Here is a 56,392-nt window from a genome sequence, read left to right on the forward strand (position 1 = left end):
GAAGTGTCCGCTTTTCTGTCCGGCACAACCTATGCCCGTTCGGCGGGTTCCAGAAAAGCGCCGGCTTCGAGCGCGGCCCGGCCGGGATCGCCGGCCCGGATCGCCTCGACCAGTCGGGTGTGGTCGACATAGCGCTCGGGGGTGAGCGCGCCTCCCATCGCCTCGGCGACCGTGCTGCGCAGGGCGGTGCCGACCGAGGCGTACAGCTCGGCGAGCATGGCGTTGTGCGCGGCGGCGACCACCGCCGTGTGCAGCGCCGCGTCGGCCTCGACGAACGCGTCGACCCGGCCACCGTGCCAGGCGGCCTCGCGCTCGGCGAGCGCGCCGTCGAGCGTCGCCAGGTCCTCCGGTGTACGCCTCAACGCGGCGAGCCGGGCGGCCTCCACCTCGAAGGCCCGGCGCACCTCGATGACCTCGGTCATCCGGTCGTCGCCGAGGCGGCGGGCCACCACGGGTGCCAGTTCGTCGGTGGACACCACGTACGTGCCGGATCCCTGCCGGCACTCCAGCACCCCGGCGTGCACCAGGGCTCGGACCGCCTCGCGGACCGTGTTGCGCCCCACGCCCAGCGCGGCGACGAGCTGCGGCTCGGTGGGGATGCGCCCGCCGACCGGCCACTCACCGCCCAGGATCCGGGCGCGGAGCTGCTCGGTCGTCTGCCGGACGCGGTGGCCGCGAGGCGGCACGGCGGGCTGGCCGTGGGGCGGCACGGCGGGCTGGCCGTGGGGCGGCACGGCGGGCTGGCCGCGAGGCGGCACCGGCGGGGCGGAGGGGAAATCAACCGACGGTGGCACTGGTTACATCACCGGTCCCAAATTCATCCCATGATTGTAGGTTAGAGGCCATGACCCCGCCACCAACCGCCGCTCCGGCGCCGCCCGCCCCCGTCGCCGTCGACCCCCGCCCGACGCGGGACCCGGGCACGGGTCGACGGACGCACCCGGCGACCGGTGGCGCGCTCGTGCTGGTCGGGATGCTGCTGGTCGCGCTCAACCTGCGGGCCGTGGTGACGAGCCTCGGCGCGCTGCTCGACGAGGTCCGCGACGGGCTGGGCCTTTCCGGCGCCACCGCCGGTCTGGTCACCACCCTGCCGACCATCGCGTTCGCCGGCCTCGGCGCGCTCACCCCGTGGCTGGTCCGCCGGGTGGCGCCGGCCCGGGTGCTGGTGGTCGCCATGCTCGCCCTCGCCGTCGGTCAGGTGCTCCGGGTCATCACCGACTCGACCTTGGTGTTCGTGCTCACCAGCGCGCTCGCGCTGTCCGGCATCGCGGTCGCCAACATCCTGCTGCCGATGCTCGTCAAGCAGCACTTCCCGCACCGCACCGGCCTGGTCACCGGCGCGTACACGATGGCGTTGACAGTGGGCACGACGGTGGCCGCCGCCTCCGCGGTGCCGATCGCGCACGCCTTCGGGTCGTGGCGGGCCGGGCTCGGCGTCTGGGCCGCGATGGCTGCGGTGGCCGTACTCCCGTGGGTGCCGCTGGCGCTGCGGACCCGGGCGGGCGCGCGGCGGGCGACCCCGACGGCGGTCGCCGCAGCGCCGGTGCGGGTTCGGCCGGCGCGCACCCGGCTCGGCTGGGCGATGGCCGTCTACTTCGGGGCGCAGTCGCTCAGCGGGTACGCGATCATGGGCTGGCTGGCCCAGTTGTTCCGCGACGCCGGCTACCAGCCGGAGTCGGCCGGGCTCCTGCTCGCCGGGGTGACCGCGCTCGGCGTGCCGATCGCGCTGGTGATGCCCACCCTGGCCGGCCGGCTGGGGAGCCTCCGCCCGCTGGTGCTCGGGCTGACCACCGCGTCGACGCTGGCCTACCTGGGTCTGGCCCTCGCACCGAACCGCGCCGCGCTGCTCTGGGTCGCCCTGCTGGCGATCGGGCAGGGCGCGTTCCCGATGATCCTGACCGCCATCGGTCTACGTGCCCGCACCGCCGAGGGCACCGTCGCGCTCTCCGCGTTCGCGCAGAGCACCGGGTACGTGATCGCCGCTCTCGGCCCGCTGATGGTCGGCATCCTCTACGAGGTGACCGGGGGCTGGACCGCGCCGATCGGGTTCCTGCTGGGCGCCCTCGCCGTGCAGACCATGGCGGGCATGGCGATCGCTCGTCCCCGCTACGTCGAGGACGAGTGAAACCGCAACGGTCAGGAGGAAGCCGGCGTCGGTTCGCCGGCGACTGCCTCATCCACCGTGGGGTAGGTGTGCAGCACCTCGACCAGCCCGCTCACCTCGAGGATGCGCAGCACCCCGCGCTGTGGTGCGGCCAGCCGGACCACGCCGCCAGCCTCGTCGCAGCTGTTCTTGGCGCGGACGAAGACCGACAACCCGGTCGAGTCGCAGAACGAGACGTCCGCCAGGTCGAACACCAGCCGGCTACGGCCCTTGTCGAGCAGGTCGGTGATCTGGTCCTGAAGCTGCGGTGCGGTGGCCATGTCCAGCTCGCCCGCCACCGACACGACGACCACGTCGCCGCGCTGTTCCGTGTGCACCGTCAAGGACATTCGCCAGACCTCCTGTTATCGGGGGAACGGTATCCCACGACCGGGGTCGTACGCAGAACGGGAGGCAGGATCCGGTGGCCGTCGTCATTCCGTTGCTACGGGGCAAGTAGTTGATCAGGCCCCGGTGATAGAGTCCGCCCGGTCCAGGTCAAGGGGGTTCGAAATGGCGTTGAGCACCGAAGAAAGTGGTCGGCTCGCTGCGCTACTCAGCGGGCAGGGCGAACGGGTCACGACTCGGTGGACCGAGATCGTCACCAGTTCGTTGCGGGGCCGGCTGAGCCAGGCCGAGTTGCGCCGTCAGGTCGAGGACCTGCACCGTGCTGTCGTCGCCACCGGTCAGCAGGGTGGAATCGATCTGGCCAGCGAAAACGCGGCCGAGTTGCGGGCCGCGCTCTCCGAGCTGTCCCGTGGTCGGGCCCGGCAGGGCTTCTCGGCCACCGAGACCACGATCAGCATCTTCGCGCTCAAGGACGTGCTGGCCGAGCTGGTGCAGGAGGCCGGCGGACCCACCGCGCTGCACGACTTCGTCGCCTTCTCCAAGCTGGTCGACGAGATGGGCCTGTTCACCTTCGAGAGCTTCGTCCGCACCCGGGAGAGCCTGATCGCCGACCAGGCCGAGCAGCTGCTCGAGCTCTCCACGCCGGTGGTCAAGCTCTGGGAAGGCGTGGTCGCCGTCCCGCTGGTCGGCACCCTGGACTCGGCCCGGGCCCAGGTGGTGATGGAGCGGCTGCTCCAGACCCTGGTCGACACCGGCTCCCCGTACGCGATCATCGACATCACCGGCGTCCCGGCGGTGGACACCCAGGTCGCCCAGCACATCCTGAAGACCGTGGTGGCCGCCCGGCTGATGGGTGCCGACTGCATCATCTCCGGCATCCGCCCGCAGATCGCGCAGACCATCGTCGCGCTCGGCATCGAGTTCGGCGACATCGCCACCAAGGCGAGCCTCGCCGACGCGCTGCGTCACGTGCTGCGGCTCAGCGGGGTGGAAACCGCCCGTCGCCAGCCGCGTCGGGGCGTCTGATGGAGCGCGTTCCGATCCTCAAGATCGGCGACATCCTGCTCGTCTCGATCCAACTGGACATGTCCGACCAGACGGCCGTCCAGCTCCAGGAGGATCTCGCCGAGCGGATCGTGGACACCGGCTGCCACGGCGTCATCATCGACATCACCGCGCTGGACATCGTCGACTCCTTCGTCGGGCGCATGCTCTCCACCATCGCCTCGATCTCCAAGGTGCTCGACGCGGAGACGGTGGTGGTCGGGATGCGCCCAGCCGTCGCCATCACCCTTGTCGAACTGGGGCTGTCGCTGAACGGCATCCGTACCGCGCTGAACGTCGAGCGCGGCATGGAACTGATCGCGGCTGCCCACGCCGACGAGCTCGATGACCAGCTCGACGACGATCCGGACGCCGAGACGGCTACGACGTGACCGCGGACATCGACCTGGGCCACCCGCAGGCGCAGGTGATCCAGAGCGATGAGGACGTGGTGCGCGTCCGGCAGTTGGTTCGCGCCGTTGCGGTGGCCGTCAAGCTGTCCCTCGTCGACCAGACCAAGGTGGTCACCGCGGCGAGCGAGTTGGCCCGCAACACCCTGGTGTACGGCGGTGGCGGCTCGGTCGAGGTGACGACCGTGGACAACGGCCGACGCAAGGGCGTCCGGATCGTCTTCGCCGACTCCGGGCCGGGCATCGCCGACCTGAATCTGGCCATGACCGACGGCTACACCAGCGGCGGAGGGCTCGGCCTCGGGCTGAGCGGGTCCCGCCGGCTGGTCGACGAGTTCGAGATCGAGACCTCTCCGGAAACCGGCACGCGGATCACGGTCACCAAGTGGTCCCGGTGAACGCCGAGGCGGTTACCGACAGTGGCATCTGGTTCCGGGTGGAGGCCAGCAGCGCGGCGAGCGCCGTCCGGCGCGCCGCCGAACGCCTCGGTGCGCAGGTCGAAATGGGTGCGGCGCGCATCGCCGACCTGGCCATCGTCGCCGCCGAGCTGACCAGCAACCTGGTCAAGCACGCCGACGAGGGAGTGCTGCTGCTCCGGCCGGTGCGCCGCGCCGGGCAGGCCGGTGTGGAACTGATCGCCATCGACTCCGGGCCCGGCATGGCCGACCTGACCGTCTCGTCCCAGGACGGGCACTCCACCACCGGCACCCTCGGCATCGGCCTGGGTGCCATCGTGCGGCAGGCCAGCTGGTTCGACGGATATTCGCTGCCCGGCAAGGGCACCGTCCTCGCCGTGCAGGTCTGGCCGGCGGAGCCGGCCCGGCCGTCCTGGGCCGGCGCCCTCACCCGACCGCTGACCGGTGAGACGGTCAGCGGCGACGGGTACGCCGTCCGGATCGCCGACGGACGGCACCAGGTGCTGGTCAGCGACGGGCTGGGGCACGGCCCGCTGGCCGCTGCCGCCACCGAGGCGGCACTGGCCGCGTTCCGGGACGCCCCGGCCGGCCCACCGGCGGTGGTGGTCGGTCACCTGCACCGGAGCATGTCGCACACCCGTGGCGCGGCGCTCGCGGTCGCCGAGCTGGCACCGGCTGCCGGTGTGCTGCACTACGCCGGCCTCGGCAACATCGCCGGCGCCGTCGTCGAGGGCGACGGTCACCGGCGAGGGCTGGTGTCGCTGCCCGGCATCGCCGGTCACCAGCGGCCGACGATCCGGGAGTACGACTACCCACTCGCGCCGGGCGCCCGGCTGGTGATGCACAGCGACGGGGTGGTCGACCGTTGGCGGTTGGCCGACTACCCGGGGCTGGCGGAGCGATCCCCGCTGGTCATGGCGGCGACCCTCCTGCGCGACGCGGGTGTGCGACGTGACGACGCCTGCGTACTGGTCGCGAGGTCCTGGACATGACCGGCGAGCCGGCCGCGCTGCCGCTGTTGCAGATGGCGCTGCGGGTCGAGCAGGACATCTTCGTGATCCGCCAGCGGGGCCGCGAGGTGGCGGCCGTGGTCGGTCTGGAACACCAGGACCAGGTTCGGATCGCCACCGCGCTCAGCGAGGTCGCCCGGGACCTGTTGCGGACGACCGGCGGCGCGGACATCTCCTTCCACATCGATGCGGGCATCGACGGCCGGTTCCACCTGCGCGCCGACCTGGCCCCGGTGACTCCGCTCCCGGACGGCCGCTACCAGCCGCAGTCCGGCGCGGTGTCCCGACTGGTCGACACGTTGAGCGTGTCGACCGTCGGTGGGGTTACGGTCGTGAGGATGTCCCGACGAGTTCCGGCCAGCGCGCCGACGCCGACCCCGGAGCGGCTCGCCGAGTTCCGCGCCGAACTCGGTCGTACCGCGCCGGCCAGCGCGCTGGACGAGTTGACAGTGCAGAACGGGCAGCTCATCGCCGCCCTCGACGAGGTGCGCAGCCAGCGCGACGAGCTGGCCGTGCTCAACGAGGAGCTGGCCGAGACCAACCGGGGTGTGCTGGCGCTCTACAACCAGCTCACCGAGGAGTTGGAGGAGACCAACCGCGGTGTCGTCGCCCTCTACGCCGAGCTGGACGAGAAGTCGGCCCAGCTCCGGGCGGCGAGCGAGTCGAAGAGCCGGTTCCTCGCCAATGTGAGCCATGAACTGCGCGCCCCGGTCACCGCGATCATCGGGTTGGGGCGGCTGCTCACCGACTCCGCATCCGACCCGCTCACCGACGAGCAGGGCCGCCAGATCGACCTGATCCGCTCGTCGGCGGCGGATCTGCTCAATCTGGTCAACGAGTTGCTGGACCTGGCCAAGGCGGAGTCCGGCCGGATCGAACCGGACCTGACGGACGTCGACCTGCGGTCGGTTCTCGGTCAACTGCGCGGCACGATGCGCGCGCTGGCCACCCGCCCGGAGGTCGCGCTGGTGGTAGAGGAGCCGACCGCGCCGACTCTGCTGCGCACCGACGAGGTGCTGCTCGGCCAGGTGCTGCGCAACCTGCTGCACAACGGGTTGAAGTTCACCCAGCGCGGTGAGGTGCGGCTGCGGGCCCGCCAGCACGGCGACCGGTGGAACTTCGAGGTCACCGACACCGGGCCCGGCATCGCTGCCGAGCTGCACGACCGGATCTTCGAGGAGTTCTACCAGGTGCCGGGCGCCACCCGGGTCGGCGGCACCGGCCTCGGCCTGCCGTACGCCCGGCGGTTGGTGACACTGCTCGGCGGGTCGCTGGAGCTGACCAGCGAGCCGGGCCGGGGCAGCACATTCACCGTCTCCCTGCCCACCGGCGGGGCGTGACAGCATGGACGGCATGCCGGCAACCATCCTGGTCGTCGACGACAGTCGTACCAAGCGTTACCTGCTGGTCAGCTGGCTGACCCGGGCCGGGTTCACAGTGCTCGAGGCCGAGAACGGCGCCGAGGCGCTGGCTCGGGTCGAGGTGGACCGGATCGACCTGGTCGTCCTCGACGTCCGATTGCCGGACCTGAGCGGGTTCGAGGTCTGCGAACAGATCAAGATCCGGCATCCGGCGATGCCGGTGATCCACGTGTCGGCGCACGCCGTGGACGTGGCCGACCGTGCCCAGGGGCTGACCCGGGGTGCCGACGCGTACCTGACCGAGCCGATCGAGCCGGAAGAGCTGATCGCCACCACGCGGGCGGTCCTGCGCTACTACCAGGCCCGGCAGCGCGCCGAGCTGCTCGCCGAGCGGCTGCTCGGGCTGGCCGACACGACAGTTGCGGTGCACGCCGCACCAACCTTCGCGCGTCTGCTGGAGGCCGCCGCCGAGGGCGCCGCGCAGATCTTCAAGAGCCCGGCGGCGGTGATCGCCGAGACCTTCGACGGTGACTGCATCGCGGGGATCTGTGCCGGCCCCGGCGCGGCGGCCACGGTGGTGCCGTGGGTCGTCGACGACACCGGGGTGCCGACCGGCGCCACGGTGCGGGTGCAGACCCCGCAGAGTTGGGCGCTGGTCGAGTGGTCGACGGACGACACGGTGACAGTCGCCGCCGCCCGGCTGCGCGAGGACCGAGCCCCGCTGTACGTGGTGGTCCCGACCGCCACCCAGACCGCTCGGACCCCGGTGCTCAAGCAGCTCGCTCAGGCGGTGGCGGCGGCCGTGGAGGGGCAGCGCTCGTTTGACGAGGAGCACCGGATCGCGGTCACCCTCCAACGCAGCCTGCTCCCGCGCGGGCTGCCCACCGTCGCCGGACTGGACCTCGCGGTGCGCTACGAGCCGGCCAGCGCACAGACCGAGGTGGGCGGTGACTTCTACGAACTGGTGATGCTCGACGGGCACCTGCTGCTGGCGATCGGAGACGTGGCCGGCCACTCTTTGCACGCGGCGACCGTGATGGCCGAGCTGCGGCACGCCGTGCGGGCGTACGCGGTCGAGGGGCACCAGCCCGGAGAGATCCTGCACCGGGTCAACGAGCTGATGCGGACCCTGCTGCCCAACGAGATCGCCACACTCTGCGTGCTGCTGCTGCACCCACCGACCGGGCGGGTCCGGCTGGCCAGCGCCGGGCATCTTCCGCCGGTGCTCAGCATGGACGGCAAGGTCGAGTTCGTGCAGCACTCCGCGCCGCTGCTCGGCGTACGCGCACCTCGCCCGGACGATCTGGAGTTCGTGGTGCCGGCCGGGGCCACGCTGGTGTTCTACACCGACGGGCTGATCGAGCGGCGGGACGCGACCATCGACGAGGGGCTGGCAGCGCTCGCCGGTGTCTGCGCCACCGTCGACGACGACCTGGACCGCTTCTGCGCCCGGCTGCTGGTGGAGTTGGCCCCACCGGAGATCCAGGACGACGTCGCCGTGGTCGTCCTGCGCCGCCGCTGAGCCGGTGCGGCCTCAGTGCACCGAGCGGGCGTACGCGGCGGGTGACACCCCGGCCACTGCGGTGAAGTCGCGAACCAGGTGGGCCTGGTCGCTGTAACCGAGGTCGGCGGCGAGGGCCGCCCATTTCAGTGGGCCACCGGCGGCCTGCTCGACGGCCTCCTGGAGCCGGTAGCGGCGGATCACCCACTTCGGCCCGACCCCCACGTACTCCAGGAAGAGTCGCTGCAACCGGCGGACCGGAAGGTCGTGCCGTGCCGCGAAGTCGTCGACCCGCAGCACCGTCCGGTCGGTGCGGATCGCCTCGGCCAGCCGGATGGCCTCGTCGGCCATCGGGTCCGGCGTTGGGTCCCACGCGGTGAGCAGGGCGTCGAGGGCGCGGCAACGCTCGTCGTCGGCTGCCGCGCACACCGGGAAGCCGGGGCGTGCCAGCCGGCCCGTGGGAAGTGGCACCCGGCGGCCGGTCAGCTCGCTGATCGGCTGGCGCCAGAACGCGTGGAAGCCACCGGGACGGAACTGCACCCCGCCCACCCGGCCGGTGCCGGTGAGCGTGATCCGGAACAGGTCGCGGCCCACCCCGGCCACCTCGCCGGACTCGGGCCCGTCGCCGTCCCGCCGGAACACCACGTTGACCGCCGGGTGCGGCACTACCCGCTGCTCGAAGGGTGTGCTCAACTCCCAGTCGATCAACCAGTAGTGCTCGACCCACCCGCGTAGCGGCTCCGCCGGCAGGTGCCGGCGGAAGCGCACCTCGCGCAGCATCCGTCCGGGGTCGAGAATCCCCCGGCTGTCGCCACGCGGTCGCTGTCGCATTTATTCAAGACCACCCTCATACGCTGGCCCTATGACCACTCAGACTAGCGACCTGCTGGCGGCTGCCGCGCCGCGAACCGTCGACGTGGTGCGTGGCATCGCCGATGACCAGTTCGATCTGCCCACCCCGTGCCGCGACTACGTGGTCCGTGATCTGCTCAACCACCTCTTCGAGGTGGTGGTCAACTTTCAGGAGTTGGCAGTGAAGCGGCCGGTGGAGTGGGCCGAGAAGCCCGACCACCTGGGCGACGGCTGGCGGGACCGGTTCGAGGCGGAGACGGGTCGCCTGGTCGCCGCCTGGTCGGACCCGTCCACCCTGGAGGGTGTGTCACCGGGCATGGGCATGCCGCAGACCGTCATCGGCGGCATGGCCCTGCTGGACCTGACCGTGCACGGCTGGGACCTCGCCGTCGCCACCGGCCAGCCCTACCAGCCGGCCCCGGAGGCAGTCGCCGAGCTGCACGGGTTGGTCGAGCAGTTGGGCCCCACCGCCCGCAAGATGGGCGTCTTCGCCGACCCACTGCCCACCCCGACCCCCACCCCCGACCTGGCCCCGACGCCCGACCTGGCCCACCTCCTGACCCAGACCGGCCGCACCCCCACCTGGCCCCAAACCCCCTAACCAACCGCCCACCCCACCCCACCCCGCACCGCGTGCCCGCACCCTCCGCTCTCGGTGATCAAGAGGTTCGCGTCAGATTTCGAGGCTCTGGTGACGCAAACCTCTTGATCAACGAGGTGGGGTGGGGTGGGGTGGGCACGCGGTGCGGGGACGGGGTGGGTTGTTGACTTGGGTATTCGCTCGGTGAATAGTTGCGGGCGTGTCCACGTCGCATGTTCTGCTCGGGTTGTTGGCTGCTGGCAGCCGGCACGGCTATGAGCTGAAGCGTGCGCACGACGAGCGGCTGCCCAGGGCTCGACCGCTGGCCTTCGGGCAGGTCTACGCCACCCTTGGCCGCCTGGAACGGGACGGCCTGGTGGTCACCGCCGGGCAGGACCGCGCGGCCGGGCCGGATCGCACGGCGTACGCGCTGACCGACCAGGGGCGGGCCGCGCTCGACCAGTGGCTGACCACTGTGGAACCACCCATGCCGTACGTGGCCAGCACACTCTTCGCCAAGGTCGTGGTGGCGCTCCTGGTCGCCGACGTCGACCGGGCCCGGTCCTACCTGATCGCCCAGCGCGCCGCGCACACCGCACGGCTGCGTGAGCTGACCGCGGTCAAGGCCGACCCGGCCGCCACCCTCAGCGACGTGGTCGCGGCCGACTTCGCGATCGCCCACCTCGACGCGGACCTGCGGTGGCTGCACGCCACTCTGGGCCGGGTCGCCGACTGGCACCGGGAGGTGCATCCGTGACGCAACTCCAGGCTCGCGGCGTGGTTCGGGCGTACGGCCCGACACCCGCGCTGCGCGGCGTGACACTCGACGTGGCCGAGGGTGAGATCGTCGCCGTCACCGGCCCGAGCGGCTGCGGCAAGTCGACCCTGCTGCACTGTCTGGCCGGGATCCTCCGGCCGGACGCCGGCGAGGTCACCTGGCGGGGGCAGCGCATCGACACCTGGTCGGAGGCGGCCAGATCCCGGTTGCGACGCACCGAGTTCGGGGTGCTGTTCCAGTTCGGCCAACTGGTCGCCGAGTTGACCGCGGCGGAGAACGTCGCACTGCCACTGCTCCTCGCCGGCACGGGGCGGCGAGAGGCACGGACGGCGGCGCTCACCTGGCTGGACCGGTTCGGTGTGGGGGAGGTGGCCGACCTCCGGCCGGGTGAGATGTCCGGTGGTCAGCAGCAGCGGTGCGCCACCGCGCGGGCGTTGGTGACCGAGCCGCGGGTGCTCTTCGCCGACGAGCCGACCGGTTCGCTGGACACGCTCGCGGGCGAGCAGGTGCTGACCCATCTGGTCCGGCTCGCCCGTGAGCAGCGCACCGCCGTCGTGCTGATCACCCACGAGCCGCGGATCGCCGCGTACGCCGATCGGGAGATCGTGTTGCGCGACGGCCTGGTGGACCACACGGGCCTGGGGCTCGACGTGCCGCTGGCCGGTGGCGCCCGGTGAGACCGGCGACGCTGGTCCGGCTCGCGCTCGCCGGCAGCCGCACCGACACCGCCCGGGTGGTGCTCACCGCCCTCAGCGCACTGCTGGCGACCCTGGCGGGGCTCGCGGCGCTCACCGTGTTGGCCATCGAGAAACCCGCAGGCGACGCCTGGGTGGAGTCCGAGCAGTACCGGAACGCGTTGCTGCGTGAGCCCGGGTTGCGCGGTGGGACGGCGTTCGCGCTGCTCATGCTGATGATTCCGGTGCTGGCGCTGGCCGGCCAGTGCGCGCGGCTCGGCGCGCCCGCACGGGATCGCCGGCTGGCGGCGATCCGGCTCGCTGGCGCCACCCCCGGCCAGGTCACCCGGTTGGCCGTGCTGGAGACCGGCATGGCCGCTCTGCTCGGCACGTTGGTCGGGCTGGGTGCCTACCTGGTCGGCCGCGAGGTGCTGCACCGACCGGACGCGCAAGGTCGACTGGCCCTGCCGACCGATGTGCTGCCGTCGCCCGCAGCGGTGGCCGCGGTGGTGCTCGGCCTGCCGGTCGTCGCGGCACTGGCCACCGCCCTGATGCTGCGTACGGTCACCATGAGCCCGCTCGGGGTGAGCCGCAAGGCCGCCCGCGAGCGCGGTCCGGGCCCGTGGGCCGGGCTCCTGATCGGGCTGGGTCTGGCCTCGTTCCTCGCGGTCCGTCCGGCCACCGACCAGCTCAAGGGCAGGGATGAGCTGCTCGGCTGGCTGGTGCCGCTGCTGTTCGCGGTGGGTGCGCTCGCGGCGATGATCGGGGTGGTGATCGGCACCGGCTGGATCTCGTACCACTGTGGGCGGTTGTTGCGGCGGCATGCCCGCCGACCTGCAGCGCTGCTCGCGGCGGGCCGGCTGATGGCGGACCCGTGGGCGGGCAGCCGCACGTTCGCGGCGCTGCTCGCCGCCCTGATCTTCGGCGGGGGTGCGGCCGCTCAGCGCGCCTACTTCGCCACCGAGGACCAGCTCGACCGGGAGCAGAACCGGCTCGTCGGGGTGGACGCCGGCGCTGACCCCTTCTATCTGTCCACCATGGATCTGGTCGATGCCGCGGTCGCGGTGGCCGTCCTGATCGCGGCGGGTGGGCTGATCGTCGCGCTGGTCGAGGGGATCGTCGCCCGCCGACGCGCCTACGCGGCGTTGGTCGCCACCGGGGTGCCCCGAGCGACGCTGAGCCGTTCGGTGGCCTGGCAGGCGCTGGCCCCGGCGGTGCCGGCGATCCTGCTCGCGCTCACCGTGGGCACGTTGCTCGGCCGAGGGCTCTTCGGGGAGGTGTCGACGGGCGTCTCGTCGACGGAGATCTGCGACGCCACGGCGGCGCTCTGTGACGACCCGGCCACCCGCGAGCAGTACACCCGGATCGTGTACACCCCCGAGATCCAGCGAGCCGTTGCCGTACCCCTGGAGCACCTGGCCTGGCTCGGTGCCGGCGCTCTGGCGGCAGTGCTGGTGACGGTCGGTGTCGGCCTGCTCTTCCTGCGCGCCAGCACGGCCCTGGACGAGCTGCGCATGACCTGAGCCACCGCGCGTGCAGCCCGGTCAGGCGGTGAGCAGCCCGGAGGAGAGTGCCACCAGCGTGCCGACCACCGCCGAGCAGCAGCAGACCAGGAGGCCGGCGACCACCGCGAGGATCAACCAGACCCGGCGATCCCGCGCCACCGCCGCGACGCTCGGCCGGCGCACGTCCTCGGCGGCCCCGCCGTCACCATCCGTGGTCCCGGTCACCCCGGAAGTCTAGGCCCCGACATCGGCCCGGGACCGGGAACGCCGGACCGCGCGGCCCACTCATGATCGCGCCCGATCGTGGAAGTGGCGGCCTCCCCGAGCCGCCGAGGGGACCACTCCCACCATCGAGCGCGATCATGCCGACCCGACGGGTCAGGCGCGGCCGATCCGGTCCAGGATCCAGGCGTTGATGAACGCCTCCTCGCGCCACGCGTCGTAGCGACCGCTCGGACCGCCGTGCCCTGCACCCATCTCGGTCTTGAGCAGGTAGTCGCCGCCCGGGGCGACCGCCCGCAGCCGGGCGATCCACTTCGCCGGCTCCGAGTAGAGCACCCGGGTGTCGTTGAGGCTGGTCACCGCGAGGATCGCCGGGTAGTCCACAGCGGTCACGTTCTCGTACGGCGTGTAGGACTTCATGTACGCGTACACCTCGGGGTCCTCCAGTGGGTTGCCCCACTCCTCCCACTCGGTGACGGTCAGCGGCAACGACGGGTCGAGGATCGAGGTGAGCGCGTCCACGAACGGCACCTGCGCGACGATCCCGGTGAAGGCGTCCGGCGCGAGGTTGGCGACCGCGCCCATCAGCAGGCCGCCGGCCGAGGCGCCCCGCGCGACCAGCCGGTCGCTGGCGGTCCAGCCGGCCTTGACCAGATGCCGGGCGCAGGCGACGAAGTCGGTGAAGGTGTTCTTCTTGGCCAGCATCTTGCCCTGGTCGTACCAGCGCCGACCCAGCTCACCGCCGCCCCGGGTGTGCGCCACGGCGAAGACCACGCCCCGGTCCAGCAGGGACAGTCGGGCCACCGAGAACCACGGGTCCATGCTGGCCTCGTACGAGCCGTAGCCGTACAGCTCGCACGGTGCCGATCCGTCCCGGGGTGTGCCCACGCGGCAGACCAGCGAGATCGGCACCCGGGTGCCGTCGTCGGCGAGTGCCCAGTCACGGTGCTGCTCGTACTCGGCCGGGTCGTACGGCCGCCCGTCCGGCCCGGGCAGCACCGGCTTCTGCTTGCGCAGCACCATCTGCCGGGTGACCAGGTCGTAGTCGTACACCGAGTCGGGGGTGACCAGCGACGAGTACCGCAGGCGGACCTGCCCGGTGCGGTATTCCGGGTTGGCGTCCAGACCGACGCTGTACAGCGGCTCGGGGAAGTCGATGTCGTACGAGTCGTCGCTGCCCACCGGCAACACCCGCAGCCCGGTGAGCCCGTCGGTGCGCAGCGACACGACCAGGTGGTTGGCGAAGGCGTCCACGGCCTCCAGCCGGGTGCCGGGGGTGTGCTCGATGACCGGCACCCAGTCGCCCGGCGCGTCCGCGGAGGTGAACGCGAGCGCGAAGTCCTCCGCACCGTCGTTGTGCAGGATCAGGAAACGGTGGCCGTGGTGCTCCACAGCGTATTCGACGCCCTGGCGGCGGGGTGCGATCACGGCCGGGGCGCCGGTCGGGTTGCCGGCGGGGATGACCAGGACCTCGCTGGTCACCTTGCTGTGGATGTCGATCAGGATGAACTTCTCCGACCGGGTCAGCTCCACGCCGACCCAGAACCGCTCGTCGTCCTCCTGGTGGACCACCACGTCGTCGGCAGCGGCCGAGCCGACGGTGTGCCGCCAGACCCGGTTCGGCCGCCAGGCGTCATCCACTGTCACGTAGAACAACACAGAGGCGTCGGTCGACCAGGCGGTGCCGTAGAAGGTGTCGGGCACCTCGTCGGGCAGCAACTCGCCGGTGGTCAGGTCCTTCACGCGCAGGGTGAACCGCTCGTCCCCGGAGAAGTCGGTGGAGTAGGCCAGCCAGCGACCGTCCGGGCTGACGTCGAACGCGCCCAGCGAGAAGAAGTCGTGCCCCTCGGCCAGGAGGTTGCCGTCGAGCAGCACCTCCTCGCCGTCGAGCCGGGCGCCGTCGGCGCTGACCGGCGGCTCGACCTCCCCGTCGCGGACCGCGCGGCGGCAGTGCACCCCATACTGCTGGCCCTCGACAGTCCGGGTGTAGTACCAGTGCCCACCCTTGCGGGTCGGCACGGACAGGTCGGTCTCCCTGGTGCGCTGGCGGGTCTCCTCGAACAGCGTCGTGCGCAGCTCGGCCAGGTGCGCCGTACGCGTGTCGGTGTACGCGTTCTCGGCGGTCAGGTAGGCGATCGTCTCCGGGTCGTCCTTGGCGGCGAGCCAGGCGTACTCGTCGACGACGGTGTCGCCGTGGTGGGTGCGCTCGCTGGGCACCCGCTTCGCCGCGGGCGGGGCAGTCTCGGTGGTCACGGCGGCCACGTTACCGGCCGGCACCCGCTGTACGCCGGACCAGCGGCATCCCGATAGCCCCTACCACGGCTTTCGAACACATGTACGATGAGCGCCATGGCGGCAGCAGCGAGTTCCCTCGGCCGGTCCGGAGCCCTCGAAATCACCCGGCGGTTGGCGGCGATCTGTGGCCCGCCGTTCTCCCGGCCGGGTGGGCCGGCCGACGAGGTGGCGGGGCGGCCGGCGCGGTGGGTGGCGGTGCCGGGCGGCCCGCACGCCGCTGCCGAGGTGCTGCGGCTGGCTGCCGCGCACGACCTGGCGGTCGTGCCCAGAGGCGCCGGCACGAAGATCGACTGGGGTGCCACGCCGGTTCAGGTCGACATCATGCTCGACACCGGCCGGCTGGCCGGCATCGGCCACGAGCCGGTCGGCGCGATGGTGGCCGAGGTGGGCGCCGGCACCCCACTGCGGGCGGTGCAGGCCACGCTGGAGCGCACCGGGCAGCGACTGGCGATGGATGCCCCTTCACCCGGCGCGACTCTCGGTGGGGTGCTCGCCGCGGGCGAGGCCGGCCCGCTGCGCCACCGTCACGGCAGCCCGTGCGACCAACTGCTCGGTGTCCGCTACCTCGCCGCCGACGGTGAGCTGGTGAGCGCCGGGGGTGGCGCGCCCGGGCTCGACCTGGCCCGGCTGCTCTGCGGCTCCCAGGGCGCGCTCGGTGTGCTGGTCTCGGCGACCCTGCGGGTGCAGCCGTTGCCAGCCAGCCGACTCTGGGTGTCCCGCCCGGTGTGGACACCGCTGGAGGTGCACGACCTGGTCCGGACGATCCTCGCCGCCCGGCTGGAGCCGTCGGCCATCGAGCTGGACCTGCCCGGAGGCACACCACGGCCGCGCACCCCGTACCCGCCCGGTCACCCGGCGGCCACCGCCCGGGAGCGCCACCCGTCGATGTCCGGCCGGGCCGGTGCGCCGTCCCGGGCGGGCAGCCTGGTGGTGCTGTTGGAGGGCGGCCCCGCCGACGTCACCGAACGCGCCGAGCGCCTGGTCGGCCTGCTGCACGGGGAGGCAACGATCGCCCACTCCGCGCCGACGTGGTGGCGTCGCTACCCGTTCGCGCCCGGCGACACGGCGCTGCGCCTGGAGGTGCCGATCGGTGACCTGCACGCCGCCGTCTACGCGCTGCGTGACGCGGCCGGCGCACCGGTGCCGGTGCGTGGGTCCGCCGGGCTGGGCGTGGTGCACGCGGCACTGCCCGGCGCGATGGCCCCCGATCGGGTGGCGTCCATCCTGGCCGCCGTCCGAGGGGTGTTGTTGGCCCGGCAGGGTCGTTGCGTGGTGGTCTCCGCGCCGACGGCTGTCCGGAGGTCCGTCGACCTGTGGGGCGAGCTGGCCGGCCTGGCCCAACTGCGGGCCGCCAAGGAGCACCTCGATCCGGAACACCGCCTCGCCCCAGGGCGCCTCCCCGGCGGTCTGTGAGCCCCGCCCGGGTCGGTCAGTCCATCCACCAGCGGTGCATGTCCAGCAGCGGTGGGGTGAAGCGGGCCACCAGCACCAGCAGAGTGCCAACCGCCCCGGTCAACAGCAACGCTCGGGTCGCCCGGGGCAGGGCCTCGCGCTCCCTGGCGACAACTGCCACCGCGACGAGCGCCAGCGGCGGCCCGAGCACCGCTCCGACCAGATAGAGCACCGCAACCGGGGCGTGCAGCCAGAAGAACAGCATGTCCTTCGGGTCGTACGCGCCGGTCAGCATCTCGGCCGGGCCGACGCCAGCGGTCGCCATCCGAACCAGGTAGGACAGCAGCACGGCCAGGAATCCGCCGACGGTCGCCAGTTGCGCGGCGACCAGGGCCCGGACCGCCGGCCGGGAGTACGGCGTGGCCTGCACGACAGTCGACATGAGCGTCAATCTACCGAGCGGCCCCGGAATCCGGCTGCCGCAGACGGCGGTCAGGTCGCGTCGTTGCGAAGCACCAGGATGGCGATGTCGTCCCGGGGTGGCTCGACCGAGAAGTTGATCGCGGCGGAGCGCAGTCGGGCGGCCACCACATCGGCTGAATATCCGGCCAGGGGCGCGGCGGCGTCCCGCAGGCGGTCGGTGCCGAACAGCTCCCGGCCCCGCCGGCGCTCGGTGACGCCATCGGTGTAGAAGATCAGCGAGTCGCCCGGCGCGAGCGCGATCTTCGCGGTCGGCGAGGTGATCGTGTCGAGCAGGCCGAGTGCGGTGCCGCCGGTGCCGACGAACCCCGCGCCGCCCGTACCGGCCAGCAGCACCGGCCGGTCATGTCCGGCCAGGTGCAGCGACACGTCCAGCTGGTCGCCCTCGCCCGGGCCGACCGCCGCCAGCGCCAACGTGCAGTACCGGCCGCCACCCCGCTCGACCAGCGTCTCGTTGAGCCGCGCCAACGCCTCCGGCAGCGGCTTGCCGTCGCCGACGAGGACCCGGATCACGTCCCGGACCAGCCCGGTCACCGCAGCGGCCTGGACACCCTTGCCCGAGACGTCGCCGATCACCACCAGCCAACGCCCGTCGGGCAGCGGCACCACGTCGTAGAAGTCGCCGCCCACCTCGGCGTCGTCGCCGGTCGGGACGTACTCGGCCGCGAAGCCGATCCCGTCCACCAGCGGCAGCACCGGTGGCAACAGGGACTGCTGAAGCGTCTGCGCCACGCGGCGGCGCTCGGCGTGGATCCGGGCGTTCTCGATCGCCAGCGCGGCCCGGCGGGCCACGTCCTCCAACACGGCGACCTCGTCCGGGTCGTGCCGGTGTCGCTGGTGCCGCCCCACCGCCAGGGTGCCGAGCCGCTGCCCGCGGGCGATCAGCGGCACCGCAAAACCCTCCATCGGGCCGCCCAGGGGGATCTGTGCCGCGCTGCGGGACGCCTCGCGCAGGCGAGCCTGGATCGAGTCCGGCCCGGTCTCCGCCAGCACCTTGTGCAGTTGCGGAAGCATCGACTCGTCGGCGTGGCTGGCCGCTGCCAGCCGCAGTCGGCCCCACTCGTCGGTGGTGTGCACCGCGCACCACTGGCCGAGCCGCGGCACCACCAACTGCGGCACCAGCGCCATGGTCAGGTCGACATCCAGCGACTGGGCGAGCAGCTCACTGGCCTCGGCCAGGAACGTCAGCCACACCTGCCGGCGGATGTCGGTCCTGCGCAGCCGGTCGTTCTCCAGGTGCAGCGACAGCCGCTCGGCGGTCAGCACCGCCAACGGCCGGGCGTACGCCGACGGCGCCGCGTCCAGCTCCAGCTCCCCGGCGTACGGGCGGTGCACCGTCAACGGCACCCGGAGCAGGTCGCTGCCGGGGCGGGGCGGCCGACCGAAGCGGGCCAACACCTGACGGCCCTGCCCGTCGCCCCGGTCGAGGCGGATCGAGCCCCCGGCCGCGCCCACCATCTCGGCGACGCGGCTGAGCAGGTTGGTGGCGAAGTCGGGCAGCGGATCGTCCGCGTACAGGTCGGGGGCGGTCTGCATGAGTTCGCTCATCGCGCTGGCGCTCGGCGTGGACCCGTCCGCGCTGGTGGCAGGCCCGGCGCTGGCCGGGGTCGACCCGCCGGCCGCGGTGCCCTCGGCCGGCGGCTCGGTGCCGGGACGGTCCAGGCGGAACCAGACGCCCTTCCCGGTGGGCAGGTACGTCGTGCCCCAGCGGCTGGCGAAGTGGTCGACCAGCAGCAGGCCCCGGCCCCGCTCGGAGACCTCGTTGATCTCGGTGGAGTCGTTGCGGGCACCGACGGTCAGCTCGTCACCGGAGCCGGGCGCGAAGTCGGAGACGGTGACGGTCAGCCCGATCTCGTCGGCGACGACCTCGATGTCCAACTCGGTGCGCGCGTGCTCCACGGCGTTGGTGGTCAGCTCGGTGGTGAGCAGCAGGGCCTCGTTGGCCAGCTCGTCGAGGTGTGACTCGGTCAACACCGAGCGGACCACGGCGCGGGCGGCGGCCGGCGTACGACGGTCTGCGGGCAGGCGGACACGCCGGACCGCCCCGTCCCGGGCCCCGGCCGTCGCGGGCCCCGCCTTGGCTGACACCCCCGTATCCTCCACCGTCCCCCTGCCGGGTGCCAAGCTGATCACCTTGTCGCGCCTCTCTCCCTGGCGGAGGAAGCGCACGCACCGTATCAACGCTTCCAGTAGAGCAGGGGCCCCTTCCGGCCAGCGCACCCTTCGTTGGTATGCGTCGGTCGGGCGGGTTCGGCACCGCTGCGAGGTCTGCGGCGGGCTGTGCCGGATCGGCCTCCGTCGAGCCGGTCCGGATGGCGATCCGGGCCACCTGGCGGGTCGCGCACCCTGGCACTACGGCTCGCGCGGGCACAATATGGGGTGCCGGTGTGTCCGCACGGACCGGCGCCCCCCGAGTTGAGCGAGGAATGATGACCACGGCGAAGCAGTCGGTGGCGGATCCGTCCGCGCCCGACCACGAGGCGCTCCTCGGTGAGTTGACCGAGGCACTGCGACGGATCGGTCGCGGCGACCTGAAGGTCCGGCTTCCCCGCCGCGCCGGCAAGGCGGGTGAGGTGGCGGACGCCTTCAACGAGGTGGTCTCGCTCCAGGAGCGTCATCATCTGGACCTGCGGCGGATCAGCCGGATCGTCGGTCGCGACGGCCGGCTCACCGAGCGGCTGGACGACGAGGGGCTGGACGGCTCCTGGGCGGAGGGGCAGCGGGCGATCAACTCGCTGATCGACGATCTGGGCCGACCGACCACCGAGATCGCCCGGGTCATCGTGGCGGTCGCGGACGGCGACCTGTCCCAGCACATGGCGTTGGAGATCGACGGCCGGCCGCTGCGCGGTGAGTACCTGCGCATCGGGCGCACCGTGAACACGATGGTCGACCAGTTGTCCTCGTTCTCGAACGAGGTGACCCGGGTGGCCCGTGAGGTCGGCACCGAGGGCAAGTTGGGGGGCCAGGCCGACGTTCGGGGCGTCGCCGGCACCTGGAAGGACCTCACCGACTCGGTGAACACCATGGCGTCGAACCTCACCGGCCAGGTGCGGTCGATCTCGCAGGTGGCGACGGCGGTGGCCAAGGGCGACCTGTCGCAGAAGATCACGGTGGGCGCGCGCGGTGAGGTCGCCGAGTTGGCGGCCACGATGAACTACCTCACCGACACGCTGCGGCTCTTCGCCGAGCAGGTGACCCGGGTGGCCCGCGAGGTGGGCACCGAGGGCAAGCTGGGCGGCCAGGCCGAGGTGCCGAACGTGGCCGGCACGTGGAAGGACCTGACCGACAGCGTCAACTCGATGGCGTCGAACCTGACCGCCCAGGTCCGCAACATCGCCCAGGTGTCGACGGCGGTGGCGCGCGGTGACCTGTCGCAGAAGATCACGGTGGCGGCGCAGGGCGAGATCCTGGAGCTGAAGGACACCGTCAACACGATGGTGGACCAGTTGTCGTCGTTCGCCGACGAGGTGACCCGGGTGGCCCGTGAGGTGGGCATCGAGGGCAAGCTGGGCGGTCAGGCCCAGGTGCGGGGCGTCTCCGGCACCTGGCGGGACCTCACCGAGAACGTCAACCAGCTCGCCGGCAACCTGACCAGCCAGGTCCGCAACATCTCCCAGGTCTCCACCGCCGTGGCGAAGGGCGACCTGTCGCAGAAGATCACTGTCGACGCCCAGGGCGAGATCCTGGAGCTGAAGAACACCGTCAACACGATGGTCGACCAGTTGTCGTCGTTCGCTGACGAGGTGACCCGGGTGGCCCGTGAGGTGGGCACCGAGGGCAACCTGGGTGGTCAGGCGCAGGTGAAGGGCGTCAGTGGCACGTGGCGCGACCTCACGGACAACGTGAACTCGATGGCGTCGAACCTGACCAGCCAGGTCCGCAACATCGCCTCGGTGACCACCGCCGTGGCGAAGGGTGACCTGTCGCAGAAGATCACCGTGGACGCGCGGGGCGAGATCCTGGAGCTGAAGTCGACCGTCAACACGATGGTCGACCAGTTGTCGTCGTTCGCCGACGAGGTGACCCGGGTGGCCCGTGAGGTGGGCACCGAGGGCAAGCTCGGCGGCCAGGCCCAGGTGCGTGGCGTCGCCGGCACCTGGCGGGACCTGACCGACAACGTGAACTCGATGGCGTCGAACCTGACCGCCCAGGTCCGCAACATCGCCCAGGTCTCCACGGCGGTGGCGAAGGGTGACCTGTCGCAGAAGATCACGGTGGACGCGCGGGGCGAGATCCTGGAGCTGAAGTCGACTGTCAACACGATGGTCGACCAGCTGTCGTCGTTCGCCGACGAGGTGACCCGGGTCGCCCGCGAGGTGGGCACCGAGGGCAAGCTCGGCGGTCAGGCGCAGGTCAAGGGTGTCAGTGGCACCTGGCGGGACCTGACCGACAACGTGAACTCGATGGCCTCGAACCTGACCAGCCAGGTCCGCAACATCGCCTCGGTGACCACCGCCGTGGCAAAGGGCGACCTGTCGCAGAAGATCACCGTGGACGCCCAGGGCGAGATCCTGGAACTCAAGTCGACTGTCAACACGATGGTCGACCAGCTGTCGTCGTTCGCCGACGAGGTGACCCGGGTCGCCCGTGAGGTCGGCATCGAGGGCAAGCTGGGCGGTCAGGCGCAGGTGAAGGGTGTTTCCGGCACCTGGCGGGACCTCACCGAAAACGTCAACCAGCTCGCCTCGACGCTGACCACGCAGTTGCGGGCCATCGCCCAGGTGTCCACGTCGGTGACCCGGGGTGACCTGACCCAGCGGATCGCCGTCAAGGCGCAGGGCGAGGTCGCCGAGCTGAAGGACAACATCAACCAGATGATCGTCACCCTCCGGGAGACGACCAAGAAGAACGCCGAGCAGGGCTGGTTGGACTCCAACCTGGCCCGCATCGGCGGCCTCTTGCAGGGCCAGCGCGACCTCGGCGAGGTCTGCCGCATGATCATGACGGAGGTGACCCCGCTGGTCGAAGCCCAGCTCGGAGCCTTCTTCCTGGCCGACGACACCGACGGCAGCATGCGACTGCGGCTCACCTCCTCGTACGGGTACGTGGCACGGGGCAACGACGTGACCTTCGGGCCGGGCGAGGGGCTGGTCGGGCAGACCGCGCTGTCCCGCCGCACGATCCGGGTCAGCGCCTCCCCGAACAGCCGGCTCACCCTGCGTTCGGGTCTGGCCGAAACGCCCCCGTCCGACCTGGTGGTGCTCCCCGTGCTCTTCGAGGGCGAGCTGCTCGGCGTGATCGAGTTCGCCAGCGTGTCGGCCTTCTCCGACCTGCACCTCGCGTTCCTGGAGCGGCTGGTGCTCACCATCGGCATCGCGGTGAACACCATCCAGGCCAACCGGCGTACGGAGGAGCTGCTGGCCCAGTCGCAGCGGCTGGCGCACGAGATGCAGGAACAGTCGGCGGAGTTGCAGCGCACCAACGCCGAGCTGGAGGAGAAGGCCACTCTGCTCTCCGAGCAGAAGGGCAACATCGAGACGAAGAACCGGGAGATCGAGCTGGCCCGGCTGGGCCTGGAGGAGAAGGCGCAGCAGTTGACCCGCGCCTCGGCCTACAAGTCCGAGTTCCTGGCCAACATGAGCCATGAGCTGCGTACGCCGCTGAACTCGTTGCTGCTGTTGGCCCGCCTGCTGGCGGAGAACTCGGAGCAGAACCTCAGCCCGAAGCAGATCGAGTTCGCCCGGACCATCCACGGGTCCGGCTCGGACCTGCTGCGCCTGATCGACGACATCCTCGACCTGTCCAAGATCGAGGCGGGCCGGATGGACGTCGAGCCGACCGAGATCCGCTTCGCCGAGCTGCGTGGCTACGTCGAGCAGGCGTTCGCGCCGCAGGCCGAGGAGAAGAACCTGGACTTCCAGGTACGCGTCAGCAAGGATCTGCCGCCGGCGTTGGTGACCGACGCGCAGCGGTTGCAGCAGATCCTGCGCAACCTGCTCTCCAACGCGGTGAAGTTCACCGACAACGGTGCGGTGACGCTGCGGATCGCCCCGGCGGCGGAGAACGCGGTCTTCGACGTGCCGGCGCTGACCAACGCCCAGCAGGTCATCGCGTTCACCGTGATCGACACCGGGATCGGCATCTCCGACGACAAGTTGTCGATCATCTTCGAGGCGTTCCAGCAGGCGGACGGCACGACCAGCCGCCGCTACGGCGGCACCGGCCTGGGCCTGTCGATCAGTCGCGACCTGGCCCGCCTGATCGGCGGCACCATCACCGTGTCGTCCGCGCCCGGTCAGGGTTCGACGTTCACCCTGTTCGTGCCGCAGGTGCTGGCTCCGGACGCGGTGGTCGCGCCCCAGGCTCCGTCTCCGCAGCGCGCCGGTCTGCCGTCGTCGCTGCTGATGCCGCCGCTGGAGCTGTTGTCGGAGCGGCCGGAGGCACCGGTCACCCGCCAACTTGACGGCGCCACCGTGCTGATCGTGGATGACGACGTCCGCAACGTCTTCGCCTTGACCAGCGCGTTGGAACTGCACGGGATGACCGTGCTGTACTCGGACAACGGAGCGGACGGTGTCCGTCTGCTGGCCGAGCATCCGGAGGTGGACATCGTGCTGATGGACGCCATGATGCCCGACCAGGACGGTTACGAGACGACCCGCCAGATCCGCCGCAACCATCGCTTCGCCGACCTGCCGGTGGTGTTCCTGACCGCGAAGGCGATGCCGGGTGACCGGGAGTCGGCGCTCGCTGCCGGGGGCAGCGACTACATCACCAAGCCGGTCGACCTGGACGACCTGATCGAGCTGATGTCGTCCTGGATCAACGGCAGCCGGACCGAGGAGACTTCGTGACCCAGATGGCCAAGGCGCTGCTCGTGGACGACCGGCGGCAGAATCTGACGGCCCTGGAGGCGATCCTCCAGGGCCTGCCGGTCCAGTCCGTGGCGGTGGAGAGCGGTGAGGCGGCCCTCAAGCAGCTGTTGGTGGACGACTTCGCGGTGATCCTGCTGGACGCGCAGATGCCGGACATGGACGGCTTCGAGACGGCGAGCCACATCAAGCGCCGTGAGCGGACCAGGCACGTGCCGATCATCTTCCTGACGGCCGCTGACCGGGATGCCCAGCTCGCTCTCCGGGGCTACCAGGTGGGCGCGGTGGACTACCTGACGAAGCCGTTCGACCCGTGGGTGCTGCGCGCCAAGGTGTCGGTCTTCGTCGAGCTGTGGGTGAAGACCCGGCAGCTGGCCGCCCAGTCCGACCTGGTTCGGGAGCGCGACACGCAGTGGCGCAGGCTCACCGACGCGGTCGACGAGGCGACCACCCTGCTGCGGTCCGACGACGGGGAGGCCCGTGACCGGGCGGTGAGCATGTTGGAGCAGGCCCGCTGGGGCAACACCGCCTGACGCGGCGGGGCGGGTCGGGTCAGCCGGTGGGCTGGTCGTTGCGGATCATCAGGGCGCTGCGGAGGCCCGTGATGTCCAGGACGCGGATGAGGAAGTCACCCACGTGGGTCAGCATCAGCAGGCTCTGCGCGTGGCTGGCCTTGCGGCTGAGCACGACCAGGGTGCCCAGGCCCTGCGAGTCGCAGAAGGTGACGCCGCCGAGGTCGAGGACGATCTTCGGCGGCGGGTCGGCCAGCACCTCGTTGACGACTGTCGAGAGCTGCGCGGCCGTGAGCATGTCGATCTCACCGGCCAGGCGAAGCACAGCTTCGTCACCCGTCCGGTGTAGCGTGATGGACAGCTCGGCACGATCCACCCGGTCAGCCTAGCGCGATCCGACCGGTCCGGCCTGTTGAGGCCGCGAGCCGTCGCCGTCCAGGCCGAGCCCCCCGCATGTCGACGCTGCTGGCGGGTGCCGGCCACAGGTGAGCCTGGTAACCCCACCGCGGGGTGGCTGCTGGTGGGCCGTTCGTCGCTGACACAATGGCGGCATCGTGACCGACATATTTCCAGCCGGATCCGGCCGCTACCCGGCCGACGCGCCGGCCTCCGAGGCCCTGTTCGACCGCGCCCGCGCCATCGTGCCGGGCGGGGTGAACTCCCCCGTGCGCGCCTTCCAGGCGGTCGGCGGCACGCCGCGTTTCATGGTCCGTGGCGAGGGCCCGTGGCTGTACGACGCCGACGGCCGCCGCTACGTCGACCTGGTCTGCTCCTGGGGTCCGCTGATCCTCGGGCACGCACACCCGGAGGTGGTGGAGGCCGTGCAGGCTGCCGCTGCCCGGGGCACCAGCTTCGGCACTCCCACCCCGGGTGAGGTGGAGCTGGCCGCCGAGCTGGTCGACCGCACCCCGATGGAGCAGGTTCGCCTGGTCAACTCGGGCACCGAGGCCACCATGTCGGCGATCCGGCTGGCTCGTGGCTTCACCGGTCGCTCCAAGATCATCAAGTTCGCTGGTTGCTACCACGGGCATGTCGACGCCCTGCTCGCCGCCGCCGGATCCGGCGTGGCCACCCTGGGCCTGCCCGACTCGCCCGGCGTGACCGGTGCGGCGGCCAGCGAGACCATCGTGCTGCCCTACAACGACATCCGGGCTGTCGAGGAGGCGTTCGCCGCCGAAGGCCCGCACATCGCAGCGGTGATCACCGAGGCGGCAGCCGGCAACATGGGTGTGGTCGCCCCCCGCGACGGCTTCAACCAGCAGCTCGCCCGGATCGCGCACGCGCACGGCGCCCTGCTCGTGGTGGACGAGGTGATGACCGGGTTCCGGGTGTCCCGCGCCGGGTGGCACGGCCTCGACGCCTCCGACGCCGACCTGTGGACGTACGGCAAGGTCATGGGTGGCGGCCTGCCCGCCGCCGCCTTCGGCGGGCGTGCGGACATCATGGCGCGACTCGCCCCGGCCGGCCCGGTCTACCAGGCCGGCACGCTCTCCGGTAACCCCCTCGCGTGCGCCGCCGGCCTGGCCACGCTGCGACTCGCCGACGAGTCGCTCTACCGCAAGCTCGACGACACGGCCGCCGTCGTGGGCAAGCTGGCGTCCGACGCGCTGGGCGCCGCCGGGGTTCCACACCGACTGTCGTACGCGGGCAGCATGTTCTCGATCTTCTTCACGGACGCCGACGTGATCGACTACGACAGCGCCCGCACTCAGCAGGTGCCGGCGTTCAAGGCGTTCTTCCACGCGATGCTCGCCGCCGGCGTCTACCTGCCGCCGAGCGCGTTCGAGTCATGGTTCGTGTCGGCGGCGATCGACGACGTCGCTCTGGAGCACATCGCCGACGCGCTGCCGACGGCGGCGAACGCGGCGGCAGCGGCTGGCCACGGGGGGTAGTGAGCGGTGAGCAAGACGGTGGTCCACGTGCTCCGGCACGGCGAGGTGTACAACCCCGACCAGATTCTCTACGGTCGGCTGCCCGGTTTCCGCCTCTCTGAGCTGGGCGTGCAGATGGCCAAGGCCGCCGCTGAGGGCCTGGCCGAGCGAGAGATCGTGCACGTGGTGGCCAGTCCGCTGGAACGCGCGCAGCAGACCGCCGAGCCGATCGCGGCCCAGTTCGGGCTCCCGGTCGGGGTGGACGAGCGGCTGATCGAGAGCGCCAACTGGTTCGAGGGCAAGAAGGTGTCGCCGGGCGACGGGTCGTTCCGTGACCCGCGCAACTGGTGGGTGCTGCGCGACCCGATGACCCCGTCCTGGGGCGAGGCCTACCGGGTGATCGCCGAGCGGATGTTCGCCGCCGTGCAGGCCGCCCGGGTCGCCGCCGAGGGGCGCGAGGCGGTGCTGGTGTCGCACCAGCTTCCCATCTGGACGCTGCGCCGCTACGTCGAGCGCAAGCGGCTCTGGCACGACCCGCGCAAGCGACAGTGTGGGCTGGCGAGCCTCACCTCGTTCCACTTCGACGACGCGAAGGTGGTGGGCATCGGCTACAGCGAGCCGGCCGCGCACCTGATCGCCCTCTCCGCGACCGCCCGGACGGCCAAGGGAGCCTGATGAACGCCCGGAGGTGGACCGCCGGTCTGCTCGCCGCCGTCGCCGCGGTGGCGCTGGTCGGCTGCACGTCGAAGGGGCAGGAGAAGACCTGCACGACCACCACCGACGGGATCTTCGAGTGCGCACCGGACCAGCGCTCCGCACCCCCGAAGGTCGCCGGTGAGCTGCTGCTCGGCGGCACCTACGACGTCAGCCAGGCTCGCGGGCAGGTGGTCGTGGTCAACTTCTGGGGTTCCTGGTGCGCGCCGTGCCGTGCCGAGGCGGACGACCTGGAAGCCGTCTACCAGGCCACCAAGGGTTCCGGGGTGAGCTTCCTCGGCATCAACGTCCAGGATTCGCGGGACAAGGCCAAGGCGTTCGAGAAGGGCCGGGTCACCTATCCGAGCCTGTTCGACCCGTCGAGCAAGACGGCACTCGCGCTGGACATCCCGCCGAACAGCGTGCCGGCGACGGTGGTGCTCGACCGGGACGGTCGGATCGCCGCGGTGATCCGGGCCGCCGTCAAGCAGGAGGGCCTGCAACCGATCGTCGAGCGGATCGCGGCTGAGAAACCGGCGCCCAACTGATGGGCGAGACCTTCCGGGAGCTGGCCCTGAGCGGGCCGCTGCTGCTCGCCATCGGCGCGGCAGCGCTCGCCGGCCTGGTCAGCTTCCTCTCCCCGTGCGTGCTCCCACTCGTCCCCGGCTACCTCTCGTACGTCACCGGCCTGGCCGGTGCCGATCTCGAAGGCCGTGCACGGCAGGGCACCTCGTCGACCCCTGCGGCAGCGGAAGCCGCCGAGGTCGCCGAGGCCGGCGACCGCGGAGGCGTCGCGGTCCGGGAGCGGATCGCGCGGGTCGGTGCCGTCAAGGGCCGGGTGCTCGCGGGCACGCTGCTCTTCATCGCCGGCTTCACCGCCGTCTTCGTCGCCACGGCGGTCCTGTTCGCCGGCATCGGCCAGGTCTTCTTCGAGTACGAGCGGCAGCTCGAAATCGTCGTCGGCGCGTTGATCATCGTGCTCGGGTTCGGCTATCTCGGGATGATCCCCGCCCTGCAACGGGAGTTCCGGATCTCCCGGCTGCCGTCGGCCGGGCTGCTCGGCGCACCGGTCTTCGGCGCGGTCTTCGCACTCAGCTGGGTGCCCTGCACGGGCCCCACCCTCGGCGCCGTGATGGGCATGGCCACCGCCTCCGGGCAGAGCGACCGTGCCGTGGTGCTCGCCGTGGCGTACTGCCTCGGGTTGGGGATACCGTTCATCGTCTTCGGGCTGGGCTTCCAACGCCTGCTCGGGGTCTTCCGCGCCGTTCGGCGCAACAGCCGCTGGGTCACCCGGGTCGGCGGCGCCCTGCTCATCCTGATCGGCCTCGCGCTGGTCACCGGCGGATGGCAGAGCTTCGTGATCTGGTTGCAGACCACCGTCGGGGTGGGCGAGGTGAGCATCTGATGACGGTCGTCGACGACCGGCCGGAGACCGTGGCGCCAGCGCCACGCCGTCGGCCGAACCGCCTCCTGGCGCTGCTGCGCAACTCGTGGCGGCAGTTGACCAGCATGCGTACGGCGCTGATCCTGCTCTTCCTGCTCGCGATCGCGGCCATCCCCGGCTCGGTGCTGCCGCAGCGCGGGATCAGCCCGGAGAAGGTCAACGAGTACTTCGTCGACCACCCGGACTGGGCTCCCCGACTGGACCGCATCGGCGCTTTCGAGGTCTTCGGCTCGGTCTGGTTCTCCGCGATCTACCTGCTGCTGTTCACGTCCCTGATCGGCTGCATCACGCCCCGACTGCGGGACCACATCCGGGCCTTGCGGTCCCGCCCGCCGGCCGCGCCGAAGCGGATGGCGCGGCTGCCGCAGCACACAGTGCTGCCCGCCCCGCCCGGCGGCGCGACGGCGATCGCCGAGGTGCTGCGCAAGCGCCGCTGGCGGGTGGAGGTCCGTGGCGACGAGGTCTCCGCCGAGAAGGGCTACCTCAAGGAGACCGGCAACCTGCTGTTCCACACGTCGTTGATCGCGGTGCTGATCAGCGTCGCCCTCGGCTCGTGGTACGGCTGGAGCGGCAACCGACTGCTGGTGGCGGGCGCGGACAACGCGTTCTGCAACACCCGGCAGCAGTACGCCGAGGCGAAGCTCGGCCCCCAGGTGGACAGCGCCGACCTGCCCCGCTTCTGCCTGCGGCTGGACGACTTCGAGGCCCGATTCCTGCCGTCCGGTCAGCCGGAGTTCTTCAATGCCACGGTCACCGTCGACGGCCCGGACGAGCCGACCCGCAGCGCCGACTTCTCGGTGAACTCGCCGCTGCGCCTCGCCGACGCGAGCGTCTACCTGCTCGGCCACGGGTACGCCCCGGTGATCCGCTACACCGACCGGTTCGGCAACAGCCAGATCAGCGACGAGCCGTTCCTCACCACCGGCGACATGGGGCTGACGAGTGAAGGGCTGGCCGCCTTCCCGGACGCGAACGTCGACCCGTCCACCGGCCAGCGCGCAGCGGACGAGCAGATGGCGTTCACCGGCATCTACCTGCCTACCGCACCCGAGCAGGCGCCGTTCGCCCGCTCGGAATACCCGACCGAGCGCAACCCGGCACTGAACCTGGTCGCCTACCGGGGCAACCTCGGCCTGGACGCCGGCATCCCCGGCTCGGTCTACCAGCTCGACCAGCGGCAGGTGCGGACCGGCAAGGTCCAGGAGGTCGGCACCAAGCTGCTCCGCAAGGGCGAGACCTGGAAGCTGGACGACGGCACCACTGTCGAGTTCCTGGGCACCGAGCGGTACGTCACCCTCTCCATCCGACACGACCCCGGCGCGACGCCACTGCTGATCAGCTGCGGCTTCCTGCTGGTCGGCCTGATGGGCTCGCTGTTCGGGCGACGCCGCCGGGTGTTCTTCCGGGTGGTGCCGGCCGACCCGGCGGAAGGATCTCCGACGGGCGGTAGTAGCTTGATGGAGGCCGGTGGGTTGCCGCGCACCGACTATCCAGGGTTCGCCGACGAGTTCGCCCAGCTCATCGCCGAGGTCAACGGCGACGAACGGGCGGCTGAGCGGGCCAGCACGGGCGCTGACTCCAGTGACCGGGCCGGCGTACGAGAAGGAGCCGAGTGATGTCCGCACTCTCCGACAATCTGGTGACCTTCGCCATCCTGGCGTACCTGGTCGCGATGATCGGTCACGCCGTGGAGTACGCGTTGGGCAACGCGCGTACCCGGGTCGCCGCTGCGGCTCCGGTGCGCGAGCTGGTGGGTGCCGGCGGCGGCATCGTGCCGACGCCGCCCGCGCCCGTACCGTCGCAGCCCGGGGCCGACCGCTCCGCGCGACGGGCCCGCCTCGCCGGCCTGATCGGGGTGGGCGCCACCGCGGTCGCCGCCGTGCTGCACCTGGCGGCGCTGGTCACCCGTGGCCTCGCGGCCGACCGGATGCCGTGGGGCAACATGTACGAGTTCGTGCTCACGGTGACGTTCATCGGGGTCGCGGCCTGGCTGGTGGTGCTCTGGAAGCGGCCGTCGCTGCGCAAGCTCGGGCTGTTCCTCACGCTGGTGATGGTGCTGCTGGTCGCTACCGCCGAGCTGGTGCTGTACGTGCCGATCGTGCCGCTGGTGCCGGCACTGAACTCGTACTGGTTCGTCATCCACGTCTCGACCATCGTGTTCGCGTCCGGCATCTTCCTGCTCGGTGCGGTGCCGGCGGTCGGCTTCCTGATGCGCAACGGGTACGAGAACGGCAAGCGGAGCTTCCCGTACACCCTGGCCAAGCGGCTGCCCGCCGCGGCCGGGCTGGAGCGGTTGACCTTCACGCTGCACGCCTTCGCCTTCCCGATCTTCACCTTCGCGGTGATCGCCGGTGCCATCTGGGCCGAGGCGGCCTGGGGTCGGCCGTGGGGCTGGGACCCGAAGGAGACCTGGGCGTTCATCTCCTGGGTGGTGTACGCCGGTTACCTGCACGCCCGGGCCACGCCCAGCGTCAAACGCAACGTGGCCACCTGGCTCGCGGTGCTCGGCTTCCTCACCATGCTGATGAACCTGTTCGGCGTGAACATCTTCTTCACCGGCCTGCACTCGTACGGTGGGCTGGACTGACCCCGGCAACACGATGCGGGCCGGCCACTGATTCGTCAGTGACCGGCCCGCGTCGTTCAAACGGCTTCGGTCAGCTCACCGTGACCGGGGCGATGTCGTTGCCCGGGTTGTCGTCCACCCGCGGGTAGCGGCTCGCCGGCTGGACCATCCCGGCGGACCCGCCGAGGCTGTCGATCCGTAGGTCGAAGGTGGCCGTCGTGCTGGTCCCGGCGGGGAACACGGCTCCAGGGCCGTTGCAGCGCCAGAACTTTGGGGTCGCTACGCCGTCCTCCTCCTCGCCGCCATATGACGCGCACCCCGGCGGGTCGGCCAGCACGGTCACCCCGGTGGGTGGGGTGAAGAAGAACGCGCCAACGGTGTCGCCGGAGTTCGTGCCGTCCGGCACACCCGGGCCCTCGTTACGGATGCCCACGGTGACCTGGACGGTGTCGCCGACGGCACCAGTCACGGTCGCGCCCTGGGCGACGATGTCGAAGGCGCTCTGGACCTCCCACAGATAGGTCTGACCGCCGGCGCCGTTCACCTCGACCGGAATCACGCCGAGCGGCGTACCGACCGCCCGCAGCCGCAGCGCCTGGTCGGCGTCACGGCTCTTGAGCTTCACGTTGGTCGGGAGCGGACCGGCGCTGGCCAGCGGCTCCACGAACTGGGTGATCCGCTTGTCCCCGAGGGTGGCCGGGCCGACATTGGTGGGAAACCCGCCCCGCAGCTCGTGCCGCTGGCCGGGCGCGAACGTGCCCCGCACGGTGCAGACGACAACGGTGGCGAGCACCTGGTCGGTGCCGTACCGGCAGTTGCGGTAGCTGGCCGGCACGAGGCCCACCGAGAAGCGCATGGTGAGCCGCAGGTCCACGGCCGGCTGGTCACCGGCATTGACCACGGCCACCTTGAGGGGGAGCGTGTCGCCCACCTCGACGCCGGTCAGGTACTCGTCGACCATGTCGAGCAGGTCGGGCCCGGACCGCACGGTGACCGTCGCCTGCTGGGCGTACGCCTCGGTCTGCTCGCCGAACGCCGTGTAGTCGAGGGTGCCCGTCGCGCCGTCCACCGCGCCGGGAGCGGCCCGGAACACCACCGGCACGGTGCCGGTGAGCGTGCCGAACTCGTCGATGGCCGTCGGCGGCATCGGGCAGGTCACCGAAGTGCCCTGGTTGACGCAGAAGTCGGGGAAGCTGGCGGTGGCCACGCCAGCGAGGCCGGTCAGGTCGATGGTCACCCGAGGCTGGATGGCTCCGGTGCTGGTCAGGGTCAACGGCACCGTGCGGCCGGGAGCGCCGGACGCACCGACCGTCACGTCGCCCAGCCAGCCATTGACCCAACCCGGGTCGTCCTCGGCCGAGGCGGGCGTTGCCGCCGCGCCGATCATCGCCGTCGCGAGGACCAGCGTGGTCAGCCCGTGCACAAGCCTGCCACGCGTAACGCGCACAGATCTCATCGATCTCCTTGGTGGGGGATGAGCCGACCGGAAGAAGCCAGGTTTGCGGCACCCCGACCCGATCGGCATCCATGATCTTAGAGATCACCTGTGACAGTTCTCGATCGGTCGACCAGGTCGCGATCTTCGTCGAAACCGGATTCGGTCGGTGCCCGCCGCGCCGGTCGCCAGGCCCGCAACGTCCGCTCGACCTGGACGGTGACCTGGTAGGACACCTCCGGTAGGTCGGCCAGCTCGATCCGTTCCGCCACCGAGACCGCCTCGTTGATCCACTCGGTTTCCGTGAAATCGGGCTGTCCCAGCGGCGGGAGGCCCCGACTTCCTGAAAGTCGAGTGGATCTAGGCCGCTCCGCCGAACCAGCCCGGCATGTCGAGGCGGAACCAGTTTGCCGAGGCCATCGTGCGGAGGTCGTCTTCCATGGCGGTGACCCGGTCCAGGCCGAGGGTTTCGGACCACTGTGCGCGCAGCCGGTCGAAGATCTCGGCCGAGCGGCGTAGCCCGTCGGCGCCGTGCGGCGTCACCCGGACCAGCCGGCGTCGGGCGTCGGAGGGATCGTCGGCCCGCTCCAGGTAGCCGACGGCGACCAGCCGGTCGATCGTCTTGCCGGCGGCCTGTTTGGAGATGCCCAGCCGCTGGCCCAGCTCGGTGGCGGTGGTGCCGTCCGCGCCGACGGCCTGGAGCACGAACCCGTGCAGCGGCCGCAGCTCCGGATGCCCCTCCCGGGCCAGTTCGGCGTGCAGGTCGTCGATCAGCGTCCGGAAGCCCGCCAGCAGCAGCAGTGGCAGGTGGAACCCGGGGCGCGCGGGATCAGCGGTTGCCATGTTCGACAACCACGTTTACTATTTCGTCAACCACGTTGACTATCCTACGGGATGCGGCACCGACCCTCCCGACCGACGCTGCCGAAAGCAGGTAACCATGCCCGTCTTCACCGCTCACACCGCCGAGACCGCACCCGCTGCCGCCCGCCGAGCCATCGAGGGCGTACGCGGCCGGTTCGGCTGGCTGCCCACCCCGGTGGCGCTGATGGCCGACTCGCCACAGTTGCTCACCGGCTTCCTCGCCACCAGCGCGGGCTTCGAGCAGACCGACCTCGCCCCGCTGGAGCGGGAGGTGGTCATCCTGACGGTCTCCACCACCAACGAGTGCCACTTCTGCGTCGCCCTGCACACCGGCAAGCTCACCCAGCTCGGAGCGACCACCGAGCTGATCACCGCACTGCGCGCCGGCTCGGCGCTGCCCGAGCCGCGACTGGAGGCGCTGCGCCGGTTCACGCTGGCCGTGCTCGACCACCGGGGAGCGGTGCCCGACAACGAGTTGCACGAGTTCCTGACCGCTGGCTACCAGCCCCGGCACGCGCTGGACGTGGTGCTCGGCGTCGGCGCGTACACCATGTCCACCTTCGCCAACCGGCTCACCCAGGCACCGCTCGACCCACCGCTGGCCGCCCACGCCTGGACGCCCGCCGCCTGACCGGGGGCGCCTGCCAACCGCTGCTCAGGCCGCCCCGAGGAAGTCCCGCAGCAGGGCGAGCATCTCGTCCGGGCGCTCCTCGTAGAGCCAGTGCCCGCAGTCCTCGATCACCTCGCCGCGAACCGTGTCGGCGTACCGGCGAACCTGCTCGGCGACCTGCCCGCCCAGGCTGGCCGCCGCCCCGACGGCCAGCACCGGCATCGTCAGCTTCGTGGCCCGGTACGCCGCGTTGTCGGCGATGTCCTGATCGAACGCCCGGAAGTAGGCGAAGCTGGCCCGCAGATGCGCCGGGTCGCGCAGGTGGCTCGCGAACTCCTCGATGTCGGGGGCGGCGATGCTGCCCTTGCGCACCATCAGGGCGTCGGTGAACCGGTCCACCCAGAGTGACTCCCGCCCACGGACCAGTTCCTCCGGAAGCCCGTTGCCGATCGAGAAGTAGCCGAAGTTCCACACTCCCGGGCCGGCCGAGGTGAGCGCCGGGAACGTGTAGATGCTCTCGTCGGGGATCGGTGCCTCGGTGAGCACCAGTCGGCTCACCCGCTGCGGATGGGCGGCGGCGTACGCGTACGCCACCATGGTCCCCAGGTCGTGCCCGACCAACCGGAGGTCACTGACCAGGCCGAGCTGGTCGAGCAGCCCGTGCAGGTCGGCGGCGACGGTCTTCTTGTCGTACCCGCCGGCCGGGGCGTCGCTGCTCCCGAAGCCGCGCAGGTCGGGTGCGACCACGTCGAAGGATCGGCTCAACTCGGGCAGCAGGTTCCGCCACATGTGCCAACACTGGGGATACCCGTGCAGCAGGACCAGTGGTGGGCCACTGCCGCCACGGACGTAGTTCATGGAGATCTGGCCGACCCGCGCCCGTTGCTCGGTGAACCCCGCCGGAACCCGCTCCGCGCCCATCGCCGCCTCCGTCCGCCGGCTGTCCGCCGCCGGCTGCCCGGCTACCCGCTCGACCGCCCACCATGCCTGCGAGTTCTGCGCCCTGACCGTTGATCCACTCGCGTTTCAGGAAGTCGGTCCATCCCGGGCCAGTGGACACCCCGACTTCCGGAAATCCGAGTGGATCAAGGTGCGGGCCGAGCCTCCTGACCGGCAGCCGGCCGGGTCATCGCGAGTGTCACAGCACCCGGCCTGGGCCGTTCGGCACCCGGTGCGGGAGACTGGCGACATGGCGGCTCGTGGCTTCCCGTACACCGATCTCAAGGACTTCCTCGCGGCGCTGGAGCGCGCGGGGGAGCTGCGCCGGGTCGACGTCCCGGTCGACCCCACCCTGGAGATCAGCGAGGTGGTCACCCGCACGGTGCGGGCCGGCGGCCCCGCGCTGCTCTTCGAGCGCCCGACCCGGGGCGACATGCCGGTGGCGATCAACCTGTTCGGCACCGAGAAGCGCATGGCGATGGCCCTCGGGGTGGAGAACCTCGACGAGATCGGCGCGCGCATCGGCGAGCTGCTCAAGCCGGAGCTGCCGCAGGGCTTCTCGGGCATGATGGGCGGGCTCGGCAAGGTCATGCAGCTCAAGTCGATGCCGCCGAAGAAGGTCAAGACGGCCCCCTGCCAGCAGGTGGTCTACCGCGGCGACGACGTCGACCTCAACCGGTTGCCGGGGCTGCAGATCTGGCCGGGTGACGGCGGGATCTTCCACAACTTCGGGCTGACCCACACCAAGCACCCGGAGACCGGTAAGCGCAACCTCGGGCTCTACCGGCTGCAACAGCACTCGCGCAACTCCATCGGCATGCACTGGCAGATCCACAAGAACTCCACTGCACACCACGCGGTCGCTGAGCGGCTCGGGCAGCGCCTGCCGGTGGCGATCGCCATCGGCGCCGACCCCGCCGTCGCATACTCGGCCAGTGCGCCACTGCCGGCCGACATCGACGAATACCTGTTCGCCGGGTTCCTGAGCGGCGAGCGCGTCGAGATGGTCGACTGCCTGACCGTGCCGCTGCAGGTGCCGGCGCACGCACAGATCGTCCTCGAGGGCTACATCGAGCCGGGCGAGCGGCTGCCCGAGGGCCCGTTCGGCGACCACACCGGCTTCTACACCCCGGTGGAGCCGTTCCCGGTGATGCACATCGAGTGCATGACCATGCAGCGCGACCCGGTCTACCACTCGATCGTCACGTCGCAGCCGCCCCAGGAGGACCACGGTCTCGGCAAGGCCACCGAGCGGATCTTCGCGCCGCTGCTGCGCTTCCTGATCCCGGACATCGTCGACTACGACCTGCCCGCCGCCGGGGTTTTCCACAACTGCGCGATCGTGTCGATCCGCAAGCGGTACCCGAAGCACGCCCAGAAGGTGATGAACGCGATCTGGGGCGCGCACATGATGTCGCTGACCAAGCTCATCGTGATCGTCGACGAGGACTGCGACGTGCACGACTACAACGAGGTCGCCTTCCGCGCCTTCGGCAACGTCGACTACGGCCGCGACCTGCTGCTCACCGAAGGGCCCGTCGACCACCTCGACCACGCTTCGTACCAGCAGTTCTGGGGTGGCAAGGCCGGCGTCGACGCCACCCGCAAGCTGCCCACCGAGGGCTACACCCGCGGTTGGCCGGAGGAGATGCGCATGAGCCCGGAGGTCACCGCCCTGGTCGACAAGCGCTGGAAGGAGTACGGGCTATGATGGCCGTCCTCGACGCACCGGCCGAGAAGCCGGGCCGGGTCAAGTCCTTCCTCAAGCTCGTCGCGATCGAGCACTCGGTGTTCGCGCTGCCCTTCGCGTACCTGTCGGCGCTGAGCGCCATGCAGGTCAACGGCGGACGGGTGCGCTGGTGGGACCTGCTGCTGATCACCGTGGCGATGGTCGGGGCGCGGACGTTCGCCATGGCCGCCAACCGGATCCTCGACCGGCGGATCGACGCGCGAAACCCGCGTACCGCCGGCCGGGAACTGGTCACCGGGGCCGTGAGCGTGCGGACGGCCTGGACCGGCGCGGCCGTCGCGCTGGTGGTCTTCCTCGCCGCCGCCGCCCTGCTCAACCCGCTCTGCCTGGTGCTCGCGCCGCTGGCCGTGGTGCCGCTGGTGGTCTATCCCTACGCCAAGCGGTTCACCAACTGGCCGCACGCCATCCTCGGGATCGCCCAGGCGGTCGGCCCGGTCGGCGCCTGGCTGGCCGTCACCGGCACCCTGGACGGCTCCTGGCCGGCCTGGCTGCTCGGCGTGGGGGTCGGGCTGTGGATCGGCGGCTTCGACCTGATCTACGCCTGCCAGGACTCCGAGATCGACCAGGAGATCGGCGTGCACAGCGTGCCGGCCCGTTACGGTCGGCGCTTCGCCCTGCACGCCTCCACTGTCGCGCACGTGGTGACCTTCGGGCTGTTCGTCTGGTTCGGCGCGCTGATCGGCTTCGGCTGGCTCTGGTGGATCGGGCTGGTGCTGACCGCTGTGGCGTTCGGCTACCAGCACCTGGTGGTCACGCCGACAGACCTGAGCAAGGTCAATCGGGCGTTCTTCACCGCCAACGGGTTCGTCGGCATCGCGCTGTTCGTGTTCGCCCTGCTCGATCTTGTGGTGCGGCTCGGCCTGCGCGGCTAGGGCCGCTGTGGCGGCGGCAGACGGCGGCGGTGCGCTCGGCACCGCCGCCGTCGGCGTTCCGTCCAGGCACTTGTTCTATGAACACTAGAACAAGTAACCTTTAAGCATGCTCTTCCGCATCGACCCGTCGTTGGATGAGACGCTCTTTGCCCAGCTCGTCACGCAGGTCCGCCTCGCAGTGGCCCAGGGTGCGCTCCAGCCCGGCGAACGGCTGCCCGCCGCCCGCGAGCTCGCCGCTTCGCTCGACCTCAATGTGCATACCGTGCTCCGGGCCTACCAGATGCTCCGAGACGACGGGCTGATCGAGCTACGACGAGGTCGCGGTGCCATCGTCACCGCCCGACCCGCAGCCGACCACGCAAAGCTGCTGGCCGCCATCGACGAGGTGGTGCGCGAGGCGCGTGCCCTGCGTTTCTCCCCGGAAGCCACCGCCACACTCCTCAAGGAGGCGTTCTCATGACCACCGGCACCGAGCCTGCCCGTGCCCAGCGCCGACGCATGCGCCGCGTCGGCCTGACGGTCACCATCTGCGGGCTCGTGATCCTGGCCGTGGCCGCCGCCGTCGCCCTCGCCTGGCGTGGCGACCTGCCCGATCCGGTTGCGACGCACTGGGGAGCCCGGGGCACGCCTGACGGCTTCATGTCCCTCAGTGCGTTCCTCTGGGTCGGCTTCGGCCTGGGCGCCCTCCTGGTGCTCGCCTTCGGCGCGGTCACGACGCTGTGGGGGCAGTCGGCGGCGAGCCGCCGCATCGGCGCGGGGACCACCATCTGGCTGGCGCTCTTCCTGGCCCTCCTCCAGATCGGCACACTGCACGTCCAGCTTGGGCTGGCTGACGCGCGCGGCGCCGACGACATCGGCGCTGCGCTCATCCTGGCGACCGTTGGCTCGCTCCTGCCGGCCGTGCTCGTCGGCGTGCTCCTGCCCGGTGACCCGCCCCAGCCGGCCGACGCCCCCGTTCCGCCCGAGGCGTCCCGCGTCCCTTTGGCGGCGAGCGAACGGGCGGTCTGGATCGGGCACACCGGTGCCGGGCCGGGGATCGCCCTGGGCGCCGCGGCGATTGTCGTCCTGGTCACGCTCGCCGTCATCAGCGGTGTGTGGGGTCTGCTGATCGTCGCGGCCCTGCTGGTCGGGGTGTTCGTGGCGATGTTCGCCTTCACCGTCCGGATCGACGAGACCGGCCTGCTGGTCCGGTCGTCGGCCGGCTGGCCGCGCACCCACGTCCCCCTCGACGAGGTGCTTCGCGCCAGCGTTGTCCAGGTCAACCCGCTGCGCGAGTTTGGCGGCTGGGGCTGGCGGGTGGGCCGTGGCGGCCGGGTCGGCATCGTTCTGCGTGCGGGCGAGGGCCTGCTGGTCGAGCGGACCGGCGGTCGCTCGACCGTCGTCACGGTTGCCGGCGCTGGCACTGCCGCCGGGCTGCTCAACACGCTCGCCGACCGTCATCGGCGGACCCTCTGACCCGGTAGCCCCCCGGGGTCAGCTCCGGGATGCCGAATATCGGGCGCTCTCCATCGACCAGTCGATCGTCCCCCGCACCGAGCGGGCGACTCCCTCGACGTGCGCGGCCACCGCCCGGTCCAGCTCCGGGCCGAAGGACGGGATCGTGGCCCGCAGCTCCATGAATCGGCCCATCGTCGTGCGCCAGCGGGCCACCGCCGATTCCACGGCCCGCTCGTCCGGCAGGCGCTGCTCCCGTGCGATGGCCAGCACCAGGTTGTGCCCGCCCGAGGTGACCCTGTCCTTCTCCAACGACACCAGGTCGTTGAACCAGGAGAGCAGGTCGTTGCCGGTTGCCGCGAGCGCCAGTAGCGCCGGGTGGTGGTAGACGGAGTCTGGCAGCGCGTGACCGGTGACGAACTCGATCATGGTGTACGACACGTACGCCGCCGAGGTCGCCCGGCGCAGCGCAACGTATTCGGAGACGGCGGGGACGTGGCCCCTGGTCTTGTTCTCCGCCTCCGTCCGGTCGCCTGCCAGGTGGTGGGCGACCGCGTCGGCGAAGCGCTGCTGCCAGGGCGGGGGCATCCGGGCACGCGGCGCTTGCCACGCGTCCGCGAGCATCTGGCGCAGTGGTCCCCGGAACCCTGCCGTGCGGGCGCCGGGGCCGTGGCGCAGCACGTGGAGCACGCCGTCCCGCAAGGCAGCGACGTCCGCGCCGCTCGCACCGTGCGGTCCGTCGCAGGCGTCGTCGAGCAGGAAGAACCAGGTCCAGAGGGCGGCAACCGTACGCAGGTCGGCGGCGCTGGCGTCAGGGTAGAGCCGACCCGCGTACCAGGCGATCCGACCGGCATCTAGCCGACGCAGCTCGTCGTCGTCCAGCGGCAGGTCGAAGCGGCGCACCCAACCCGCCAGCCACTCCTGGGTCGCCTCGGCATGCGGCGAGCACCGCGAGGGAAGGGGACACTCGGCACGTAGTGCGCGGGCTGCCGCCACCGTCATCGGTCGTACCGTCCCTCCGGTTGCCGCACAGAGGTTTTCCCCCCATCCGAGCATGTCAGAAATCGGCTGTCGATGATGTCCGTCGCGGGCCGGGAGGACGGCGGGCGGGCGAGGGCGGGGGGCCACGGCACGGCGCCCGGCCGGACCAGGCAGGCTGGGGGCATGCGCGAACCATGGGTGGTCGGAGTCTCCGGCGCTTCCGGTACGCCGTACGCGGCGGCCGTCATCGGCGGACTTCTCGACGCGGGTGAGCCCGTGGACCTGATCGTGTCCCGCGCGGCACGACTCACCGTGCTCGACGAGACTGGCCGATCGTTCCGCGACGGGCACTGGGCCGAGGACCTCTCCGCCTGGCTCGACCGGGACCTGGCCGGGGCGGATGTGCGGCACTGGCCGGCCGGCGACCTGGCCGCCGGGCCGAGCAGCGGCTCATACCGGGTACGCGGGATGGCCGTGGTCCCGGCCAGCACGGCAGCCTGCGCCGGGATCGCGATCGGGCTCTCCAAGGACCTGTTGCAGCGTGCCGCCGAGGTCAACCTCAAGGAACGCCGCCCGGTGGTGGTGGTCCCCCGGGAGACACCGGTGACCCGCAGCCACCTGGAGCACCTGATCGCGCTGCACGACGCGGGCGCGGTGGTGCTGCCGGCCAGCCCTGGCTTCTACGGGGCTGGCGCGGCCGCCACCGCCCAGCAGTTGGTCGACTTCGTGGCCGGCAAGGTGCTCGACGCGCTCGGCGTCCCACACACCCTGTTCCGTCGGTGGTCCGGGCAGCTCGGCGCGACCCGGACCTGAGCCGGCCTGATCCTCAGCCCGCGCCGCCGTGCCGCCCGGCTGTCGCCGGTCGTAGCGGGACGCGGACCGGACTGGTGTCCGGTCCGCGTAGCGTTGTCCGCACCAGTTCAGTACATGCCAGCGTTGGCCGGACCCGGCCCCGTGGATGCGGCCGGCCCCACATTGCGTGGCTTTCCGACCTCATCCACCTCGTCCAGCATGCCCTCCCCCTCAAGCAGGGCTCGCACCTCGGATTCCCGAAACCGGCGATGCCCGCCTGGAGTCCGGATGCTTCCTATCCGGCCGGCCGCCGCCCATCTCGTCACAGTTTTCGGGTCTACCCGAAACAGCGCGGCGACCTCACCCGGTGTCAGCAGGCGATCTCCAGTGTCCACAGCCCCCTCCTCGCGTCGACGAAGCCCCCGGCTGAACACACTGCCCCCGGCTGGTGCGTAGCCCAGAGCCGTCATGAGGGACGTATGGCAATTACAGCACCAGGGACATGGCCTGTCCGCCCAAACGCGAAAAATGCACTGAGTGGGGAGTTAGTAATGGTACTGGTGCTACCTCTGCCTTGACCGGCGGTTTGCGAACAGTGACTCACCGCTCAGTCCAACGGATGCCGAACGCCTCGCGTTATGCCTCAGCGGTTAGGGTCACTCTCTGTGGACGCCATCGACCTGAACCTCGTCGACCTGCTGCGCGGCAACGCTCGCCTCTCGTACGCCGAGTTGGCCCGACAGGTGGGCCTCTCGGCCCCGGCCGTGCACGAACGGGTCGGCAAGCTGGAGAGCAGCGGCGTGGTCCGAGGCTACCGGGCGGACGTGGCCCCGGAGTCGATCGGGCTGGGCGTCACCGCGCTGATCGGCATCGTCGAGGACTCCGGCGCCGACAGCGACGACATGCTCGAGTCGCTGCGGGTGCTGCCCGAGATCGAGTCCTGCTACTTCATGGCCGGCGTGGAGTCTTTCCTGCTCAAGGCGCGGGTCGGCACGATCGCCGAGTTGGAGCAGTTGATCGTGCGGCTGAACCGCACCCCCGGCGTCGCCTCCACCCGCACCGCCATCGCCCTCTCCACGAAGTGGGAGAACCGCCCGCAGCCGGTGGGCCCACCCACCGCCTGACCGTCGCGTACCCCTGGTGTCGCCCGGCCTGCCGGCGGTAGCGTGCGCCGATGACCCCGCCGGTACGTCCTGTGGCCGTGGTGACCGGCGCTGCCGGGGGCCTCGGCCGGGCCATCGCCACCGCGCTGCACGCCGACGGCTGGTCGGTGCTGCTCACCGACCTCGACCCGGCGGCGGTCGCCGCCGCCGCGGCACCCCTCAGCGGCTGGTCGGCGGCCCTGGACGTCCGGGACGAGGCCGCCTGCGCCGCCGTCGCCGCGACCGCGGCGGGCCGGGGCGAGCTCGCACTCTGGGTCAACAACGCCGGAATCCTGGTCACCGGGCCGTCGTGGGAGCACGACGGCCCGACCCGTCAGCGGGTGTTCGACGTCAACGCCCTCGGTGCCATGAACGGCACCCTCGCCGCGCTGGCCGTGATGCGCGCGCAAGGTCACGGCCACGTGCTCAACATCGTCTCGCTGGCCGGGCTGATCGCCGCGCCCGGCGAGACGGTGTACGCGGCCAGCAAGCACGCCCTGCTGGCGTTCAGCCTCGGCACCCTGTCCGACCTGCGGGTGGCCGGATACCGGCGGGTGCACGTCTCCTGCCTCTGCCCGGACGGCATCTGGACCCCGATGCTGCACGACCGGCTGGACGACCCGGGGGCGGTGGCCTCGTTCACCGGGTCGATGCTGACCGCGCAACAGGTGGCCGCCCGGGCGGTCCGGTTGGCCCGCCGACCCCGCCCGGTGGTCAGCCTGCCCCGCTGGCGGGGAGCGCAGGTGCGCCTGCTGGACGTCCTCCCGGGGCTGGCCGTCGCACTGACCCCGATCGTCCAGGCCGCCGGCCGCGCGGGTCAGCGCCGCCAACACCGTCGGAGCACGCCGCCGGACCGGCGCTGACCACCGCTGGCCTGCTTGCTACGTTTCCGAGCGTGACTCATCTCGACCGCTGCGACGATGCCAGCCGGACCTGGGTGACGGAGGCGATCGCCGCCGTCGAGGCGGACGCGAACCGCTCGGCCGACACCCACCTGTTGCCGTTCCCGCTGCCCCGCGCCTGGGGGGTCGATCTCTACCTCAAGGACGAGTCGTCCCACCCCACCGGCTCGCTGAAGCACCGGTTGGCCCGCTCACTGTTCCTCTACGGCCTGTGCAACGGTTGGATCGGGCCGCAGACCACGATCGTCGAAGCGTCCTCGGGCTCCACGGCGGTCTCCGAGGCGTACTTCGCCCGGATGCTCGGGCTGCCGTTCATCGCGGTGATGCCGGCCTCCACCTCGCCCGAGAAGATCGCGCAGATCGAGTTCCAGGGCGGCCGGTGCCATCTGGTGGACGACCCCGCGAGCGTGGTGGTCGAGGCTCGGTGGCTGGCCGAGGACTCCGGCGGGCACTTCATGGACCAGTTCACCTACGCCGAGCGGGCCACCGACTGGCGGGGAAACAACAACATCGCCGAGTCGATCTACGCCCAGTTGGAGCTGGAGCGGCACCCGATCCCCACCTGGGTCGTGGTGGGCGCCGGCACCGGGGGCACCAGCGCGACCATCGGCCGGTACGCCCGGTACCGCCGGCTCGCCACCAAGCTCTGCGTGGTCGACCCGGAGAACTCTGCGTTCTACCCGGCCTGGCTGGCCGCCGACTGGTCGGTGCGCACCGGGAAGGGCTCCCGGATCGAGGGGATCGGCCGTCCCGCCGTGGAGGCGTCGTTCCTGCCCTCGGTGGTGGACCGGATGGTCCAGGTGCCGGACGCGGCTTCACTGGCAGCCATGCGTGCCGGCTCGGCGGTGCTCGGCCGCCGGGTTGGCGGCTCCACCGGCACCAACCTGTGGGGTGCCTTCGGCCTGATCGCCGCGATGCTCGCCGAGGGCCGGACCGGCTCGGTGGTCACCCTGATCTGCGACCCAGGCGACCGCTACGCCGACACGTACTACGCCGACGACTGGCTGGCCGCCCAGGGCCTCGACCTGACGCCGCACCTGGCCACGATCGAACGCTTCCTGACCAGCGGCACCTGGCCCGTCTGAGTCACGCGGGCGCGGTCAGCGCGGGTCGATCCGCTCGGCAAGCCCGGGGTAGCGCACCACGAAGCCGCTGTCGTCCAGATCGATGTCGGCGGTGAAGGTGCCGCTGGCGAAGCGCACCCGGCCCGGCCCGAGCCCGCTGTAGATCTGCTCCGCCGCCACCACCTCCAGACCGGGCAGCAGCACCCAGGCGACGGTGATCCGGTGTGCCAGGTCGGCTGGCTCGGCTGCCAACCCCAGCCGGTGGACCGGCAGGGAGTTGAACAGCGGTGAGCCGCTCAGGTCGACGTCGAGCGCGTCGGCCAGCCGGTCCGGGTCGTCGGTGCCCGGCAGGCCGGCCCGGGGGTGACCGGCCGCGACCAGTGCCGCGTCCAGGTCGCCCTGCTCGGCGGTGGTCACCCGCCACCGGTCCGCGGCTCGCTCCAGCTTCACCCTGCGCAGCCAGCCCAAGCCTTCGGCCTCGACCTCGACCCGGGTGGTGGTCCAGTCCGGCGCGGTGGTCAGTTGGTAACGGGCCGTCCAGGGGACCGGGTCCACGGCGAGCAGGGTGCCCCGAGCCGTCAACCCGCGACCGTCGTCGAGCAGCACCTGCTCGCTGCCGGCGGTGTCCGTCCGGGACCAGAAGATCGTCTTCGGCATGGTCGGCATGAGCCGGACGTTACGCGACCAGGAGGACATCGGCAGGGCATGCGCGAACGCCGCCGCGAAGCCTGGGCTCCGCGACGGCGTTCGGTGGATCAGTGGGTACGCGCTGGCGGTCGCCCGCCGAACCCGCGCCGGTCGTCACGCGGACGGTCCTCACGGGGCCGGTCGTCACGGGGACGGTCGTCCCGCACACGGCTCTCCGGGCGGAAACCACCCCGAGTGTCGCGGTCGCCGAAGCGCCGGTCACCGGTCGGTCGGTCGCCCCGGCCGTCCCGGTCGCCGAACTGCGGGCGGTCACCGAACCGGCGCTCGCCCTGCGGCCGGTCGCCGTAACCCCGGGTGTCCCGGTCGGCGTAACGACGCTCACCGGTCGGCCGGTCGCCGAAGCCCCGATCGCCGGTGGGTCGGTCGCCGTAACGTCGCTCGCCCTGGGGGCGGTCGCTGTGCTGGCGGTCGCTGTGCTGGCGGTCACCCTGGGGCCGGTCGCTGTAGCGACGCTCACCGGTCGGGCGGTCACCGTACTGGCGGTCACCCTGCGGCCGGTCCCCGAAGCGACGCTCACCGGTCGGGCGGTCGCCCTGGGGCCGGTCGCCGTAGCGACGCTCGCCGGTGGGCCGATCGCCGTAGCGGCGCTCGCCGCCCGTGCGGTCACCGAACCGACGCGGACCGCCGGAACGGTCGTCGAACCGACGCGAGCCGCCGGAGCGATCGCCGTAGCCCCGGGGCTCCGCCTCGAGGCGAACCGGGACGCCGCTGGGCTCCCGGGCGCCGACCAGCTCGGCCAACGCCTGGTCGCCGACCCGGACCCGGGTCTCGGCCGGCGCGACGCCGGCCTTCTCCATCATCGCCAGGGTGGTGCGGCGCTGCTTGGGTAGCACCAACGTGGCGACCGCGCCGGACTCGCCGGCCCGCGCGGTGCGCCCTGCGCGGTGCAGGTAGTCCTTGGGGTCCTTCGGCGGGTCGACGTGCAGCACCAGGGTGACACCGTCGACGTGGATGCCCCGAGCCGCCACGTCCGTGGCGACCAGCACGTTCATCCGGCCCTCACGGAACTCGGCCAGCGTCTTGGTGCGCATCCGCTGGGTCTTGCCGCCGTGCAGCCCACCGGCGCGTACGCCGACCGCCGCGAGCTGCTCGACCAGCCGGTCCACGCCGAGCTGGGTGCGGGCGAAGACCATGGTCCGACCGTCCCGAGCGGCGATCGAGGCCGCCACCGGGAACTTCTCGTGCGGCGGGATCAACAGCATGTGGTGGTCCATGGTGGACACCGAGGCGGTCGACGGCGCGGTGGAGTGGGTCACCGGGTCGGTCATGAACCGCCGGACCAACGCGTCGACGTCGCCGTCCAGGGTCGCCGAGAAGAGCAGCCGCTGACCGTTCGCGGGCGTCTTCGCCAGCAGCTGGGTCACCTCGGGCAGGAAGCCCATGTCGGCCATCTGGTCGGCCTCGTCGAGCACCGTGACCTCGACGTCATCGAGCTGGCAGATGCCCCGCTCGATCAGGTCGCCGAGCCGGCCGGGGGTGGCCACGATGATCTCCACGCCGCGCCGCAGCGCGTCGATCTGACGGTCGTACGGAACACCGCCGACAGCGGTCTTGAGGAAGATGCCGACGGCCTTGCCCAGCGGCAACAGGGCGTCGTTGACCTGCATGGCCAACTCCCGGGTCGGAACCAGGATGAGCGCGCGGGGGCGCATCGGACGGGCCCGGTTGCGGGTGGCCAGCCGGGCGATCAGCGGCAGACCGAAGGCGAGCGTCTTGCCCGAACCGGTCTGCCCACGGCCCAGCACGTCACGGCCGGCGAGCGCGTCCGGCACGGTGGCCCGCTGGATCTCGAACGGGCTGGTGATGCCCTGCTGTGCCAGCGCGCGGACCAGCGGCTCGGGCAGGCCAAGGGAGGCGAAGTCGACCGGTGCGGCGGCCTCGGCCGGCGCGGACTCGGCCGGCTGGGCGGCGGTCGCCGCCGCGGTGCCGGCCTCGCTCAGAGCGGCGTCGACCGGCTCCGAGGCGGTGTCGGTCGCCGGGGTTGAGTGGAAAACGGACGTAACGGTGCTGGGGTCAGCAGAGGTGGTCAACAAATGCCTTTCGAGCGGGGCGCATCTTCGCGATGGCCTGCCGCGGCTGTGCCGCCGGATCGCCCGCAAGACCGCCCATGGGCGCACACCACGCGCGCCGGGTCAGTGATCTATGCCAGTGTACGGCGGTCCGGCGAACCCGCCAGTCGGTTGTCCGGCGGTAGTGGGCGGACTCACCATCACGCCCGCCCGATGACTCATCCGTTGAGCGCGCCGCCGACCAGCCCGTCCAAGGCGTCGCCGGCAAGCAGAACGATCATGACACTGATCGCGACCAACAGCCCCAGAGCGGCGGCCAGGACGATCATGACCTTGGCGTTGCTGCGCCGCTCGGACGGCGTGTCGGCCCAGCCCTGGGCCAGGATGTGCCCGGTCAGGGAGCCGGAATTCTCCACCGCGTTGGCGGGCATCGCGATCGTGGTGAAACCCGGCCCGTCGCCGCTGCCGTAGACCGTTCCGGCCAGGTCCGTGCTGCCACTGTGGCGCCCACCACGAGCACCGGTCGTGCCCTGTCCGGAGCTGAATGAAGGGCCGGCGGTCGGTCCGGTGAACCGGGAGTTCCCGCCGGTGCTGCCCGTCGACGGGGGAGTGCCGACGCTGGACGGCGGCCAGCTCGGCAGCGCTGGCGCGGGCACCACCGGCGGTGCGGAGACGGGTGCCTCGGCCCAGCCGCTGCCCGCTGCGGGGCGGGCCGCCTGGGCGGTGGACTGCCATCCGGCCGGCGGTGCGGAAACCGATGCGCTGGCTCGTACGCCGGGCGTGTCGCTCATCGCCGGCGGAGGCGGAAACGGCGGCGCCGGCATCGGGCCCGGCGGACCCGGCGGCGCGGGCACCGGCGGACCGGGCGGCGGCACGGGCGGGCCCGGGATGGGCGGCGAGGGCGGGCCTGGCATGGGCGGCACCGGCGAGGGCGGCGGCACGGGTGGACCCGGGACGGGCGGAACCGGACCGGGCGGCGGCGTGGGTCGGGGCCCTGGCGTCGGCATCGGGCCGGGCGGGTACGGCCCCGGATCCGGCGCGGGCTCCGGCTCGGGCGGTGACGGTTGGGTCGGCCCGGGGCCGGGAGGCGTGGGTGACGGCTCCGGTTCCGGAGTCGACGGCTCCGGTGGCTGGGCCGGCTCCGGTGGCTGCGCCGGCTCGGGCGGCTCGGGGTTCACCGGCCCGGTTCCGTAGACGGTGGGCGTGCTCCCCCGGGAGGCCGGGGTGCGGATGGCACCGGCCGTGGCCCGGCTGCTGCCGGGAACCGTGGCGCTGGCCCGGGCCGGCGCGGTCGAGTCGTTCCGCTGCCCGGGCAACGACACGTCAGCCGGACTGGCCGAGCCGGTCGCACGGTAGGTCGTGGCGGTGATCGGGGCGCTGACCGGCAGGTCACTGCGGAGAGCCCCGGCGGTGGCGACGCTGGCTCTGGCCCGTACCGGCGCGGCGGGTTGGTGCGGGCGGGCGTCGGCGGGCGCCGCCTGCGCGGGGCCGACGGCGGGATCGTCCGTGTCGACGCCGCTGCCGACGGAAGCGGCGTCGGCCGCGTCGGCGTCGGCGTGCGCGGCGTCGGCGTCGTCTGAGTCGTTACGGGGGGACGGGGTGCCGTCAGTGGCGACCGAGGCCGCGCCGGTGGCGGCCCGCGCTGTGTCGCTGGCGACCGAGGCCGCGCCGGTGGCGGCCCGCGCTGTGTCGCTGGCGACCGAGGCTGTGCTGGTAGCGGGCGGGGCTGTGTCGCTGGCGGCCGAAGCTGTGCCGGTGGCGGCCGGGGCCGTGTCGCTGGCAGCCGGGTCAGCGGGAGGGCCGACCGGGGCGGCCTCGGTGGGAGACACCGGGTCGCCGGTGCCGAGCCCTGGCGGGTCGGCTTGGTCGACCACAGGGTCGACAGTCTCCGCCGGATCTTTCTGCTCGGCCATCTCCGCCCTCCGCGCCATGCTCGCACCCGGACTCGTGACGTCGAGTCGGATGTGCCTGGTTGTCACGGTGCCACAGATCGCCCCGACCGGACAGCCGGAGCCGGTCGTGGCGGATCAACCAGCGGTGCTGGGGCTGCCCGACGGGCTGTCGCCGCCCGACGCGCTCGTGGTGGCCTTCGGGGTGGTCGCCGGTGGCGAGCTGCTCGGGGCGTTGGTCGGTGGCGGGGGCAGGGTCGACGGCGTGTTGCTCGGGGTGGCTGGCGAGCTCGGCGAGGTGGTCCCGGTCGGCGTGGGCGTCGGCTTCGGCGTGGGCGTCGCGCTGCCGGTCGGCTTCGGCGTGGCCGACTTCGTCGGGGTGGCCGACTTCGTCGGGGTGGGCGTCGGCTTCGCGGTGGGCGTCGGCTTCACGGGCGGCTTGCTGGGCGTCGTGACCGGCGGGGTCGGGATCGACACGATCGGTCCCGGCACCGCGCCGATGACCCGGGTCGCCGCGTACAGGCGGGACCAGCTGACGACCGAGATCTTGACGACGTCGCCGGTGGTGGGCGCCTGCACCATCTTGCCGTTGCCGATGTACATGCCGACGTGGTGGATCGTCGTCCAACTGCTGCCGGAGGCGAAGAAGAGCAGGTCGCCGGGGAGCAGCGCGCTCTGCGGCACCGTCCGGGCCCGGGTGGCGGCGTACTGGTCGCGGGAGACCCGGGGCAGGTCGAAGTAGTCGGCGCCGGGAGACCGGTACGCCGCCCACATCAGACCCGAGCAGTCGAACTGGTTCGGCCCCTCCTCGGACCACTTGTACGGGTCGCCGAGCTGGGCGAGCGCGTACCGGACCGCGGCAAGTGCCCGCGGGTGGGCGGCCATGCCGCTGATGTTCTGGTTGGAGACGTAGCCGGCGCCGATCTGCTGCTCGGCGGCCTCCTGCTGACGCTCGATCTCGATCAGCTGGGAGGCGTTGTCGCGGCGCAACTTGAGCAGGCTCGCCTCGGCCGTGCGGAGCGACGCCTCGCCGGCGGTGAACTCCGCCTCGACGGAGTCGACGCGGATCTTGGCGGCGGCGTGCGCCTGGTAGGCGAGCTGCTCGTTGCTGCGGGCCCGGGACAGCTCCCCGGCCACGCCGGTGGTGCCGCCGTCGACCTTCTGGCCCCGGGTGATCTGCTGGAGGCGGTTCAGCTCGCGGATGTCCTGGGCGAGGTCGCTGTCCGGCAGCGCGGCAGCTGCCTTTACGGCGTCGGCGGCGGCCGCGTCGGCCGCCTGCTGGGCCCGGAGCAGGGCGTCCTGCGCGGTTGCCAGTGTCTTGCCGGCCGCGTCGAGCTGCGCCTTGGCGTCGACGCGTTTCTGCTTGGTCAGCAACAGCGTCTCGCCGAGCGCGCCGACCTGGGCCTCGCCGGCGGAGATGGCGGCGGCCAGCGGACCCGTGCCCACGTTGACCACGGGCGGGACCGGGACACCGGCGACGGGAGCGCCACCGGGCAGTTGAAGCGCACCGGTCACCGCGGGGCGGGAACCGGTGTCCGGCACGGTGGTCGGCAAGCCGGGCTCGGCGTACGCGGGGGTGGACAGCACGGCCGCGGCGATCGCGCCGAGCAGGGCGGCCCAGAGCTTCGGACGCAGCACCGGCGAGATCACCGGGTTCCGTCGTCGCTGCCGTCGCCCGCGCCCGCTGTCGACCATTCCGCTCCCCGTCCCGCAGTCCGTCACCGCGCTTGGTGGGCGCGGCGGTCGGGACGGTACCAGTGTGTGGTTCCGCCCCGTTCTGTCTTACCGCACGACGGCAGTGATGTCGATGCATCTCCGGGTTACAGGAGGCTGAGAGTCTGGTGAAGTGGATCGCTGCCGGCGACCGTGCCGCCGTGGCTGTCGGCGTCCCGACGTACGCTCGACGAGGACCGCAGGTGGAAGGGACGTGCCATGGACGCCGGACTCAAGCGTGAGCTCGAAGCGAAGGTGTACGCCGGTGAGCGGCTGACCCGGGAGGACGGGGTTGCCCTCTACGACAGCGACGACCTGACGTGGCTGGGCCGGTTGGCGCACCACAAGCGCACCGAGCTCAACGGTGACCGGGTGATGTTCAACGTCAACCGGCACCTCAACCTGACCAACGTCTGCTCGGCGTCCTGTGCGTACTGCTCGTTCCAGCGCAAGCCGGGCGAGAAGGACGCATACACGATGCGCATCGACGAGGCGGTCCGCAAGGCCAAGGAGATGGAGGATGAGCAGCTCACCGAGCTGCACATCGTCAACGGCCTGCACCCGACCCTGCCCTGGCGCTACTACCCCAAGGTGTTGCGCGAGCTGAAGGCGGCGCTGCCGAACGTCAAGCTCAAGTGCTTCACGGCGACCGAGGTGCAGTGGTTCGAGAAGATCAGCGGTCTGAGCGCCGACGAGATCCTCGACGAGCTGATGGACGCCGGCCTGGAGTCGCTGACCGGCGGTGGCGCGGAGATCTTCGACTGGGAGGTCCGGCAGCACATCGTCGACCACGCCTGCCACTGGGAAGACTGGTCGCGCATTCATGCCCTGGCGCACCGCAAGGGCATGAAGACCCCGGCGACGATGTTGTACGGCCACATCGAGGAGCCCCGGCACCGGGTCGACCACGTGCTGCGGCTGCGTGAACTTCAGGACGAGACCGGGGGCTTCGCGGTCTTCATTCCGCTGCGCTACCAGCACGACTTCGTGGACTCGGCGGACGGCAAGATCCGTAACCGGATCCAGGCGCGCACCACGATGGCCTCGCCGGCCGAGTCGCTGAAGACGTTCGCCGTCTCCCGGCTGCTCTTCGACAACGTGCCGCACGTCAAGAACTTCTGGGTGATGCACGGGCTGTCGGTGGCCCAGCTCTCGCTGAACTTCGGCGTGGACGACCTGGACGGCTCCGTCGTCGAATACAAGATCACGCACGATGCCGACTCGTACGGCACCCCGAACACGATGCACCGCGAGGACCTGCTGCACCTGATCTGGGACGCCGGGTTCCAGCCGGTCGAGCGGGACACCCGCTACAACGTGGTCCGGGAGTACGACAAGGCCCCGTCGCTGGCCGAGCGGCGCGCCGAGCCGCAGCAGGTCTGGGCCTGAGCCACCACGTACCCTCGCAGTCGATGACCGAGCAACGCGAACCTGAGCAGCAGAGTGGATTTCCCCGCCGGGACGCCGAGGGGCGCATCCGTACCCTCGGCGATCTGCTCGGGGTGTGCCTGGCCGGCCTGGTCATCGGTGTGCTGGCGTTGGTGTTGTTCGACTGGGCGTTCGCCTCGATCGGCGCCGGTGATTTCGGGCACACCAACGGCTGGTTGGCGGTGATCCTGCCGGCGTGGCTGTTCTGGGACGACTTCCGGGCCTGGGAGTTCGGCGCGGCCCGGGTGGTGGCGGCGCTGGTCGCCGCCGCCGTCGGGGTGTTCGTCGGGCTGCTGATCGCCGGTCTGGGCTCCGGGTTGCCACCGTTGCTCTCCGGCGCGTTGGCGGCGGCGGCGTTCACCGTGGCGTACGCGGCCCTCTGGTTCCCGGGCGTCCGCTGGCTGGCCCGCCGAACCGGCTGACCGCGACCGCCCGCCGGGCGGATCGACCCTCCCGCCGACATCGGCGGGCGACGGAGAGAACGGAGTGGTACGGGTGAGCGCCGCGCTCAAGTACACGCTGGGCCGGATCGGGCTGTTCGTCGCCGTGCTGGCGGGCCTCTGGCTGATCGACATGAACGTGTTCCTGAAGCTGATGTTGGCGCTGGCCTTCTCCGCCGCGCTCTCCTTCTTCCTGCTGCGCGGTTGGCGGGACGAGATGGCCGAGGAGATGGGCACCGCCGCCGAGCGCAGGCGCACCGAGAAGGAGCGCCTCCGCAGCGCCCTGGCCGGCGAAGACAACCCGAACCCGAACCCCACCCGCCCGGCCGAAGGCCCGGACGCTCCGCGTTGATCAAGAGGTTTGCGTCACGGAACTGGGCTCCGGTGACGCAAACCTCTTGATCACCCGCGTTGGGCGGGGCGGCTCGGGGCCAGGTGGCCCTGGCCCTGGGTGGGGTGGGGTGGTGGGTTACCAGTTGGTGGAGCCGGGGACCTTGGGCCAGGGCTTCGAGGTGGGCTTGATCAGGTACGCGATGCCGCCGGAGCCGCCGGAGACGCCGCCGCTGGCGTTGGTGCGCTTGGTCCGCAGCCAGATCTGCTCGAACTGCGCGCGCTTGTAGACGTTGCGCACCACGTCGTTGCTGGACGAGGCGGGGTCGTTGACGATCACGTCGCCGTCGGCGGTGAAGCCGACCACCACGAACAGGTGCCCGGAGGTGCCGTAGTTCGCCCCGTCCAGCTCACTGGCGAGGAAGGACTGGCTGGTCACGACGGGGATGCCGGCGGCGATGAAACGCTCCAGCTCGTCCAGCGAGTGCAGTCGGGTCACCCGACCCTCCAGCCCCGGGAAGCTGGCCGCGTACGCGGTGTTGAACGGCCAGTTGCCGGCGCCGTCGTACGCGTAGTCGTAGGTCATCCGGGCCGCGTGGTTGACCGTCGGGTCGGGGTAGGTCGGGTCCACCCAGGAGGTGTCGGCCTCCGAGGGCTTGCGACCCCAGTACTCGACCACCATCTCGGTGGAGGTGGGTGAGCACCAGGCCTCGCCGCCGCCGTCGTACTCGGGGTAGTGCCCGGAGTGCACGTTCTGCGAGTAGCGCGGCACCGGCAGCTCGACGCCCCAGGCGATGTGCCCGGCGCTCGGGGTCACTGTGAACCGGTCCGGCACTGTGGAACTCATCGCGCCGAGCATCCGCACCACCGGTGCGGCGGTCTGCCCGGGTGCCCGGTAGAGGGTCAGCCGCAGCTGGTACGACCGCAGCAGCACCCCGGCTGTGGCGTCGTCGATGCTGAAGGTGTCGGTCCAGATCGTCGACCAGGGGTCACCCTGCCGGTTGACGCTGGTCCGCTTGATGTCGGTGTCGCCGGACGCCCAGCGACCCATGACGTACCAGGGGGTCTGGTCGCCGCTGGTGTAGCTGCCCTGCATCTCCACCTGGATCCAGGTGCCGGCAGGGGTTTCCGCGTTCCAGGAGGCGATCAGTTCGCTGGCGTCGAACCCGACCCGGGTCACCGGTGAGGTCCAGGTGCCGTACTCCCAGGTGCGGGTGGTGCCGGTGTGCGGGTCGGCGTACTCGGTGGTGCCGGCCGGACGGGCCAGCGTGAGGCCCGCTCGGGCGCCGGGCACCACGCGGGTGCCGGCCCGGCTGCCCCGGTGCCAGTCGGCGGGCCCGGACCAGTCCTGGAAGGTGATCTGCTCGTCGTGGGTGACGGCGGGCGGGCGGGCCGCCGTCGCTGGCGCGCTGGTGGCGAGCAGGGTGAGCGCGGTGACGCCGGCGAGGGCGGCCGCGTGCAGGCGGGATCTGGCCATGGGTGCTCCGCGGTGTCGAGAGGGGCATCGTCGCTGGTCAGTTTCCCGCTTGGAGGGAAGTTTCGCCAGATGTTCCTGAGTGGAAAATCATTGCCGCCGGGATGATCGGCTCGGGATGGACAAGGCAGCGAAGGATATTGATATGACCATGTGACAGGTGGTGAAGTGTGCTTCACCGAGCGGGATCTCCCGCCCATCAAGGAGGTAGTTGATGGCCCTCCGCACGCCCATCCCTCTCCGCCGCGTCCTGGTGCTCGCCGTCGTCACCGGGCTGGGCATCGTCACCGTCGCCGCCGGTCCGGTCGCCGCCCGACCCGCACCGGACCGGTCCACCGAGCCGGCCGCCGCCAGCTACCGGGTGCTCGGCCCCCGGACCCTCGCCGACCGCAACGCGGTGGCCCGCACCGGAGCCGCCATCGACTACTCCGAACACGGAGTCCTGCACATCTCGGCGACCGCGGGTGAGGCCGCCGAGATCGGCAAGCTCGGCTTCCGGCTGGAACCGCTGGCCCCGCCGCCCAACGCCGAGCGCGGCGCCGGCGAGATCGGCACGATGGCCTTCCCGCCCGCCGACTCCAACTACCACGACTACGCGGAACTGACCGCCGTCGTGAACCAGGTCGTCGCCGACCATCCGGCGATCGCCCGCAAGATCAGCATCGGTTCGTCGTACGAGGGCCGCGACCTGATGGCGGTGAAGATCTCCGACAACGTCGGCACCGACGAGAACGAGACCGAGATCCTGTTCAACTCCCAACAGCACGCCCGTGAGCACCTGACCGTCGAGATGGCGATCTACCTGCTCAACCTGTTCACCGACAGCTACGGCTCCGACTCCCGGATCACCAACATCGTCAACGGCCGGGAGATCTGGATCGTGCCGACGGTCAATCCGGACGGCAGCGAGTACGACATCGCCACCGGGTCGTACCGGTCCTGGCGCAAGAACCGGCAGCCCAACAGTGGTTCGTCCAACGTCGGCACCGACCTGAACCGCAACTGGTCCTACAACTGGGGTTGCTGCGGCGGCTCGTCCGGCACCACCTCGTCGGAGACCTACCGGGGGCCGTCGGCGTTCTCCGCACCCGAGACGCAGGCGCTGCGCAACTTCGTCAACGGTCGGGTGGTCGGTGGCGTGCAGCAGATCAAGGCCAACATCGACTTCCACACGTACTCGCAGCTGGTGCTCTGGCCCTACGGCTACACGACGGCGAACACCGCGACGGGCATGAACGCGGACCAGTACAACACCTTCGCCACCATCGGCCAGCAGATGGCGGCCACCAACAACTACACCCCGGAACAGTCCAGCGACCTTTACATCACCGACGGGGACAGCCTCGACTGGATGTGGGCCACCCACAACATCTGGGCGTACACCTTCGAGATGTACCCGGGCTCCTCCGGCGGCGGCGGCTTCTACCCGCCCGACGAGGTCATCCCAGCGCAGACCTCGCGCAACCGGGAGGCGGTGCTGCTGCTCAGCGAGTACGCCGACTGCCCGTACCGGGCCATCGGCAAGCAGGCGCAGTACTGCGGCAGCGGTGGTGGCGGCACCACGGTCTGGTCGGACACCTTCGAGACCGCCACCGGCTGGACCATCAACCCGTCCGGCACCGACACCGCCACCCTCGGCGCGTTCGAGCGGGGCGCCGCCCAGGCGACCACGTCCTCCGGCGCCAAGCAGCTCACCCCGTACGCCGGATCCAACGACCTGGTCACCGGCCGCCTCGCCGGTTCGGCGGCCGGTGACTACGACGTCGACGGCGGCGTGACCAGTGCCAGGTCCCCGGCGGTGACCCTGCCGTCGTCCGGCACGCTGAGCCTCTCGCTGGCCTGGTACCTGGCGCACGGCTCGAACGCCTCGTCGGCGGACTACCTGCGGGTGAGCGTGGTGCACAACGGCGGCACCACCGCGCTGCTCACCCAGGCCGGCGCGGCGACCAACCGCAACGGGAGTTGGGCGGTGGCCAACCTCAACCTCACCCCGTACGCCGGGCAGTCGGTCCGCATCCTCGTTGAGGCGGCGGACGCCTCCGGCGCCAGCCTGGTAGAGGCGGCTGTGGACAACGTCACCATCACGTCCTCCTGATCAGGTGGGGCCCCGCTCCGCCCCGCGGGGCCCCACCACCCTCTTCCGAACACCACCAACTCGGACATACGCCCTCCGACGGTCACCGTGTGACGGTTCCGGGGGATCGACTCGCGGCGATCGGCGCGTGATCGATCCGGCACGTCCCGGCGGTGCGCTACCGTCTTACCGACCAGTCCGCAGCGAAGCCGGTGCGAAACCCGGCGCTGTCCCGCAACTGTGATGCCCCACCCGACGGTGGGGACGAGCCAGGTCGCCTGCGGATCGGTCGCGAAACGCGCTCTCGAGGAAGGGCGCCTCGTGGGCGGGCGTACGAAAGTCCTGTCGGCGAAGCACCACACTCCTCGACCGACAGGAGGCCCCATGTTCAGACGTACCCCTCGGCTCTTCGCCGCGACCCTCGCGGTCGCCGCGCTGGCCCTCGGCGCCTGCGCCGAGAAGGCCGACGACAAGCCGACCACCGGCACCGCGGCCGCCGCGTACCCGGTCACGGTCGGCACGCTCACCCTCGACAAGCGCCCCGAGAAGATCGTCGCTCTGTCGCCGACTGCCACCGAGATGCTCTTCGCGATCGGTGCCGGCCCGCAGGTGACCGCCGTCGACGACCAG

Annotated in this window: 53 protein-coding genes (1 of these 53 cut by a window edge); 34 read left to right on the top strand and 19 right to left on the bottom strand. The window is 71.5% G+C overall.

All coding sequences use genetic code 11. From position 1 onward, the window contains the following. Positions 1-29: 29 nt before the first annotated feature. Positions 30-710, bottom strand: coding sequence for a FadR/GntR family transcriptional regulator (locus tag FBZ33_RS00005; RefSeq protein WP_141907553.1), 681 nt, complete (start codon positions 708-710; stop codon positions 30-32). Between the two features lie 134 nt (positions 711-844). Between FBZ33_RS00005 and FBZ33_RS00010 the strand changes: the two genes are divergently transcribed. Then, a complete protein-coding gene (locus FBZ33_RS00010) occupies positions 845-2,125 on the top strand; it encodes an MFS transporter (RefSeq protein WP_370452931.1) in 1,281 nt (426 codons plus the stop codon). A gap of 11 nt (positions 2,126-2,136) precedes the next feature. On the opposite strand, the gene FBZ33_RS00015 is transcribed toward FBZ33_RS00010, so the two are convergent. After that, positions 2,137-2,493, bottom strand: a complete 357-nt coding sequence (locus FBZ33_RS00015; protein ID WP_088951054.1) for an STAS domain-containing protein — start codon at positions 2,491-2,493, stop codon at positions 2,137-2,139. Positions 2,494-2,656: 163 nt separating this feature from the next. Between FBZ33_RS00015 and FBZ33_RS00020 the strand changes: the two genes are divergently transcribed. From FBZ33_RS00020 to FBZ33_RS00045, 6 genes are read left to right on the top strand one after another with little or no spacing between them, the layout of a single operon-like run. Beyond that, entirely contained in the window at positions 2,657-3,517 is an 861-nt protein-coding gene (locus FBZ33_RS00020) for an STAS domain-containing protein (RefSeq protein ID WP_141907554.1), read from the top strand. Continuing rightward, a complete protein-coding gene (locus FBZ33_RS00025; RefSeq protein WP_088951056.1) occupies positions 3,517-3,927 on the top strand; it encodes an STAS domain-containing protein in 411 nt (136 codons plus the stop codon). The genes FBZ33_RS00020 and FBZ33_RS00025 overlap by 1 nt, the downstream gene beginning before the upstream one ends. Next, positions 3,924-4,343 (top strand): anti-sigma regulatory factor, encoded by a 420-nt coding sequence (locus FBZ33_RS00030; RefSeq protein ID WP_099849810.1) that lies wholly within the window; start codon positions 3,924-3,926, stop codon positions 4,341-4,343. The genes FBZ33_RS00025 and FBZ33_RS00030 overlap by 4 nt, the downstream gene beginning before the upstream one ends. After that, positions 4,331-5,353 (top strand): SpoIIE family protein phosphatase, encoded by a 1,023-nt coding sequence (locus FBZ33_RS00035; protein WP_370452932.1) that lies wholly within the window; start codon positions 4,331-4,333, stop codon positions 5,351-5,353. The genes FBZ33_RS00030 and FBZ33_RS00035 overlap by 13 nt, the downstream gene beginning before the upstream one ends. After that, entirely contained in the window at positions 5,350-6,711 is a 1,362-nt protein-coding gene (locus tag FBZ33_RS00040; RefSeq protein ID WP_141907555.1) for a sensor histidine kinase, read from the top strand. The genes FBZ33_RS00035 and FBZ33_RS00040 overlap by 4 nt, the downstream gene beginning before the upstream one ends. A 4-nt stretch (positions 6,712-6,715) precedes the next feature. Beyond that, positions 6,716-8,254: a SpoIIE family protein phosphatase gene (locus FBZ33_RS00045; RefSeq protein ID WP_141907556.1), complete on the top strand. Its 1,539-nt coding sequence runs from the start codon at positions 6,716-6,718 to the stop codon at positions 8,252-8,254. 12 nt (positions 8,255-8,266) lie between these two features. Here FBZ33_RS00045 and FBZ33_RS00050 read toward each other — a convergent pair whose 3' ends face one another. Beyond that, positions 8,267-9,064, bottom strand: coding sequence for an AraC family transcriptional regulator (locus FBZ33_RS00050; protein ID WP_141907557.1), 798 nt, complete (start codon positions 9,062-9,064; stop codon positions 8,267-8,269). 31 nt (positions 9,065-9,095) lie between these two features. Between FBZ33_RS00050 and FBZ33_RS00055 the strand changes: the two genes are divergently transcribed. From FBZ33_RS00055 to FBZ33_RS00070, 4 genes are all read left to right on the top strand, one after another. Continuing rightward, the gene (locus FBZ33_RS00055) at positions 9,096-9,686 is read left to right on the top strand and encodes a TIGR03086 family metal-binding protein (protein WP_088951061.1); all 591 of its coding nucleotides are present in this window, start codon (positions 9,096-9,098) and stop codon (positions 9,684-9,686) included. Between the two features lie 199 nt (positions 9,687-9,885). Beyond that, positions 9,886-10,422, top strand: a complete 537-nt coding sequence (locus FBZ33_RS00060) for a PadR family transcriptional regulator (protein ID WP_141907558.1) — start codon at positions 9,886-9,888, stop codon at positions 10,420-10,422. Next, positions 10,419-11,120 carry an ABC transporter ATP-binding protein gene (locus tag FBZ33_RS00065; RefSeq protein WP_141907559.1) on the top strand — a complete coding sequence of 234 codons (702 nt, stop codon included), beginning with the start codon at positions 10,419-10,421 and terminating at the stop codon, positions 11,118-11,120. Before FBZ33_RS00060 ends, FBZ33_RS00065 begins: the two co-directional genes overlap by 4 nt. Continuing rightward, a complete protein-coding gene (locus FBZ33_RS00070; protein WP_141907560.1) occupies positions 11,117-12,640 on the top strand; it encodes an FtsX-like permease family protein in 1,524 nt (507 codons plus the stop codon). Before FBZ33_RS00065 ends, FBZ33_RS00070 begins: the two co-directional genes overlap by 4 nt. Before the next feature lie 21 nt (positions 12,641-12,661). On the opposite strand, the gene FBZ33_RS00075 is transcribed toward FBZ33_RS00070, so the two are convergent. Then, entirely contained in the window at positions 12,662-12,847 is a 186-nt protein-coding gene (locus FBZ33_RS00075; protein WP_088951065.1) for a hypothetical protein, read from the bottom strand. A gap of 153 nt (positions 12,848-13,000) precedes the next feature. Then, the gene (locus tag FBZ33_RS00080) at positions 13,001-15,097 is read right to left on the bottom strand and encodes a S9 family peptidase (protein WP_141907561.1); all 2,097 of its coding nucleotides are present in this window, start codon (positions 15,095-15,097) and stop codon (positions 13,001-13,003) included. A 96-nt stretch (positions 15,098-15,193) separates the two neighbouring features. On the opposite strand from FBZ33_RS00080, the gene FBZ33_RS00085 reads away from it, so the two are divergent. Beyond that, positions 15,194-16,552, top strand: coding sequence for an FAD-binding oxidoreductase (locus FBZ33_RS00085; protein ID WP_099849824.1), 1,359 nt, complete (start codon positions 15,194-15,196; stop codon positions 16,550-16,552). 16 nt (positions 16,553-16,568) lie between these two features. Here FBZ33_RS00085 and FBZ33_RS00090 read toward each other — a convergent pair whose 3' ends face one another. Beyond that, positions 16,569-16,973 (bottom strand): hypothetical protein, encoded by a 405-nt coding sequence (locus FBZ33_RS00090; RefSeq protein WP_141907562.1) that lies wholly within the window; start codon positions 16,971-16,973, stop codon positions 16,569-16,571. A 50-nt stretch (positions 16,974-17,023) separates the two neighbouring features. Further along, positions 17,024-19,099 carry a SpoIIE family protein phosphatase gene (locus tag FBZ33_RS00095; protein ID WP_141907563.1) on the bottom strand — a complete coding sequence of 692 codons (2,076 nt, stop codon included), beginning with the start codon at positions 19,097-19,099 and terminating at the stop codon, positions 17,024-17,026. 341 nt (positions 19,100-19,440) lie between these two features. Here FBZ33_RS00095 and FBZ33_RS00100 point away from each other — a divergent pair, with 341 nt between their 5' ends. Next, positions 19,441-23,808, top strand: a complete 4,368-nt coding sequence (locus tag FBZ33_RS00100) for a HAMP domain-containing protein (RefSeq protein WP_141907564.1) — start codon at positions 19,441-19,443, stop codon at positions 23,806-23,808. Next, positions 23,805-24,359 (top strand): two-component system response regulator, encoded by a 555-nt coding sequence (locus tag FBZ33_RS00105; protein WP_099849829.1) that lies wholly within the window; start codon positions 23,805-23,807, stop codon positions 24,357-24,359. Before FBZ33_RS00100 ends, FBZ33_RS00105 begins: the two co-directional genes overlap by 4 nt. 19 nt (positions 24,360-24,378) lie before the next feature. On the opposite strand, the gene FBZ33_RS00110 is transcribed toward FBZ33_RS00105, so the two are convergent. Continuing rightward, the gene (locus tag FBZ33_RS00110; protein ID WP_088951070.1) at positions 24,379-24,714 is read right to left on the bottom strand and encodes an STAS domain-containing protein; all 336 of its coding nucleotides are present in this window, start codon (positions 24,712-24,714) and stop codon (positions 24,379-24,381) included. 178 nt (positions 24,715-24,892) lie between these two features. Between FBZ33_RS00110 and hemL the strand changes: the two genes are divergently transcribed. The 6 genes from hemL to ccsB are packed head-to-tail and all read left to right on the top strand — an operon-like array spanning position 24,893 to position 30,933. After that, complete coding sequence (hemL, locus tag FBZ33_RS00115) at positions 24,893-26,230, top strand: glutamate-1-semialdehyde 2,1-aminomutase (protein ID WP_088951071.1); 1,338 nt, start codon at positions 24,893-24,895, stop codon at positions 26,228-26,230. A 6-nt stretch (positions 26,231-26,236) separates the two neighbouring features. Continuing rightward, complete coding sequence (locus FBZ33_RS00120; RefSeq protein ID WP_099849835.1) at positions 26,237-26,884, top strand: histidine phosphatase family protein; 648 nt, start codon at positions 26,237-26,239, stop codon at positions 26,882-26,884. Next, positions 26,884-27,450, top strand: coding sequence for a TlpA disulfide reductase family protein (locus FBZ33_RS00125; protein ID WP_088951073.1), 567 nt, complete (start codon positions 26,884-26,886; stop codon positions 27,448-27,450). Before FBZ33_RS00120 ends, FBZ33_RS00125 begins: the two co-directional genes overlap by 1 nt. After that, positions 27,450-28,307, top strand: a complete 858-nt coding sequence (locus FBZ33_RS00130; protein WP_141907565.1) for a cytochrome c biogenesis CcdA family protein — start codon at positions 27,450-27,452, stop codon at positions 28,305-28,307. Before FBZ33_RS00125 ends, FBZ33_RS00130 begins: the two co-directional genes overlap by 1 nt. Continuing rightward, complete coding sequence (locus FBZ33_RS00135) at positions 28,307-29,962, top strand: cytochrome c biogenesis protein ResB (protein ID WP_141907566.1); 1,656 nt, start codon at positions 28,307-28,309, stop codon at positions 29,960-29,962. Before FBZ33_RS00130 ends, FBZ33_RS00135 begins: the two co-directional genes overlap by 1 nt. Then, positions 29,962-30,933 (top strand): c-type cytochrome biogenesis protein CcsB, encoded by a 972-nt coding sequence (gene ccsB / locus FBZ33_RS00140; RefSeq protein ID WP_088951076.1) that lies wholly within the window; start codon positions 29,962-29,964, stop codon positions 30,931-30,933. Before FBZ33_RS00135 ends, ccsB begins: the two co-directional genes overlap by 1 nt. 70 nt (positions 30,934-31,003) lie before the next feature. On the opposite strand, the gene FBZ33_RS32560 is transcribed toward ccsB, so the two are convergent. The 3 genes from FBZ33_RS32560 to FBZ33_RS00150 form a co-directional block, all read right to left on the bottom strand. After that, positions 31,004-32,368, bottom strand: coding sequence for a hypothetical protein (locus tag FBZ33_RS32560; protein ID WP_185755173.1), 1,365 nt, complete (start codon positions 32,366-32,368; stop codon positions 31,004-31,006). A gap of 77 nt (positions 32,369-32,445) precedes the next feature. Beyond that, complete coding sequence (locus FBZ33_RS32565; protein WP_185755174.1) at positions 32,446-32,619, bottom strand: hypothetical protein; 174 nt, start codon at positions 32,617-32,619, stop codon at positions 32,446-32,448. A gap of 88 nt (positions 32,620-32,707) precedes the next feature. Beyond that, the gene (locus tag FBZ33_RS00150) at positions 32,708-33,190 is read right to left on the bottom strand and encodes a MarR family winged helix-turn-helix transcriptional regulator (protein ID WP_141907567.1); all 483 of its coding nucleotides are present in this window, start codon (positions 33,188-33,190) and stop codon (positions 32,708-32,710) included. A gap of 97 nt (positions 33,191-33,287) precedes the next feature. Here FBZ33_RS00150 and FBZ33_RS00155 point away from each other — a divergent pair, with 97 nt between their 5' ends. Further along, positions 33,288-33,842, top strand: a complete 555-nt coding sequence (locus FBZ33_RS00155) for a carboxymuconolactone decarboxylase family protein (protein ID WP_141907568.1) — start codon at positions 33,288-33,290, stop codon at positions 33,840-33,842. Positions 33,843-33,866: 24 nt separating this feature from the next. Here the strand turns inward: FBZ33_RS00155 and FBZ33_RS00160 are convergent, their stop codons facing one another. Beyond that, positions 33,867-34,742, bottom strand: a complete 876-nt coding sequence (locus FBZ33_RS00160; protein ID WP_141907569.1) for an alpha/beta fold hydrolase — start codon at positions 34,740-34,742, stop codon at positions 33,867-33,869. Between the two features lie 268 nt (positions 34,743-35,010). On the opposite strand from FBZ33_RS00160, the gene FBZ33_RS00165 reads away from it, so the two are divergent. From FBZ33_RS00165 to FBZ33_RS00180, 4 genes are all read left to right on the top strand, one after another. Beyond that, on the top strand, positions 35,011-36,471 hold the full coding sequence (locus FBZ33_RS00165) for a menaquinone biosynthesis decarboxylase (RefSeq protein WP_141907570.1): 1,461 nt from the start codon (positions 35,011-35,013) through the stop codon (positions 36,469-36,471). Then, positions 36,468-37,382 carry a menaquinone biosynthesis prenyltransferase MqnP gene (gene mqnP, locus FBZ33_RS00170; protein ID WP_255508668.1) on the top strand — a complete coding sequence of 305 codons (915 nt, stop codon included), beginning with the start codon at positions 36,468-36,470 and terminating at the stop codon, positions 37,380-37,382. The genes FBZ33_RS00165 and mqnP overlap by 4 nt, the downstream gene beginning before the upstream one ends. A 106-nt stretch (positions 37,383-37,488) precedes the next feature. Then, positions 37,489-37,842, top strand: coding sequence for a GntR family transcriptional regulator (locus tag FBZ33_RS00175; RefSeq protein ID WP_141907571.1), 354 nt, complete (start codon positions 37,489-37,491; stop codon positions 37,840-37,842). Then, a complete protein-coding gene (locus FBZ33_RS00180) occupies positions 37,839-38,837 on the top strand; it encodes a DUF1648 domain-containing protein (RefSeq protein WP_141907572.1) in 999 nt (332 codons plus the stop codon). Before FBZ33_RS00175 ends, FBZ33_RS00180 begins: the two co-directional genes overlap by 4 nt. A gap of 18 nt (positions 38,838-38,855) precedes the next feature. On the opposite strand, the gene FBZ33_RS00185 is transcribed toward FBZ33_RS00180, so the two are convergent. Next, a complete protein-coding gene (locus FBZ33_RS00185; RefSeq protein WP_141907573.1) occupies positions 38,856-39,818 on the bottom strand; it encodes a terpene synthase in 963 nt (320 codons plus the stop codon). Positions 39,819-39,980: 162 nt separating this feature from the next. Between FBZ33_RS00185 and FBZ33_RS00190 the strand changes: the two genes are divergently transcribed. Continuing rightward, complete coding sequence (locus FBZ33_RS00190; protein WP_141907574.1) at positions 39,981-40,610, top strand: UbiX family flavin prenyltransferase; 630 nt, start codon at positions 39,981-39,983, stop codon at positions 40,608-40,610. A 107-nt stretch (positions 40,611-40,717) separates the two neighbouring features. Here FBZ33_RS00190 and FBZ33_RS00195 read toward each other — a convergent pair whose 3' ends face one another. Next, on the bottom strand, positions 40,718-40,984 hold the full coding sequence (locus FBZ33_RS00195; RefSeq protein WP_007454516.1) for a BldC family transcriptional regulator: 267 nt from the start codon (positions 40,982-40,984) through the stop codon (positions 40,718-40,720). A gap of 270 nt (positions 40,985-41,254) precedes the next feature. Here FBZ33_RS00195 and FBZ33_RS00200 point away from each other — a divergent pair, with 270 nt between their 5' ends. The 3 genes from FBZ33_RS00200 to FBZ33_RS00210 are packed head-to-tail and all read left to right on the top strand — an operon-like array spanning position 41,255 to position 43,718. Beyond that, the gene (locus tag FBZ33_RS00200) at positions 41,255-41,713 is read left to right on the top strand and encodes an Lrp/AsnC family transcriptional regulator (protein ID WP_088951087.1); all 459 of its coding nucleotides are present in this window, start codon (positions 41,255-41,257) and stop codon (positions 41,711-41,713) included. 50 nt (positions 41,714-41,763) lie between these two features. Beyond that, a complete protein-coding gene (locus tag FBZ33_RS00205) occupies positions 41,764-42,594 on the top strand; it encodes an SDR family oxidoreductase (protein ID WP_141907575.1) in 831 nt (276 codons plus the stop codon). Positions 42,595-42,626: 32 nt separating this feature from the next. Then, the gene (locus tag FBZ33_RS00210; protein WP_141907576.1) at positions 42,627-43,718 is read left to right on the top strand and encodes a PLP-dependent cysteine synthase family protein; all 1,092 of its coding nucleotides are present in this window, start codon (positions 42,627-42,629) and stop codon (positions 43,716-43,718) included. Positions 43,719-43,733: 15 nt separating this feature from the next. Here FBZ33_RS00210 and FBZ33_RS00215 read toward each other — a convergent pair whose 3' ends face one another. The 4 genes from FBZ33_RS00215 to FBZ33_RS00230 all read right to left on the bottom strand — a co-directional run bounded on the left by FBZ33_RS00215 (position 43,734) and on the right by FBZ33_RS00230 (position 49,998). Beyond that, positions 43,734-44,354, bottom strand: a complete 621-nt coding sequence (locus tag FBZ33_RS00215) for a putative glycolipid-binding domain-containing protein (protein ID WP_141912299.1) — start codon at positions 44,352-44,354, stop codon at positions 43,734-43,736. 98 nt (positions 44,355-44,452) lie between these two features. Then, positions 44,453-46,435 (bottom strand): DEAD/DEAH box helicase, encoded by a 1,983-nt coding sequence (locus tag FBZ33_RS00220; RefSeq protein WP_141907577.1) that lies wholly within the window; start codon positions 46,433-46,435, stop codon positions 44,453-44,455. A gap of 197 nt (positions 46,436-46,632) precedes the next feature. After that, positions 46,633-48,327, bottom strand: a complete 1,695-nt coding sequence (locus FBZ33_RS33155) for a hypothetical protein (RefSeq protein ID WP_141907578.1) — start codon at positions 48,325-48,327, stop codon at positions 46,633-46,635. A 114-nt stretch (positions 48,328-48,441) separates the two neighbouring features. Next, positions 48,442-49,998 carry a C40 family peptidase gene (locus FBZ33_RS00230; RefSeq protein WP_141907579.1) on the bottom strand — a complete coding sequence of 519 codons (1,557 nt, stop codon included), beginning with the start codon at positions 49,996-49,998 and terminating at the stop codon, positions 48,442-48,444. A gap of 237 nt (positions 49,999-50,235) precedes the next feature. On the opposite strand from FBZ33_RS00230, the gene mqnE reads away from it, so the two are divergent. The 3 genes from mqnE to FBZ33_RS00245 all read left to right on the top strand — a co-directional run bounded on the left by mqnE (position 50,236) and on the right by FBZ33_RS00245 (position 52,236). Continuing rightward, on the top strand, positions 50,236-51,405 hold the full coding sequence (mqnE, locus tag FBZ33_RS00235; protein ID WP_088951092.1) for an aminofutalosine synthase MqnE: 1,170 nt from the start codon (positions 50,236-50,238) through the stop codon (positions 51,403-51,405). A 23-nt stretch (positions 51,406-51,428) separates the two neighbouring features. Beyond that, positions 51,429-51,866 (top strand): hypothetical protein, encoded by a 438-nt coding sequence (locus tag FBZ33_RS00240; protein WP_141907580.1) that lies wholly within the window; start codon positions 51,429-51,431, stop codon positions 51,864-51,866. A gap of 73 nt (positions 51,867-51,939) precedes the next feature. Next, positions 51,940-52,236, top strand: a complete 297-nt coding sequence (locus FBZ33_RS00245) for a DUF4229 domain-containing protein (protein WP_141907581.1) — start codon at positions 51,940-51,942, stop codon at positions 52,234-52,236. Positions 52,237-52,353: 117 nt separating this feature from the next. On the opposite strand, the gene FBZ33_RS00250 is transcribed toward FBZ33_RS00245, so the two are convergent. Further along, positions 52,354-53,691 (bottom strand): C39 family peptidase, encoded by a 1,338-nt coding sequence (locus tag FBZ33_RS00250; RefSeq protein WP_141907582.1) that lies wholly within the window; start codon positions 53,689-53,691, stop codon positions 52,354-52,356. 211 nt (positions 53,692-53,902) lie between these two features. On the opposite strand from FBZ33_RS00250, the gene FBZ33_RS00255 reads away from it, so the two are divergent. Both FBZ33_RS00255 and FBZ33_RS00260 read left to right on the top strand, forming a co-directional pair. Then, on the top strand, positions 53,903-55,783 hold the full coding sequence (locus tag FBZ33_RS00255) for a M14 family metallopeptidase (protein WP_141907583.1): 1,881 nt from the start codon (positions 53,903-53,905) through the stop codon (positions 55,781-55,783). Between the two features lie 363 nt (positions 55,784-56,146). Continuing rightward, a protein-coding gene (locus tag FBZ33_RS00260) for an ABC transporter substrate-binding protein (protein ID WP_141907584.1) crosses the window boundary here: on the top strand, positions 56,147-56,392 show its beginning. It continues 684 nt past the right edge of the window; only the first 246 of its 930 coding nucleotides appear in the window; it begins with the start codon at positions 56,147-56,149; its stop codon lies beyond the right edge, outside the window.

Origin of the sequence: Micromonospora sp. A202, from assembly GCF_006715105.1 — a bacterium.
Taxonomy (GTDB): Bacteria; Actinomycetota; Actinomycetes; order Mycobacteriales; family Micromonosporaceae; genus Micromonospora; species Micromonospora zamorensis.

Bases quoted from the DNA above. Each gene is read 5' to 3' on its own strand.
- FBZ33_RS00010 (WP_370452931.1), top strand. From the start codon at position 845: ATGACCCCGCCACCAACCGCCGCTCCGGCGCCGCCCGCCCCCGTCGCC.
- FBZ33_RS00015 (WP_088951054.1), bottom strand. From the start codon at position 2,493: ATGTCCTTGACGGTGCACACGGAACAGCGCGGCGACGTGGTCGTCGTG.
- FBZ33_RS00020 (WP_141907554.1), top strand. From the start codon at position 2,657: ATGGCGTTGAGCACCGAAGAAAGTGGTCGGCTCGCTGCGCTACTCAGC.
- FBZ33_RS00025 (WP_088951056.1), top strand. From the start codon at position 3,517: ATGGAGCGCGTTCCGATCCTCAAGATCGGCGACATCCTGCTCGTCTCG.
- FBZ33_RS00040 (WP_141907555.1), top strand. From the start codon at position 5,350: ATGACCGGCGAGCCGGCCGCGCTGCCGCTGTTGCAGATGGCGCTGCGG.
- FBZ33_RS00045 (WP_141907556.1), top strand. From the start codon at position 6,716: ATGGACGGCATGCCGGCAACCATCCTGGTCGTCGACGACAGTCGTACC.
- FBZ33_RS00050 (WP_141907557.1), bottom strand. From the start codon at position 9,064: ATGCGACAGCGACCGCGTGGCGACAGCCGGGGGATTCTCGACCCCGGA.
- FBZ33_RS00055 (WP_088951061.1), top strand. From the start codon at position 9,096: ATGACCACTCAGACTAGCGACCTGCTGGCGGCTGCCGCGCCGCGAACC.
- FBZ33_RS00085 (WP_099849824.1), top strand. From the start codon at position 15,194: ATGGCGGCAGCAGCGAGTTCCCTCGGCCGGTCCGGAGCCCTCGAAATC.
- FBZ33_RS00090 (WP_141907562.1), bottom strand. From the start codon at position 16,973: ATGTCGACTGTCGTGCAGGCCACGCCGTACTCCCGGCCGGCGGTCCGG.
- FBZ33_RS00100 (WP_141907564.1), top strand. From the start codon at position 19,441: ATGACCACGGCGAAGCAGTCGGTGGCGGATCCGTCCGCGCCCGACCAC.
- FBZ33_RS00125 (WP_088951073.1), top strand. From the start codon at position 26,884: ATGAACGCCCGGAGGTGGACCGCCGGTCTGCTCGCCGCCGTCGCCGCG.
- FBZ33_RS00130 (WP_141907565.1), top strand. From the start codon at position 27,450: ATGGGCGAGACCTTCCGGGAGCTGGCCCTGAGCGGGCCGCTGCTGCTC.
- FBZ33_RS00135 (WP_141907566.1), top strand. From the start codon at position 28,307: ATGACGGTCGTCGACGACCGGCCGGAGACCGTGGCGCCAGCGCCACGC.
- ccsB (WP_088951076.1), top strand. From the start codon at position 29,962: ATGTCCGCACTCTCCGACAATCTGGTGACCTTCGCCATCCTGGCGTAC.
- FBZ33_RS32560 (WP_185755173.1), bottom strand. From the start codon at position 32,368: ATGAGATCTGTGCGCGTTACGCGTGGCAGGCTTGTGCACGGGCTGACC.
- FBZ33_RS00150 (WP_141907567.1), bottom strand. From the start codon at position 33,190: ATGGCAACCGCTGATCCCGCGCGCCCCGGGTTCCACCTGCCACTGCTG.
- FBZ33_RS00155 (WP_141907568.1), top strand. From the start codon at position 33,288: ATGCCCGTCTTCACCGCTCACACCGCCGAGACCGCACCCGCTGCCGCC.
- FBZ33_RS00160 (WP_141907569.1), bottom strand. From the start codon at position 34,742: ATGGGCGCGGAGCGGGTTCCGGCGGGGTTCACCGAGCAACGGGCGCGG.
- FBZ33_RS00165 (WP_141907570.1), top strand. From the start codon at position 35,011: ATGGCGGCTCGTGGCTTCCCGTACACCGATCTCAAGGACTTCCTCGCG.
- mqnP (WP_255508668.1), top strand. From the start codon at position 36,468: ATGATGGCCGTCCTCGACGCACCGGCCGAGAAGCCGGGCCGGGTCAAG.
- FBZ33_RS00175 (WP_141907571.1), top strand. From the start codon at position 37,489: ATGCTCTTCCGCATCGACCCGTCGTTGGATGAGACGCTCTTTGCCCAG.
- FBZ33_RS00180 (WP_141907572.1), top strand. From the start codon at position 37,839: ATGACCACCGGCACCGAGCCTGCCCGTGCCCAGCGCCGACGCATGCGC.
- FBZ33_RS00185 (WP_141907573.1), bottom strand. From the start codon at position 39,818: ATGACGGTGGCGGCAGCCCGCGCACTACGTGCCGAGTGTCCCCTTCCC.
- FBZ33_RS00190 (WP_141907574.1), top strand. From the start codon at position 39,981: ATGCGCGAACCATGGGTGGTCGGAGTCTCCGGCGCTTCCGGTACGCCG.
- FBZ33_RS00205 (WP_141907575.1), top strand. From the start codon at position 41,764: ATGACCCCGCCGGTACGTCCTGTGGCCGTGGTGACCGGCGCTGCCGGG.
- FBZ33_RS00215 (WP_141912299.1), bottom strand. From the start codon at position 44,354: ATGCCGAAGACGATCTTCTGGTCCCGGACGGACACCGCCGGCAGCGAG.
- FBZ33_RS33155 (WP_141907578.1), bottom strand. From the start codon at position 48,327: ATGGCCGAGCAGAAAGATCCGGCGGAGACTGTCGACCCTGTGGTCGAC.
- FBZ33_RS00230 (WP_141907579.1), bottom strand. From the start codon at position 49,998: ATGGTCGACAGCGGGCGCGGGCGACGGCAGCGACGACGGAACCCGGTG.
- mqnE (WP_088951092.1), top strand. From the start codon at position 50,236: ATGGACGCCGGACTCAAGCGTGAGCTCGAAGCGAAGGTGTACGCCGGT.
- FBZ33_RS00240 (WP_141907580.1), top strand. From the start codon at position 51,429: ATGACCGAGCAACGCGAACCTGAGCAGCAGAGTGGATTTCCCCGCCGG.
- FBZ33_RS00250 (WP_141907582.1), bottom strand. From the start codon at position 53,691: ATGGCCAGATCCCGCCTGCACGCGGCCGCCCTCGCCGGCGTCACCGCG.
- FBZ33_RS00255 (WP_141907583.1), top strand. From the start codon at position 53,903: ATGGCCCTCCGCACGCCCATCCCTCTCCGCCGCGTCCTGGTGCTCGCC.